Genomic DNA, 48,916 nt, shown 5'->3' with positions numbered 1-48,916 from the left:
AATCCCAATTTCGATGCACGGCTTGCCCTGTGGTTTTGTCAAGCCATCGACGGCGCTTGATATGTAAATAAACATTCTTGCCACGCAATGGAAAGTCCTGAACAACAAGCTCTTTATGAAAACCATGAGCTATCAAGATCCGGTGTTTTTCTTCTCTAGGAGTATCTTTCTTTTCTTCAAAATACAAATGAAGCGTTCCTTTTTCTATTTCGTGGGAAGCTATGGTAAAGTGACTGACTAATAATTCAGGGAGGATAAAACGTAATAGGTCTAATGATAATTCCAATGCAAGTCTTTTTTTTACAAAGATCGAATTTTACTTCTATTTACACACAACTTTTTGACTTGATCCATGAAACTTGGCATCTTACAGACGCCGATATACGTTCCAATGCAACAGTTTCTATTTATGACCGTTATGGTAAACTTTTAAAAGTACTAAATGCTAATGACCCTGGTTGGGATGGAAAATTTAATGGTAGAGACATGCCAGAAACCGATTATTGGTTTAGGGCAGCTATTGCAAACAATGAAGATTTAATCATAGCAAAGGGGCATTTTAGCTTGGTTAGAAATTAAATTGTTGGCAAACTATTTTTCATCTCGTTCCAAAACTCATCATTGAACGTATGAGAGGCTCCAATTATATTTGCTTCTTCTGTATTGTCAATTATTTTTATAGACAACGGGAGTATTTTATTAAACTCTTCCTCTAAAGAAGGTAAAAACAACGCTGAAGATTTTGCTATACTTCCACCAATAATTAATACATCTGGTTTAAATTTTAATAGATAGGGAGTCATAAAAGCTACCATATTCTTATTAAACTCCTTAAATATTTCTATAGCAGCTGCCCTGTCGGTATCCAAAATACATTTAACCCCATGTACATCAACATCGTTAAAGTTCTTTTTGTATTTATTAAGAAACCAGCGCGTAGAAAAATAATCATCCGAGATTCCTTCTTTAAATTTCTTATCCCATAAACATCCATTTTCTGGAATAGATTCTCCACTAATTAATGGGGTTTGTTTGTCAAAAAAAGCAGCTCCAAAACCTGTTCCTAAAGTAATGGCTACTACTTTATCATTTTCCATTTCTCCTTTATGTAAAATACTTCCAAGTCCAAACGCAGAAGCATCATTTAAAAAACGGAGTTTTATTTTTTTATCGATAAGATATTTAGGTAGTTCTTCAACAATAGAAACATTATACAATGCTTCGTACTTATCGTTCACTTCAAACATTGCAATTCCCTCTTTATATAAAAAAGGGCCTGGCATTGCAAAGCCTATTCCCTCAATTAATTCGGGAGCTATACTTTCAATCGACTTATTTATGGTAGTTGCCCATCTCTTTAAGATCTCCGTTTTACTTCCTTTTGAATCTACTTCATCATGAAAATAGGTGTTCGAAATTATTCTATGACCATCTTTTGCAATGGCGGCACAACTAATATGGCTACCTCCTACATCTACTCCAATAGTTATTGGCATCTCTTCAATTTTTGCGCAAGATACTAAACCGATTTAGCAATTAAAAGTATATTCGATATTTGATACGCTATTTTTGATAGAAATAGACTCCCTCGGGCCAAGCCCATGAGCTATTCAAAGGAAAAATATTTTAATCCATTTCGACGTAGAGCACTTCGATATACTCAGAACAGGCTCTGGGAAATAAAACCCTCAATGAGGGATTAGTTTCTTTTTTTAGAAGATTCTCTAACTATTAATGAAGATTCCAAGGTAATTGTTTGCTTACTTTTAGAACTATCTTTCTTTTTTATAAGATCCAAAATTAAAGACATTGCCATAGTGGCCATTTCTTGGGTTGGTTGAGAAACTGCGGTAATAGTGGGGCTATAGGTTTTAAATAGTTCATTATCGTCAAAAGTGATGATTCCAATGCTATTTATTAAATCTGGATACTCTTGCTTAATAACTTTTAACCCTGATTGCGTTAGGTAGTTGGTTGCAAAAAGAATTGAATCTATTGATGGATTTTCTTCCATGAAATCCTTAATATACCTCTCACTATTTCCTTGAGTGGTTTCTTCAAAAGGAATTTGAAGCGTATAATTAGGAATATTATATTTTTCTACAACCGCTTCGTAACCTTCTAATCTATCTGCCATCTGAGATTGTATTGCATCAATAGTAATATAAGCAATGTTCCTAAATCCATTTTCAAATAAATGAATTACAGCATTCTCTGTTGCAGCTTTATTATTTGTAATTACATAATTGGCTTCTAAGGACGCAAAATATCTATCAAAAAGTACCACAGGGATATTCTCATCTAATAAATGAGCAATCGTTTTATCTAAATTAGGAGAGGGTACAATTATAAACCCATCTACTTGCCTATCTTTAAAGAGATTTATTAATTCTATAGATTTTTTATCATCATTATCATTACTACAAAAAAGAACTTTATATCCTTTTTTATAGGCTAAATCTTCAATCAATCTAGCAAGTTGAGCAAAGAATAGGTTAGAAATATCTTCTACCATAAACACCAAAATTTTAGACTGTCCAGTTCTTAAACTTTGAGCTATTTGATTGGGAGTATAATTTACTTCTTGTACATATTTTAAAACCTTTTCAGTTAATGCCTTTGATATATGCTTTTCTTCTGCTTTTCCATTTAAAACAAAGGAAACTGTGGTAACAGAAATATTTAAATGAGCAGCAATATCTTTAATTGAAATACGTTTTTTCTTCATTATCTATAAGTAAATTATTACTAGGTAATATTTTTCATTAAGACTTCTAATATAAATAAATTTAATTTAACACTTTGCACATTATAAGCAATCCTAATTCTAATAGTATTTCTATTAACTCAACTAGGTTGGTTGTACCCTAAAATCTTACCCTCTATAAAACACAACCTCTATTTAGGTAAAAAGATGACCTGTTTGAGTGTTATAATGATGTTCTTTATTAGAAAGATGCTATTTTTAGACGATAGAATGAAAATTATAATTAGTTAGATTAAAATTTTGGGGATTTTAATTAAAGTTTAAGGGAAATAGATTTAAATTTTATTGGTTGGGATTAAAAACATCTATTTTTAACCCTAACACAGTTTCTTTTAATCTAAACACACTTACTTTTTACATAAAACTATTTCTAAAACACTTAAACAATAGTGCAGCTTAGTTAAAGGCTTCAGGCAATAGATAAACATTTGACTGTTCAATCCAAAATTTTAAGGTAACTCCCTAAAAATATATGCATTCACACTAATTACTTAAGTATGAATGCATATTGTATAAACTCGTGCAAAAAAATTGAAAGCTTAGTACGATTCTACCAAAACAAGTTCTATTTTTATATTCTAACCTCTATGCTCCGTTAAAAAACATCATAACCCCTATAACAATAACTATAATTAGTATAGATACTAAAATATCTATCCATGAATAACTTACTTTATTGTTACGTTTTTCTTCTTCAGTAATAGTTTGATAGGTAAGATTTTCTACCTTTTCTTTTGATGGTGCAGGCGAAAGGAAACTTACTACCACAATCAATATTACACAGAAAAGAAAGAACCAAGATGCAAAATATAGGAAGTTCATGTGTCCTATATAATACAACACACCATCTGGATTAAGAGACTCCTTAATAAGTTCTAATACTATTCTAAGTGCAGCTACAATTAATCCTGTTACCAAAGTTATAAATGCTCCTGTTGCATTGATTCTTTTTGAGAATATTCCCAATAAGAACACTGCTGTAATAGGAGGTGCTATATAAGATTGAACACTTTGCAAATACTCATATAATACTCCAGAAATATTTGCCATAATAGGAATCCAAATAATACCAATAATTACTATAATCCCTGTAGCAAACTGTCCTGTTCTAACTAATTTCTTTTCAGGAGTATTTGGTCTCAACTTCTTATAAATATCAACTGTAAAAAGTGTAGAACACGAATTAAATACCGACGCCAAAGAACTCATAAGAGCTGCTAATAACCCAGCAGCTACCAAACCACGCAATCCAGAAGGAAGTAAATTACTCATTAAAACAGGAAAGGCCTCATCTGGGCTATCCCAATTTAATTCTCCTCTCATTTTTAGGGTAAGTGCTATAATTCCAGGTACTAAAAACAAGAATACAGGTAAAAGTTTTAGTAACGCACCAAAAATAGTTCCTCTTCGTCCTTCTTTTATATTTTTAGCAGTTAGGGTACGCTGAACAATGTATTGATCGGTACACCAATACCATATCCCAGTAATGGTACTAGCAATAAGCAATGGCAACCACGGGAAGTTTGGGTCGTTCATTGGTCGCCACATATTTAAATATTCTGGTCCTACTGTATCTGCCATACTCTCCCATCCGCCAACTTTATCTAGACCAATAAAAGTAAGTGCTGCTGCTCCAATAACTAAGATAATAGCTTGTAGTGTTTCTGTATAAACAACTGCTCTCATTCCTCCTAAAACAGTATAAATACCTGTAAGTATTACGGTTCCTAAAGCACCTGTCCAAAAATCGATTCCTAATAAAGCCGCTACTACAACCCCTCCAGCATATATGGTTACAGAAATTTTAGTAAGGACATATGCAATAATTGAGAAAACGGAAAGCACCCAACGTGATCGAGCATCAAATCTTTTTTCTAAAAATTCTGGCATTGTAAATACCCCACTACGTGCGTAAAAGGGTAAAAACACCCATCCTAGAATAAGGACTACCCAAGCTTGAATTTCATAAATAAGCATAGGCAATTTATTTCCAGCACCAGCACCAGCAAGTCCTACCACATGTTCTGAACCAATATTGGAAGCAAAAATGGAAGCTCCCACTACAAACCAGCCCACATTACGACCAGCAAGAAAATAATCTTCTGTATTTGAGTTTTTCTTTTTGATTACCCAAACCGCTATTCCTATAAGAACAGCAAAATAAATTGAAATCGTGATCCAATCAAAAGTATCTAGTAATTGCATGATTATTTAGTTGAAAATTTAAAAGATGTTTCTGTTTTATAAGTCTCTCCAGGTTTTAATTCCACCGAAGGAAATTCTTTTTGATTAGGAGAATCTGGATAATGCTGAGTCTCTAAACAAAAACCTGTTCGCTTAGCATAAGTTCCTCCCCCTTTAGCAGGCAATGTACCATCTAAAAAGTTACCAGTGTAAAATTGAATTCCAGGTTCATCGGTAAAAACTTCCATAATTCTCCCACTCTCAGGATCATAAGCCGTAGCTGCTAATTGCTGACCGTTGTTTTGGTTATTTAAAACCCAACAATGATCGTAACCCAAGCCACGCTCTAACTGTTCATTTTCGGTATTGATTTCTTTTCCTATAACTTTAGAAGACCTAAAATCGAATGGAGTTCCAGCAACATCTTTAAATTCTCCTGTTGGAATTAAAGACGAATCTACAGGCAGAAAAGCATCAGCATTAATCATAATCTGATGATCTAAAATAGTTTTAGAAAAATCTCCCGATAAATTAAAATACGAATGTTGAGTAAGATTTACCACCGTTTTCTTGTCGGTTGTAGCTTCATACGCAACCTTTAATGTATTTGTATTGTCTAATGTATAAGTAACAATAGTTTTTAAATTTCCTGGATACCCTTCTTCCATATCCTTGCTTGTATAAGAAAGTTGTAGTGCTAAATAATCCTTTTCTTGTATTGGTTTTACTTCCCAAACAACTTTATCAAAACCTTTATTTCCTCCATGTAAATGGTTTTTTCCATCATTTTGAGCTAAGGTATATTCTTCTCCATCGATTGCGAATTTACCCCCAGCAATTCTATTGCCATAACGTCCAATAATGGCTCCAAAATATGGTGGCGGAATTAAATAATCTTCTAAAGAATCAAATCCTAAAACTACATCTTCAATAGCTCCATTTTTATCTGGAACTTTTAAGTTGGTAATAACCCCTCCGTAATTAATAATAGCTACCTCCATACCATGCTTGTTTGTAAGCTGGTATTTTGTAATTTTTTCTCCGGAAGGAAGTTTTCCAAATTCTGAGGTTGAAATATGGAGGGCTTCGGTGTTTTCTTGTATCTCACTTTGCTCTGAATTAGCAGTTGCTTTTTCCGACTTTGTTTTACATTGAGTAAAAACAACAGCAAGACACACCAGTGAAATATACTTTAAGTTTTGTTTAAATGAATTCATCTGTTAATATTTATTATTTTAAAAAGGTCAGATGTAATACCCACAATCATCATATCTATGTGTTTGATAAAATTGTTAATGGGCATTTCATAATCTATTTAGGTTTAGAAGGTTACATTCTATGTTGAAATAAATGATAATACGATTCATTTGCATTGAGAGTATTCTTAAATTCACGAATACTTGTTTTATCATCAATTACTAATAATTCAATTCCTGCAATATCTGCAAAATCTTCCATATATGCAGTAGTAAGTGCTTGGGAGTATACCGTATGATGAGCTCCACCAGCTAGAATCCAAGCGGTAGTAGCTTCTTCTAGACTTGGTTTACAATCCCAAAGTACTCTTGCAACTGGCAATTTAGGTAAATCTGCCATTGGTTCCACAGCTTCTACTTCATTAACAATTAATCTAAAACGATTCCCCATATCTATTAAAGAAGCATTAATTGCAGTACCAGCAGGCGAATTAAAAACCAATCGAACAGGGTCTTCTTTCCCTCCAATTCCTAAAGGATGTACTTCACAAGAAGGTTTTCCATCGGCAATAGAAGAACATATTTCTAGCATATGCGAGCCTAATACATACGATTTTTCAGGAGTAAAATGATAGGTATAATCTTCCATAAACGAAGTTCCTCCTTCCAAACCTTGCGCCATTACCTTCATGGTTCTCAACATAGCTGCCGTTTTCCAATCGCCTTCTCCACCGAAACCATAACCATCTGCCATTAAACGCTGTACTGCAATTCCTGGCAACTGTTTTAAAGCTCCTAAGTTTTCAAAAGTATCTGTAAAAGCTTTAAATCCACCTTCATCTAAAAAAGCACGAAGTCCTAATTCAATTTTAGCGGCATCTATTAACGATTGTCTTTTTGCGCCTCCTTCTTTAAGAGATGCTGTTAAATTATAAGACGTTTCATAAACCGCAAGTAAATTTTGTAATTGCTTATCTGTAACAGCATCAATATGCTTTACTACATCCGAAGAATCATAGCCATTTACTTCCAGTCCAAAACGCATTTGAGCCTGTACTTTATCTCCCTCAGTAACTGCAACTTGGCGCATATTGTCGCCAATTCTGGCAACTTTCATATGTTGTAATTCGTCCCAACCTAAAGCTACACGCGTCCAAACACCTAATTGTTTTTGTACATTTTCCGATTTCCAATGTCCTACAATTACTTTTCTTTTCTGACGCATTCTAGACATCATAAATCCAAACTCACGGTCGCCATGCGCCGATTGATTTAAATTCATAAAATCCATATCTATATCATTCCATGGAATCTCTGCATTAAACTGCGTATGAAAATGACATAATGGTTTTTTAAGAATATTAAGTCCTGCAATCCACATTTTAGCTGGAGAAAATGTATGCATCCAAGTAATAATTCCGATACAATTTTTTGTGGTATTTGCTTCAATACAAATAGCTGTTATCTCATCGGGAGTTGTAACGATATTCTTACTTACTATTTTTACATCAATTTTTGAAGAAGCATCCAATCCATTTGCAATGGTATTTGCATTTTGTGCTACCTGTTTTAGAGTTTCGGGACCGTATAAGTGTTGGCTCCCCGTTACAAACCAAATTTCTTTTTCCGTTGAAATCATTAATTATAGTTTTTTATTATTTCTGTCCGTAGTAAGCATCTTTTCCATGCTTACGTTCGTAATGTTTTTTTATAAGTGAATCTTTTAATCTTGGTGCATTTGGATTAATTTGAAGTGTTAAATAAGCCATTCTTGCTACTTCTTCCAATACTTTACTATTATATACTGCTTTTGAAGCTGAATTACCCCAAGTAAACGGGCCATGATTACCCAATAATACCATCTGTACTTCTTGATGGGATATCTTTTTATCTTTAAAACAATCTAAAATCTGAATTCCAGTATTGTGTTCGTAGTTTCCTTCAATTAATTCATCTTTCATTGGAGGAGCACAAGGAATATCGGCTACCAAATGGTCGGCATGTGTAGTTCCAAAAATAGGAATATCTTTTTGCGCTTGCGCCCAAGCCACAGAATAGGTAGCATGTGTATGAGCTACACCTCCAATATCTTCCCAATTTTTATACAAGAACGCATGTGTTTTGGTATCAGATGATGGTCGCATTTCCCCTTCAACAATATTGTTTTCAAAATCGACAATTACTATATCCTCTGGTTTTAATTTTTCATAAGGAACCCCGCTTGGTTTAATAGCAAAAACCTTATTCTGTCTATCAACAGCACTTACATTTCCAAAGGTATAAATTACCAAATCCAATGCGTTAAGCTCCATATTTGCCTCGTAGCATTCTCTTTTTAATTCTTTATATTTTGACTCCATAATTACTAATTGTATTATTTGGATGTGTTGTTTTCTATATAAACTGAAAGTCCTGAATAAGACTCCAATAGTGTTTTATAAACCGCTACTTGATCTTCCTGCGGATGATATTCGGCTTCAAAATTGCTTCCTAAATGTTTACTAGCTTCTATTACGTCTTTATAAATTCCAGCGGCTACAGCAGCATAAATAGCCGCTCCCAATGCTGGAGCTTGATCTGAGGATGCTATTTTTATTGGCATATTTAATACATTGGCAAGAGTTTGCATAATAAAAGGAGATTTCCTTGCTACTCCCCCAATACCAATAACAGTATTAATTTTTACCCCTTCGCTCTCAAAACGATCTACTATTTTTTTAGCACCAAAACAAATTGCGTTTACTAATGCCTTAAAAATATGTGGTGCTTTGGTTCCTAAGTTTAAGTCCATCATGGCAGCTTTTAATTCCTGATTTGCATCTGGAGTTCTTCTACCATTAATCCAATCTAAGGCTGTAGGAATACTTTCTTCCAACGGGATATTTTTGGCTGCTTCAGCTAATTGTTTGATGAAATTCCCTTCAATCTCTTTCTTTAAATTATCTTTTTGAGCTTCGGTTAAACTTTCTGAGGTATAAACCAAATTATGAAGAGGCCAAGAAAGCACATCTTTAAACCAAGCTAATAAATCTCCAAATGCAGATTGACCAGCTTCCAAACCTACCATTCCTGGAATTACAGAACCATTTACTTGACCACAAATTCCTTTAACAGCCTTTTTTCCAATTACATTTTCATTGGCTACAATAATATCACAAGTAGATGTTCCCATTACCCTAACCAACGTATGCTCTTCTATTCTAGCTCCCACTGCTCCAGCATGCGCATCAAAAGTTCCAACTGCAATTACCGTTTCTGTAGTTAACCCCAATCTCTCTGCCCATTCAGAGTTTAAATTTCCAGCAACCTCATCAGAAGTATATGTTTCTTTATAAAGTTGATTTCTTAGTTTGGATAAATACGGATTTAATTTCCCTAAAAATTCTTCGGAAGGGAGTCCGTCCCAGCTTTCATGCCACATTGCTTTATGACCAGCAGCACAACGACTTCTTTTAAATGTATTTAAATCTTTTTCGTCTCCTAATAAATAAGTGATGTAATCGCAATGTTCCATCCATGTATAAGCAGCATTCTTAATAACTTCATCTTCTCTGGCTATATGAAGTATTTTAGCCCAAAACCATTCAGAAGAATAAATTCCTCCCTCAAACTGCGTAAAATCTTGTCCTCCCCAACTTCTAGAGAGCTTATTAATTTCATTGGCCTCCTCAATAGCGGTATGGTCTTTCCATAAAACCATCATTGCATTTGGGTTTTCACTAAATTCTGGTAATAAAGCAAGTGGAGTACCCTCTTTAGAAAGCGGCATTGGAGACGAGCCTGTGGTGTCTATACAAATTCCTTTAATAGCAGCTGGTTTTACCCCCGCTGTAGCAACAACTTTTTTAATAGTCTGTTCTAATCCCTCAATATGATCTAATGGATGCTGACGAAATTGATTTTTAGAAGCATTACAATATAATTTCTGTTTCCATCTTTTATAATATGCAACATCTGTAGCTATTTCTTCCCCATTTGCTGCATTTAACAATACAGCTCTTACAGAATCTGTACCGTAATCCAGCCCGATTACGTATGATTTATTATCGCTCATTAAATTAATTAATTTTCAATTTGAATACATTTACAGAATAAGGAGCTAATTGAACTCCATCTTTAGCATCCATTTTAATTTCTTTAGATTTTGGTATTATATTTTTAGGCTTACTGATGGAATTTACATCACTCAACCCTTCACTTACAAGAACAACTTGAGTAGCATTATTAGCAACAGAAACCCCATTCCATTTAAAATTAATAGTATTTTTTTCAGATAGTGTATTTACCACTTTAACAATCATTTCGTTGGTTTCTGTATCTTTTACTACAGAAGCATATAAACTCTTCTGTCCTATTATTTTTTTACCATCAATAGTAACTTTCATAAGATCGGTTCCTCGATTGGTTGCAAATAATTTTTGCACATAATAATTTGGTGTCCCATAAGAAGTAAGATTGTTAAACCAAATTAAATCGGGAGTCCATTGCCAACCTTCTGTATGCGCCATCAAGGGTGCATAAGACGTTAATTGAACTACCTCAGCATTACGCTCTAATCCAGTCATAAATGCTGCTTCAGACATGGCACACTCCCAATTATTTTCGTTTTTTGGGCTTGCAATTGCAACACTTTGTGCAGCGTATTCTCCAGCAAAAATTTTAGGACCATTTCTATCGTAATCATCATACCTATCGGCATTATCTCTAAACCATTGCGGACTACGGTAATAATGCTCATCTATAATCTCTGCATTTAGTTTTTTCAACGCTTCCATTCCGTATTCAAAATAATCGCCATCTGGAAAAGGACCACTTCCAGAAACAATAATCATATCTGGATATTGTTTTTTAATAGCTTCAGAAAAAACCTTGTAACGCGCAATATAATCTGGCCCCCATTGTTCATTTCCAACCCCAATATATTTCATATTGAAAGGCTCTGGATGCCCCATATCACTACGTACTTTTCCCCAAGGAGTTGAAACATCTCCATTAGCAAACTCTATTAAATCTAAAGCATCTTGCACATAAGGATCAAGTTCTTCCATTGGCACTAATTCTCCAGTATTAAACTGGCATGCCATTCCGCAACTCAAAATTGGTAATGGTTCTGCCCCCATATCTTCTGCTAATTGGAAATATTCAAAAAAACCAATTCCAAAACTCTGATAATAATCGGGGGTTGGACGATGTCCAAACTCTGTATTCCATCTATTGACCAATATTTCACGATCTTCAATAGGGCCTACTGTTTTTTTCCATTGATAACGTTTTGCTAACGTTCTTCCTTCTACAATACAACCTCCTGGAAAACGTAAAAATCCTGGATCCATATCTGCTAACAATTGAACCAAATCTTTACGCATTCCATTTTTTCTTTGTTTCCATGTATCTTCAGGAAATAAAGAAATCATATCCATATCAATTTCTCCCGTTCCAGAAAACGTTATTTCAAGGGTAGCTTTTTCTGCGGTTGCAGTTGCCGTTAATTGTGCTTCATATTTTTTCCAATCGTTGGCATCTACTACTACCGAGGTAGAAGCAATTTCCTTCTTATCTTTCCCGACCAGCTTAAAGTGAAGCTCCTTTATATTACCCGATGTTTTAGCAGCTAAAAAGGACAGATTATAAACAGCCTTGGCATGTATCCCCATCCCTCTAAAACCTTTATTGATGATTTTGTAACCTTGATCGTCTTTTACAATAATTCTACAATAATTGTGATTGGTTTGATCTCCAGAATATTTTATAATTGTAGCAATTCCTGAATTGTTATTATAAGAATGACGATCGCTATTAGGTTGTTCCCAACCCATTAAAGGCTCATCAAATTCAAAAGATCTATTTTTAATCATTTCAGCATACAACCCTCCATCTGCGGCAAAATTGATATCCTCAAAAAATATCCCGTACATTGTGGGTTGTATTTTAGCAATAGATTGTGATGCATCTACCTCTAAAGTTGTTATTTGTGCATAATTTATTCCTACACAAAAAAATGCTAGAATGTATATCTGTTTTAAAGTTTTCATTTTTAGTTTTTGTTGATTTATCTATTTTTTAGGCAACCATACTTTCATTTTTCCTATTCCTCTGTTTGACCATGCATAATAAGGAATGGCTTTTAATTTATTGTTCTCTATTACATTAACCCCTTCTAAAAGATCGTTCTCCTTTTTTACTTGAAAAGTATCGTCATTAGAAATCGTAATAGCATCAAAATTGTTTTTATTATCTATTTCTTCCACTGCATATACAATTGGACCATATTCCAAAGCAATTTTCCCACGGTCTTCTTCCACTTTTTCATTTGCTAATACTTCTCTAACTTCCATTGGAATCTCTAAAGAAATGGTTTCTCCTTTTTTCCAGTTTCGAGTAAGTGTTATATATCCATTATCAATTGTTGCTTCCACTAGCTCTCCATTAACCTTAACTTCTGGTACTGCTTTTATTTTTTCTTTATATGAATAAAGTGTTCCTGGGAGCACCTCATTTCTTGCCCAACCTGGAATTCGTAATTTTATAGTAAAATCTGACGCTGTTTCTGGAGTAACTGTTAACTTAACACTTCCATTCCATGGATAAGAAGTTTCCTGAGTAATAGCTATAGCTGTTTTCTCCAAGCCTATTGTTGCCTGATTTGCAGCATATAGATTTACAAATACTGTATCGGAAGTTTTAGAATAAATTAACCCAGGTAAAGAAGGAATAAAACGAATTACATTAGTAGGACAACAAGAGCAATCAAACCAATCTTTTCGGGTACATGCCCCTTGATTAAATTTATACACTCCATCTGATTCTAATGCATTTGGATAGAAAAATTGAGTCCCGTTTAATGAAAGTCCAGAAATTAAACCATTATACAATGTACGTTCAATAACATCAAAATATTTTACATTCCCAGTCATATTATGCAATCTGTGATTCCAATAGACATCTCCAATTGCAGCACAAGTTTCGTTATAAGCAGTTAAATTAGGAAGTTCATAATTTTCTCCAAATGCCTCACCTTCATGCCTAGCTCCTATTCCACCAGTGAGATACATTTTTTTATTTACCATATTCTCCCAAAGGTTATCTACAGCTTTATGGTAAGCGGTATCATTCTCAATAGCCGCAATATCCGTCATAGCGGCATACATATAAACAGCTCTAACAGCATGTCCCACTACTTCATCTTGTTTTATAACAGGAACATGATCTTGAGCATAGGGACCAAAATCCATTCTTCCTTCATGAAACCCTCTTCCATCTAAAAAGTATTTTGCCAATTCTAAATACTTCTTTTCGTTGGTAATTCTATACAACCTTATCAATCCTGTTTCTATAATTTGGTGTCCTGGAACCGTATGGATTTTCCCATCTTCTGGCCCAAAGGTTTCTACCATTAAATCTGCATTTTTTAAAGCTATATTTAAGAAATTCTTTTTCCCAGTAGCCTCGTAATGAGCAGCAGCAGCTTCGTATAAATGTCCAGCATTGTATAATTCATGACTCATCTCTAAAGATTCCCAACGCTTCCCTTCATTAACCTTTACCCACGTTGCTGGGGGATGAGCAGGATTTATAGTTCGCCAAGTAGTTAGATAACCATCTTTTTCCTGACCAATACTTATTACATTAATAATGGAATCTAATAAAGTTTCTAGTTGAGGATTCGGTGCACTAATTAAAGAGTAAGATGCTCCTTCAACAATTTTATAAACATCGGTATCATCAAAAGGCATAACACCTTTTACTTCGCCTTCCATTTTTCCTCCAGCAATTAAGAAGTTATCAAAGCGACCTTCTTCTGTAGATTTTTCTATAGCGTATTCTATAGTTCTTTCTTGTACTCTTTCTATAATAGGAAGCCAAAAATCGTCATTCAATTTTACATGTTGAATATTTACCGATTCTATTTGGTAACCTGATCCATTCTCAATTTTTGTAGTAACACCTTCCTTCTGACTTTCTTGCTGACAAGAAAATAATAACAATAAAGAAAATGTTACTAAAATAGTACTGTCAATTCTTCTTAGACTTCTCATTTTAGGTAGTTTTGGCGGTTAACTTTTATAAGTGTGCAATTTACATTTTTAATTTTAAAAAACAAGTTAATCTAAATAATCCTTATCTATTTTAGGCCATAACTCCTCATCCCATTGCAATTCTAATACCTTTAGCTTAGGTTTTCCATTATCTTGAGCATCATAAGCATGGAAAAACAAATAATCCTTTCCATCAAAAGTATAGGTACTATTATGTCCTAAACCATACCAGTTTTTATTCCCTTCTAATACTAAGGTACCTCCTCCATTTACTAATGATTTCCCATTTTGATCTAGATAAGGCCCCATTACTTTTTTAGACCTTCCAACTACAATTTTATAGGTACTTTCTTTACCTCTACAACATAAATCCCACGATAAAAACAGGTAATAATATCCGTTTTTCTTAAAAATAAAGGGTGCTTCTAAAGCTCCATTTCCAGGATCATTATCGGGAATCTTAAAGTCTCTTTCTCGTCTTGCAAGGGTGTGCCATTCTTCGGGTTTAGCAACCGATTTTAAATCCTTGCTTAATTTTACCAATTTTAAACCTTCCCAAAAAGAACCAAAAGACAACCATGGCGTATTGTTTTCATCAAATATTAAATTTGGATCAATAGCATTCCACATATCCCGATTGGGAACCGATTGTACAACAATTCCTGCGTCTTCCCATTTATAGTTGGCATCAGTAGCATCTAAGGTTGTATTTGTTGCTACACCTATTGCAGAAGTATTTTTTCCAAAGCTTGAAACCGAATAATATAAATAGTATTTTCCATTGTGAAAAGAAATATCTGGTGCCCAAATATGATTTTTAAAATTAGGAACAACACTATCTGTCCATGTTGGTTTTTGCTGAAATACGGCTGGTTCTTTCTTCCAATCTTTTAAATCTTTAGAACTGTAACTTGAAATTCCATTTCCTGTACAGAAAAGATAGTATGTATCTCCTTGTTTGGCAACTACAGGATCATGAACCATAATATCTTGAGCCAAAATTCCTGCTGAAAACAGTACAATACATAATTGAAAAAATAATTTCATGCAAATAACTTTAGTTTAAGCATCTCATTTTAAATATTTTATATAATTTCACAAAGAATGACTCCCTAATAAAAATCTCTGCTTTATTCATTTTATTTTATGGAAACAATTACTTTGGCTATACTTAATCCCTTTATGAAGGATTCATTACTCAATCATTATTTTGAATTCCTTCAGAAGTCATTTGGATTCTCTTAATAGTTCCATCCTCATTATAGTATAAGCGGTCTATACAAACAGAACGCCTAAAACTCCCCCCATTAGGTTCAATACTTCCATTATGATATATAAAATATGGGATTCCTTTATACTCAATTATGGCTTGATGGTTTGTGTTTGTATTTCCTGCAACTTCATTTAAAATTCCTTTAAATTCCCATGGACCAGTAATAGATTTACTCATAGCATAGGCTGTTTTTTCAGGAAAACCATATGCATAAGACAAATAATACCAGTCTCCTTTTTTATGTATCCAAGGAGCTTCTGTAAATTTAGGAAGGTCTACCGTATGGATGGGACCATCAAATTCTATCATATTTTCTTTTAATTTGGCATAATAACAAGCTGTATTACCCCAATATAAATAGGCTTGCCCATCATCATCTATAAAAACAGAAGGATCAATATCATCCCAACTTATATCTGTATGCTCGGTAGTCATATCATTAGTTACTAAAGCCTTTCCTAAAGCATCTTTAAAAGGTCCAGTTGGAGAATCGGAAACAGCTACACCAATTGCTTTTCCGTGTATGTTTTTATGAGTTACCGTAACATACCAATAAAACTTACCAGCTCTTTCAATTACCTGTGCAGCCCAAGCATCTCCTTTAGCCCATTTAAAATCGGAAGGTTTTAAAGGTACTGGATGCTCTTTCCAGTTTACCATATCTGTAGATGAGTATACCAACCATTCATCCATTTTATAAAAATGAAAATCTTTTGGAGCCTCATCATGCCCAGCATATAAATACACTGTGTTGTTATGTACCAATGCCGCAGGATCTGCCGTAAACTTGTCTTTAATAATTGGATTATTAAAATTTTCTTGATCTTGAGCTTCTGTTAATAATGTTCCTATAAAAAATAGAAACACACTATATAATTTTACTCTCATAATTATTTTATTTCAAAAACGATTACTGAAAAAGCAGGAACTTCAAGTTCGAGGATTCCTTTCTTAAATTTAAAATCCTCATACTCTTTTACTACAATTTTGTTTGGATTTTCAAATGAATTATGATCCTGAACTTTAGCAGAAGTTAAGATGTTGGCTGTTGCCTTATTTAGCTTCATTTTTTGAAAATCTAGCGTAATCTTATGTGCTTTGTTCATATCAACATTTACCAAAGAAACATGTGCTACTCCTTCTTTATTAATAGATGCAGACGCAGATATTGCTGGAACTGAATTTCCTTCAAACTCATATTTATCAGATTTTAAATCTATTGGTAACAAGGTTGCATCTTGGTGCACCGCATACATTTTCATTACATGATAAGTTGGTGTAAGAATCATTTTTTCATCATCAGTAAGAATAACTGCTTGTAAAACATTTACGGTTTGCGCTAAATTAGCCATCTTAACACGTTCACTATGATTGTTAAAAATATTAAGTGTTGCCCCAGCAATCATGGCATCTCTCATAGTATTTTGTTGGTATAAAAAACCAGGATTAGTTCCTTCTTCCACATTATACCAGCCACCCCATTCATCTACTATCAAGTCTATTTTTTTATCAGGATCATATTTGTCCATTACAGCAACATGCTTGGTTATTAAAGTCTCCATATTCAATGCACGCTCCATAGTTTTAAAATATTGCTTTTCATTGAAATTAGCTGCAGGACCTTTATCATTCCATTCTACAAAAGAATAAGAATGTAATGCCACACCTTCTATAAGATGCTTTGGAATGTCTCTCATTAAAACTTCTGTCCAATGATAATCGTCTACATTTGCTCCAGAAGCAATTCTGTAAATCCCTTTATCATTATTCCAGCTACTCATAAAAGTAGCGTATTGACGATACAGATTTGCGTAATATTCTGGAGTCATATTACCACCACAACCCCACATTTCATTACCTACTCCCCAATAAGTTACTCCCCAAGGTTTATCTCTCCCATTTTCTTTACGAAGGTTTGCCATCGGACTCTCCCCGTCGTGATTTACATATTGGATCCAATCGGTAAACTCTTTTACGGTTCCACTCCCAATATTAGCTGCCAAGTAAGGTTCTGCCCCCAAAGCCTCACATAAATTTAAAAAATCGTGGGTTCCAAAACTATTATCTTCGGTTACCCCACCCCACCATTGATTCACAATAGTAGGTCGGTCTTCTTTAGCTCCAATACCATCTTTCCAATGATACGTATCTGCAAAACAACCTCCTGGCCAACGTAAATTTGGTACTTTTAGCTCTTTAAGTGCTTCAATAATATCTGTACGCACCCCGTTTGTATTAGGAATATTACTGTCTTCGCCTACATAAAAACCCCCGTAAATACAACGGCCTAAATGCTCTGCAAAATGCCCATAAATATGCTTACTTATTGTGGGAGCATTTTCCTTTTCTTGTATAGTAACTGTAGTTTGTGCACAAGTGACTCCTGCTAAAAGAAGGCAAAGTATCAATACAATACCTCTTGATTTTATATTTTTTTTTGAAATCATATAGGTTAATTTATAAGTGTTATTTTTACATTTCCAAATTAATTAATAATTTTTCATAAAAACAAATGATTTATTAAACAATTCGTTTTTTTAATGTTATAAAAATAAACAAACCCTAATAAAAATAAATTTTAGCAGTTACAAAACTAACTACCTCAGAGCAAGCCCAAGAAGTGTTTAAGCAAAATAACCTCAACCCAAAATTCTTCAACAAACTCTGGAAAATTAAATTAGCTATGTGGTATTAAAATTTGAATTCATTGATTATTTTTAAAAAAAATGTAATTTTACCCGTATTCTGTGAAAATCTACCCCACATGTTAAATAATTATAGTAAAGAAGATAAGGTATTACTTGCCGTAGATTGTATCATTTTTGGGTTTGACAAAGAAGAACTTAAAATTTTATTGATTAAAAGAGATTTTGAGCCTGAAAAAGGAAAGTGGTCTCTTATGGGTGGATTTTTAAAACGCAATGAAACGTTAGATGATTCGGCAAATAGGATTTTGCATCATTTAACGGGATTCCATAATATCTACATGGAGCAATTGTATGGTTTTAGTAAAGTGGACAGAGATCCAGCTGAACGAACCGTTTCTGTAGCCTACTATGCCCTTATCAACATTGAAGAGCATAACCAAGAATTAATTGAGCAATATTCTGCTAGGTGGTTTAGTATTTCTGAGGCTCCAAAATTAATTTTTGATCATGACCAAATGGTAAACCATGCTATTAGGCGTTTGCGCTATCGAACTTCAAACAAACCTATTGGATTTGAATTATTACCTGAGAAATTTACAATGAGACAGCTTCAAAAACTTTATGAAGCTATTTTAGATGAAGAGCTTGATAAAAGAAATTTTATCAATAAAATAAATGGTTTGGACATCCTTATAAAGTTGACAGAAAAAGATATGTCTTCCTCTAGAAAAGGTTCTTTTCTATATCAATTTGATAAAGAAAAATATGACAAAAAAGTGGAAGATGGATTTACTTTTAAAATATAAAAATCCCCCGAAAATAAATTCCGAGGGATTTATAAAGAAACAAATTCAACCCACTTAAAACAAGTTTTTACACAAGCTAATCCACTACAGAATCAGGAAGTAATCCTAAGGCTTTAAACAAAGACACTCGCTCTTTAAGTTCTTGCCCAAAAAGCTGAACACTTAATTGTTCGGCCTCCAAAGCTTGTCGTTCTGCATCTACAACATCTATATAATTAATAAGCCCTTTTCTATACCTTTCATTTGTTAACTCTGCCGCGTTATTTGCTGCTTTTACAAATTCTTGTTGTGCCAGCAATTGTTCATGCACCCATTTAATATTAGAAATGGAATTTTCTACTTGTCTATAAGACACTAGAACATTTTGATTGTAAGCAGCTTCTGCTTGTTTTAACTCACTTTTTCTAAGTTTAATTTCTGCACGTTTTTTTCCACCTTCAAAAATTGGTAAGGAAGCCGAAACTCCTGCTACCCATGTTCTACTATCATTCTCAATCCAATTATTACTGTCACCCGACAAGTAACCGAAGGCGCCATTTAGATAAAATGATGGTAATAATTGTTTCCATTGATTCTTTACCAAACTTTTAGATGATTCAAACATGAGTTTAGCAGATTTTAAATCGGGGCGTGTAGCAGTTAAAGAGTCCTTTTCCAAAAAGATCAAATCTGGTGGCATATAGCTAATTTGTGTTTTATGTATACTGAAATTACTTGCATCTACTCCAACCAATGGTGCTAAAATAAGTTCGATTTCGGTTCTAAGTTTATGAATCCTTTTTATTTGAACTTGCACCGATGACAATTCAGTTTTAGCTCTTAAAACATCAATCTGACTTACCAAACCTGCTTCATAACGAGTTGTGGTTATTTCTAAATTATTCAACCTTGTTTTTTCTGTTTCTTTTAAAAGATCCTTTTCAGCATCAACCTGTAATAACAAGAAATAATTTTGAGCCACTTCTGTAATTACCTGTAGTAAAATATCTTTTCTACTTTCAACACTTGCATCGGCTGCCAAACGGTTTGCTTTTACATTATCAATGTTCTTACCAAACACATCGAGCTCATAATTTACCGTAAGTGGAATATCAAAAGTATTAATAGTTACCCTATCTAATTGACCTCCAAAAGGGTTTGGTCTATTAGCCGAGAACTCTTGTCTAGCAACCGAAGGCTCCAAACGCAACGTTGGTAATAATGATGAAAATGCTATTCTTTTCTGCGCTATTGCCTGTTCTACTCTAGCCTGCGCTATCTTCAAGTCTTCATTATTTTGCAATGCCAAGGCTATTAAACTATCCAATTCCTTATAACCAAAAGCTTCCCACCATTTGTCTGTTTCAATAACAGGAGCTGCTTTTTTAGATATGGTGTCCGTTCCTATATACAGCACCTCATTTGTCTGCTCTGGCACATCCCATTTCCATGTGGAGGTACTGTCTTGACTATATCCAATTGACTGATAGAATCCTATCAAAATCAATATAGTTTTTATAAATATCTGATTCATTTTTATTTTTTTACTTAACATCTACGGTTGCTTTTTTTAAGACCATTTTTCTACAAAGCACATAAAACACAGGAGTAAATAGTAATCCGAACAATGTTACTCCCAACATTCCACTAAAAACTGCCGTTCCTAAAGAGCGTCTCATTTCTGCTCCTGCTCCCGTTGCTGTAACCAAAGGAATTACCCCAAGAATAAAAGCAAAGGCGGTCATTAAAATAGGTCGTAATCTTAACCTTGCAGCCTCTTTTGCCGCTTCTTGCAAACTATACCCTCTATCTTCAAGTTGCTTTGCAAATTCTACAATTAGAATAGCATTTTTACTAGCTAACCCTACTAGCACAACCAATCCAATTTGTGTTAAAATATTATTATCCATTCCCATTATTCCTACTCCAAACATTGCCGATAGTAAACACATAGGCACAATAAGAATTACAGCCAATGGCAATACCCAACTTTCATACTGAGCAGCTAATAGTAGAAAAACAAATAAAACGGCCAATGCAAAGGCTATTCCTGCTGTATTACCTGTACTTTTTTGCTGATATGCAATTTCAGTCCATTCATAATCAATACCATCTGGTAATATCTGCGCTGCTAGTTGTTCCATAGCATCCAAAGATTCTCCAGAACTATGCCCAGGAGTAGTGTTTCCTGTAAGTGCCAAAGAAGGATATAAATTGTACCGAGGTACACGTGCTGGGCCAGAAATATCTTTTAGATCTCCAACAGCACTCAAAGGAATCATATTTCCATATTTATTTCGAACTCTAATGTGCTCCAAATCCTCTGGAGTATATCTAAACTCTCCATCGGCTTGGGCGGTTACTCTAAATGTTTTCCCTTGTAGGTTAAAATCATTTACAAATGCAGAGCCCAAATAAACCTCTAAAGCGCTTGAAACTTCTTCAATTGGGACACCCAGCTTTTGAGCTTTTTCTTTATCGAGATCAAAAAATAATTGAGGCGAACTGGTATTAAAAAATGTAAAGACATTTGTCATTGTCGGATCTTGATTAGCAGCTCCCATAAGCTCATAAGCCGATTTTAACAATTGCTCATTGCCTAATCCACCTCTGTCCTGCAACATCAATTTAAATCCACCAGCATTACCAATTCCTCTTACAGGTGGAGGTGGAATAACAATAACGTAAGCATCTGTCATCTTACTTAACGAACTAGTTAAAGACTGTTGAATCCCTTCATAGGTAACCCCTTTATCATTACGTTCTTCAAAACTTTCCAATGCAGTAAAAATTACCCCTGCATTTGATGAATTTGTAAATGTTGCCGCATCAAATCCTGTAAATGCAACCGCGTCTTTTACCCCATCAACTTTAAGTACACTGTCTATTGCTTTATTTACAACTTTGTCTGTTCTCTCTAGCGAAGAACCTGGAGGTAACTGTATTACAGTAATAAAATATCCTTGATCCTGTTCTGGAATAAACCCAGTAGGCACCTTGTAAAAAGCAAAAACAGTTAAAGCTATAAGTCCTAAATACACTAGCATTACTCCTTTTCTTATATTGATAAGTCTTGACGTTAATTGTGCGTATTTATTAGATGTCCAATCCATTAACTGATTAAACTTATCAAAGAATTTAGTTATAAAACCTTGTGCTGCAACATTAGAATGCTTAGGAGAGTCATCGTGCTTTTTCATCACTTTGGCTGCAATTGCAGGACTTAATGTAAGCGAAACAAAAACAGAAATCATGGTTGCAACAGCTATGGTTACTCCAAATTGACTGTAAAACTGACCACTAATTCCTTTTAAAAATATGGTAGGTAAAAATACAGCAACAAGCACTAGTCCCATTGCTACCAATGCTCCCCCTACTTCATTCATTGTTTTTTGAGCAGCTTGCTTTACCCCCATTCCTTCTCTAAGGTTTCGCTCCATATTCTCAACCACCACAATGGCATCGTCTACCACAATTCCTATGGCTAGCACTAATCCAAACAGTGTTAAACTATTAAGAGAATACCCTAAAGCTTGCATTACGGCAAAAGTTCCAATAAGCGAAACAGGGATTGCAAGGATTGGTATAATAGCCGCTCTCCATGTTTGTAGGAATAATATAATTACCAATACTACTAAAATTACGGCTTCGTAAATAGTTCCCCCTACTTCGTCGATTGATTGTTGAATAAACTCCGTTGGGTTGTATGCAATACGATACTCTATCCCCTCTGGAAAATCTTTTGATGCTTCTTTCATGGTATTGATCAAAGCATCTGCTGTTTCTAACGCATTGGTTCCTGGGCGCTGAAAAACTGGTAAGGCTACAGCAGGATATTTACTTAAATACCCTTTGGTAGCATAGCTTGCCGATCCTAACTCTACACGTCCAATATCTTTAACACGAACTAATGCCCCATCTTCTCCATTTCTAATAATGATATTTTCAAATTCTTCAATTGAATTTAATCTTCCTTGTGTTTGAATATTAATTTCAAAAGCGTTTTGGGTAGTTAAAGGTTGCTGATTTAAAGTTCCTCCCGCAATTTGAACATTTTGAGCTCTTAAAGCAGTTAACACCTCATTTGGTGTCATATCCAAATTTGCTATTAAATCTGGATTCAACCAGATTCTCATGGAGTATTGATCGCCTCCAAACATTCTTACAGCTCCAACCCCATCAATTCTTGAAAGTTTATCTATAATTTGAAAATTAGCATAATTTGCAAGATATGTTTGGTCATAAGTCTCTTCTGGAGATATTAAATGGATAACCAACATAAGGTCGGGAGCACTTTTTTGTGTTGTAATTCCCAATCGTCTTACGGGTTCTGGCAATCTAGGTTCTGCAATAGCCACACGATTTTGCACCAATACTTGGGCATTATCTACATCTACCCCTTGTTTGAAAGTGATTGTTAATTCCATAACACCATCATTTGTAGCTTGAGATGCCATGTATATCATTCCTTCAACTCCATTAATTTCTTGTTCCAAAGGCGTTGCCACCGTTTTGGAAATCGTTTCTGCGCTAGCTCCAGGATAGGTTGCCCTCACTACTACTGTTGGAGGAGCTACTTCTGGATACTGTGAAACAGGTAGCGAAAAATACGCCAATCCACCAACTATCATTAATATAATAGATATCACGATTGACAATATTGGACGCTCTATAAAAGTATGCGTGAATTTCATTTTATTTTCTTTATATTTTTATTGGATTTTGACAAAAAAAGAGCCTCCCTCAAATCAAAAAATATGATAAGAGACTCTTTTACAGATGATTAAAAATTAGCTTTTTAACTAAGTCCTTTTAACCATCAAAAAAACAACTACATGAGAGTTATTGAAATTTACTTATAGGCCACACTTTTAGTGTTTTGTTGAATTTTAAAATTATCTTCTGAAGGAGCTACCTTCATACCTGGTCTAATTTTTAAAAGATTTCCAGTAACAATTTTATCATCCAAAGTAAGTCCTTCTTTCACTATTCGGTACTTCATTTTAAAAAGTTTCCCTAGTTTAATAGGCTTAGCATGCACCGTGCTATCTTCAGCAATTACATACACTACTTTATTGGATTGATTGGTACTTATAGCTTCTTCTGGGATTAAAATTGCTGAGGAATTCCCCTTCATAAGTCGTAATCTCCCAAACATTCCAGATTCTATTTTTAGATCTTCATTATCAAAAACTGCGCGCCCTCTAATGGTTCCTGTATTTCTATTAACCTCATTATCAACAAAATCCAGCACCCCTGCTCTGCTATATTCTCCCTCTGTTGAAAGCTTTACTGCTACTGGGGTATTAGAATTGCTATTATAATTAACAAAATCGTTTTCACTTCCTTCAAAATAAAAGTGAATAGGATTAATTTTCACAATGGTAGTTAACGGAGTGGCATTGGCAACACCTCCAGTTACATAATTTCCAGCATCTATAAAGTCGTCACTAATTTTCCCACTAATAGGCGCCTTAATTTCTGTATAGCTCAGATTAAGTTTAGCCTGCTCTAGTCGTGCATTGGCAGCCATTAATTGTGCCTCTGAAGATTTAGCAATTTGTTTACGTTGTTCTACTTCTTCTAAAGATACCGCACGAGAATCTTTAACCGATTCTATTCTGTTGTAATCACTTGTGGTTCGGTTAAGATCGGCTTCGGCTCTTAATTTTTCGGCTTCGGCTTGTTTTAATTCAATATAAAATGGCCTTTGATCGATTACAAAAAGTACTTGTCCTTTTTTTACAATATCCCCATCTTTAAAATTTACCGATTCGATATACCCGTTTACACGTGAACGAACCTCAACTCTTTCAGATGCAGCAAAACGCCCAATATATTCGTCCCAATCATCTACAGAGTTTTGAACAGGATGAACAAATGGAGTTGCCATTAATGCATTCCCTCCATGTTCTGCAGCTTTAGAATCGCTACAAGAATGGATGGCAAATACAAGTACTGCAAGCAAGGGGACTCCAAACACTATTTGTATTAATTTACTTCTCTTTTTCATTTTTCGGATTTTTTTAGTTGTTTTTAATTATAATTGACCGGTCGTCTATTACTAGTTAAAAAAAATTATTTTAAAATAAGAGTTTTCAAAAAGTATAAAAAATTGTTTAGTGGATCTGCACATTTGTTTTCTTTCATAGAAGTAAGCATTCCTTTGTAAGCATCTTCTATAAAATCTACAATTTTAGCGGCGTCTATATTCTTATCAATACTACCGTCTATTTGCGCTTCCTTTACTACATCAACAATTATTTCTCTAGTTTTTTGTTCTTCATGAACAATAGTAGTTCTAATACTTTCACTATGTTCGGCCATTTCTAAACCTATATTACAACCCATGCAACCCAAAGAACAATTTAATTGATCTCTCACTATGGTAACTCTATGATTATAATAATTGAATAGCCTTTCTACAGCAGGAATGTTTTCATGACTAAGAACTTCAATAGTAGCTGCTCTTTTTAATGAAAAATACCGTTGCAATGCATGAACTGTGAAATCCTCTTTTGATTTAAAATAAAAATAAAAAGACCCTTTCGGAACATCCGCAGCCGATACAATATCGTTTACGCTTGTTCCGTTATACCCTTTAGACCATAAAATATTAAGACCTTTGTCTAAAAGGTAATCTGCCTTATCTCTATTTTTAACTGTTGCTGACAACTATTCTAATTTGAAGGAGCAAATATATGACCAGTCGTCTACAAAATCAAACATTGTGATGTTAAATTTATGCAAATAAAAACAATTTGCTGATTACAAGTGTTTTACATCGTGGAACTAAGGACTCTTCCCCCTAACTATTTTAATAGAATTAATAAATATTTATAAGATGCCTCAAATTATAGTTTTATTACTATCTCACTTTCTTTTTCTGAAAGAGGGATTTTATAAGCTCCATTATCCATTTCAAAAGGAAGATTTACATTTTTATTACTTTGTAAAAAAGCTGTAGGAGTATAATCATTTTTGGGATTTAGATATAGTCTTACTTCCTTTTCTTTTTCATTATAGTCTACCTTATTAATACTTCCAGCATCTAGAGTAATTAGTAACCCTTCTGGAGCTATAAAAACTTTATTTTTAGCGGCTGTAGTTAACATCATTTCTACCTTATCTTTATTGCTTTCAATATTTCCACCGAAAGAAACCCAACCAAAATCGGCTGTTTTAGTTAAATAAGAAGTAGAATTAATAGCATACCCAAAAAACCCAGAACCATAGTCGCCCGACAGGTAATCAATTTCCAAAGTTTGCGGAAACGAATGAAAAGCTGCTGGACCAAAACCATCTTTAGTAATATTAGAAATTCCTCCTAACAAACCTCCATATCCCACTTTTAGAAGATGAAAATCGTCTGGAGAATTTTGATACGCTTTTAACATTGGAATGGCATTTAAAGCCGATCCATAATGATGTATTTGTCGTTCTACTCTCGACAATTTTCCTCCATAAAGAAAATCCCAATACCGCCTTGCATTTCCATTATATGCCCAGTGTGGCATGGTAGGCATGTATGCTAGCACTGCATTTAAGGTAATTGCAGCTTTTTCTGTATACCCAAAATAATCGGACCACATAAACACTTCTTCTTGCCCCGTTGAATCCCAAGGCATTTCACTTCCGAAGGGATAATTTAATGACTTCCAATGATCGGCACGTTCTTTCATCTTCAATTCTAAATTCTCGGCTAAATCATTAATTCCTTCCCGTTTTAAATCTTTTAAAACATTCAAAAAAACAGTCCCCTCCATTTGTCCGAATTGTGCATAATACGGAGCTAACTCTGTCATTGCTATAGCTGTATGATATGCTTGCTTTAAATACCAATCCCACGGCTTATTTCCCACTAAACCTGTATGATATCGAGCCAAACGATACATTACCCAATAAGCAGCTGTTACATGCGGATAATTATACGATCTCCCAGGATCGTTAGCGTGTTTATGATTCCAAGCAGCCCATGTTTTATAATTAATGGTATCATTATAAGTTCCTTTAGGCATGCTATCTGGTTCATAATAGAAAACACTTTTTTTAACTCCATATTTATTTTCACCCTCTGCATATTGTATAGTACCCCATAAAGTTTTATGTACAAATTCTGATAGTTTGTCTATTTCCTCCTTATCTGGTTGTACATACTGCTTCATCATTGCTGCCAACCAGCTTCCTGCTCCCCCCTCGTCGCTCAAGCCTGCAATCCATGCTCGGCTATCTTGACTTACTTGCTTTTTTGCTTCATAATCATAAGATATTACCGAAGGATTACGATTAAAAGGATCTTCTTCATTGTCAAACCACTGCTCAGTTGTTAAAAAATGACCAAAATCTGCTATTACTTCCGCTTCCGACTTAATTATTTTATAATTTATAGTTTGCTGTTTTCCATCCTCATAATCAATAGTTATACGAGCTCTACCCCATTGTTGTCCATTGACTTGATATGCTACATAACCACTTTTTAATTGCTGCTTTTTTTCAATAGAAATTGCTCCCTGAGGCTCAACTGCTATATTTTTTATTTTTGAAGAATTTTTAATGAATAATTGTCCGTTTACATTCTTTGGCAACACATATCCTGGGACACCAACAGCTGTTGGCATTTTATGATCGATAAGAGATTGTTGAACATTTTTAATGCTTTTTGCCAATACAAATTTTACCGCAAAGTCTTTTTCTTCATCTGGTTTTAACAGTATCGATGTGGGCTTATTCCATTGCTGTACACCTTTCCATTGATTCTCTGCATAGGCTTTACTCAAAGACATCCATTCATGAAATCCTTCAAAAACTATGCTTCTTCGAGTGGGGTCGTCCAACAAAGGTCTGTATGTCTCAAAAGGCATATTCTCTTCGGGGAGTACCAATAAAGCGGAACCTTTTCCGCTTAAATGCTTAACTTCCAAATACCCTGCATCCATTCCAATATAAGGGTCGAAAAACACATTATCTGCATGAGCTTCATCTAATGATTTTCCTTCTAAAATATTATTGAAAATCATTGGAACTCCCAAAGCTCCAATTTCCAATGGCGCATTACTTGTATTTTTTAAGACAAAACGCAGTATTAAATTCCCGTTATCCTCCTCATAATAACGTTTAATATTTACAGGAAGTTCTTCCGGAAAAGTATTGGTCATATCCGAAGCCATTAAAACATTTCCTTTAACAGAAAGTTTTTCCACAGGCTTTCTTTTGTAAGCTGATGAATAATTTACCCAATCTCCTTGTGTATTTTTCAGCGTTAAATTAAGATCTCCAAGATGATACAAACTGTCCTTATCTCGAATTTCTAATCTTTCCCCGGGAGTAAAATCAAAATTGGCATCTGCTACAGGATATAAACCAGCTACTGTTTGTGAAGTTTTTACCAATTTTAAATTAAATTCTGATGTTTTTACTTCTATAAAACCATTTTCTAATCCTAGGCTAGAAGGCTTCTTGACAATATTATTCCAATATTCCTGAGAATGTCCTTCAAAAGAAAAAAATACTAATAATAAGAGAATAAAATTATATTGTGAACGAGGGTTTATCATTTGTTTATGCGTTTGGTTAATGTATTAAAAAACATACATAGCTATGAGTTCTTTGGGTATTTAAGTTCTTGCTCTACCCTAATTATAAATTTCAGGTTACTTTAATGTAACATCTAAATAAACAGAATACCTATTGTAAGTATCATAAAAAGGTTTGTAAGTAATTCCATCAATTATAAATTCTAATTTTTCAGGATCTCCAGAAATATCCTTTCCTATCTCGTTTTTATCAAACGTAACCTTACGCCATTCTGTACGGGGTTTAGACTCTTGAGCAACAAGTAAAATAGGACCATAAAATAAACTAGCTATATTTTGTTGATCCATTATTGATTCTAAATGAAACTGAAATGGCATTTTTAATTCCACAGTATCCCCGTCTTTCCAAGTACGATTTAAGGTTAGGTAACTTCCAGGAATAGCTTCTACTTTTTCCTCTTTTCCATTAATCTTCACTATAAAACCTTTGGTAGCCCAATTTGGTACACGAACTTTCAAATCAAATTTTCCATTACCATTAATAGTTAGTTGTGTAAAATCTTCTTTCGGGAAAGCAGTTTTTTGTGTAATTGTTAGCTCTTTTTCCGCCCAATGTAAAGTTGATGGCACATATAGATTTACATAAAGCGCGTCATTTTCTACACTTTTAAAATAAATAGAATTTTGAAGTTTTGTACTACTTTCTATAGCTGTACCGTTACAACAAGTAAACCCTTTCATATCTGGATTTCCAAAATGCTTTACAGAACCTGGTCTTAATGGAACATGGTATGTATTTGCAGGAGTTTTCTCTGCTACAGACGCTAGAATATGATTATATAAACCGCGTTCATAATAATCCATATATTCGGCTCTTTGATCAAAAAGAAACAAGTTTCTCGTTAATTTAAGCATGTTATAGGTAGCACACGTTTCATTTTGCCCTCCTGCTGATAATCCATTTTCATATATAGTTGCTGGTTGTGAGATAAAACATTCTGCATTTGCTGGGTTTCGTGCTCCTGCAACTCCACCAATACTATACATATAATCGTTCTTGCTTTTAAACCAAAAGTTATCGGCTATACGGTAATATTCGGCTGTATTGGAATCTCTATACATTTCTATGGCTCCCACAATTTGAGGAATGTGTTGATTGGCGTGGAGTCCTCTAAAAGTATCTACGTTCTTTGCTAGTCCGTTTGAATGGTTAGCATCGCCATAAAACACTTTAATATTATCAAATAATTGTGCCACTTGTAAGTATTTCTCTTCATCTGTTAACCTATATAAACGAGCCATTACTTCATTCATTCCTCCAAACTCTCCCGCAATATATCTATTCCACATACTAATCAAGGTTTCTGTTGGCAACTCATTCAAACGAGCATAAACCCAACTCCCCATTCCTTCTGCAACTTCTAGTGCCTTTTTGTTTCCACTTACTTCATAAATATCTAATAAACCTGCAAGTATTTTATGTAGGGTATAATAAGGAGCCCAAACTTGGGTTTGTTGTCCTCCATAGGTAGCTCCATTTTCTAGCATAATAAATTGATCTGGCGGATATGCACTTATAAAGCCTTCTCCCCAGTTCCAATAATCGGTTCGAATTCCATCTTCACTTAAATCAGAATCATAGTTTGATTTTCCTGGTCCAGGAGGAACTTCTGTTGGATTAGCCACATAGGAACCATCTTTTGTTTTTGGATTTCCAGACATTTGAGCTAATTTGTACAAAGTATTTACCATATACTCCATCTTATCGGCAAAGTTATTTTGGAGCGATTTATCGTACCCCGTACTTGCATATGCCTGTGCAATTGCTGTTAGGTAATGCCCAGTTGCATGTCCGCGTAATTTAGTTTCCTGAGAATCCCATACTCCCAATGGCTCGGCAGCATCTGGTTGCGGCTGACCAAAAGTGTTTCGGAACATATATAAAAAAGCATCTGGATTTGTTTGAGCAAGAGTGCTTATAAACTTATCACGATTTTCAATAAATTTAGATTCATGACCATGAGTATCTACATCTAGAGAAACCTCATCTAACTCAAAAGCCTCTAAAGTTTTATCTGGTGTTGCAGATATTTTTGCATCTTTTACTGTAACAATAGCCTTAGGTTTTAAATTTGTTCCTGCAACACGTCCTATTACCGTATAACTACCTAGTTTCTTAACCTCACTATTGTCTTTTGGCGCAGGCCAGATTACTCTAGCTTTTTCATTTTTTATTCCATTGCTATACACTCCTTTTACATAACGAGGTAAACGAGGTAGGTAACCTACTACAGTTTCTACTTCAATATCTGGTACACTAGTTAAGTATTCGTTATAAAGTTGTGGGGTTGTTTCTGAAAAAATTGGTAGATTATCTTCAGGTTCTTCACGTTCGTTTACAACAGATTCCCCATCAGATAACGCATTTTTATATATTCTAGCTACTTGTTTTTTACTTAATGGGATTCTATAAATTCTAAAATCGTATAATTTAGCATCGAGATAGGATTTAGATGACACCGATTTTCCTATATAAAATTTATTATTTTCTCCTGAATTATTATCGAACAACTCGGCTAGTATAACCTCAACATTTTCAGTTTCTTTTACCAACTTTCCATTTACATAAGTAGCAATAGTTTTTGAAGGAATATTAATAGTAACAGCCACATGATTCCATTCGTTTACTTTTACTCCAGATGAAAGTGTTTGGTACATAGCTCCTTTGGCTGTTGTTATTTCTGCAACCAAGCCATCATTCTCTTTAGTCCCTGTAGGTGCTACAAAAAAATGTGCTTTGTTGCTTTCCCCAAAGTCAAAAAAATACTGATTTGCATTAGAAGAAGTTAGGTATAACCAACCTGTTATACTTATAGATTCCTCATTAGCAACAGTCCCTTTTGGAAGTTCTATATAATTTTTACCTTTTTCTGATAATGAAAGTACTTTCCCAAACTTAGTATCATCTACAAATTGAAATCCATCACCATGAATTTCTCCATGTAAATTATTTCTAGACCAATCTTTTGCATCTCCATTAAAAACATAACGGGCAATTAATCCTGTTTCTCCAATTCCATCAAGAATCTGATCCCCACTTTGCGCTAATACTTTTGATGTACTTAAGGTTAAAAAAACTAACATTGTACATAGTAATAATTTGTATGTTTTCATCTATTTTAATTTTCTCAATTAATTGTTTCTAGTGTTTTAATTATTTCGATAGAACAGTCTAGGCAATAAACTTTCTAAAAAGGTTTAAAAGATTCTAATTGTATATTTCATCCCAAGAAGGAGGATCTACTTCTAATAATTTTTTCACAAAGAAATCCTTACGTTTTTTATCTCCAAATGTTCCTCCAGATGAATGTCCCATTCCTGGAACTACCACTAATTCAAAATTTTTTCCTGCTTTAATTAAAGCATTTGCAAACTGATATGTTGAAGCAGGGTCCACATTATCATCTACCTCCCCAACAATCAACATTAGATCTCCTTCCATTTGGGTTGCATTTTCAATATTTGAACATGCTGCATATTGAGGTCCAATTGGGAATCCCATCCACTGCTCGTTCCACCAAATTTTATCCATACGGTTATCATGGCAACCACAAGAAGCTACTGCCACATCATAAAAATCAGAATTAAAAACTAAGGCTGCACCTGCATTTTGTCCGCCTGCAGAAGTTCCTCTAATTCCAACTTTTTCAATATTCATATATGGATATTTCTTTGCTGCTGCTTGCATCCATAATTTTCTATCAGGAAAACCTGCATCTTTAAGATTTTTCCAACAAACATTATGAAAAGCTTTGGAACGATTGGAGGTTCCCATACCGTCTATTTGAACCACAATAAAGCCCAGCTCTGCCAAAGAAGACATCGACCAATAATGACTTTGAAAACTTTTTGGCACAAAAGAATCATGAGGTCCCGCATAAATGTATTCAATAATTGGGTATGTTTTTGAAGGATCAAAATTTGTTGGACGAACTATAATTCCCCAAACATCGGTTTTCCCGTCTCTTCCTTTTGCATTAAAAACTTCGGGAGACTTCCATCCAGTTGCTAAAAGTTCTGAAATATCAGCTTTTTGCAATTCTTTTATTATTTCACCTTTTTGATTTTTCAATAAAGTAACAGGTGGCATATCTACCCTTGAATATTGATCTACATAATATTGATAATCATCTGAAAAACTTACCTTATGATTTCCATTTTCCTCAGTATATCTTTTAAAGTTTTTTCCATTAAAATCAATGCTACAATAGTGTTTAAAATATGGATCTTGATCTTGATCTAAACCACTTGCAATAAAATAAATACGCTTGTTTTCTTCATCTACTTTTACCACTTCCCGTACTGGCCACTTCCCTTTTGTTATTTGGCGAATTACTTTTCCAGTTTTTGCATCATATAGATATAAATGATTCCAGCCATCTCTTTCGGATGCCCAAATAATCTGTGCTCCATCGCTAGTATCATATCGATATTTTTTTCCGCTATAATCAATAAAAGTTGGGCTGGTTTCATTAATAATTACCTGTACTTTTCCAGTAGTTGCATCAACAAAAATCACCTTATATTTTTGGTGTCCGCGCTCATTATATTCAAACCTAAAAGCACTACTGTCTTCTAGCCATTGTATAGTTCCTAAATGAAATTGTTGCTGAAACTCATCTGTAGGAATTCTTATATGCTTTTTTGATGCAATCAAAAATAACTGCGGACTCCTAAATGCAACTTGATCTCCTGGTTTTAAATAATCTCTCGATTGTAGCTTTGGCTGCAACTGATCTGTAGGACTAGACTCCACAAAATAAATCTTATGATCTTCTGCTGGACGTAATTTGTAAGCCATAATTTTCTTACCATCTGGAGCCCATTTTATTTGCCATGAATAGTAATAACCATTAGACCCATCATAACTCAGCTGAGTTTCTTCCTCCGTCTTAATGTTTTTTATATATAAATTGTAATTCTTAACATATGCAGTATACTTCTTATCTGGAGAAACTACTGGTTCCCCTTCCCGTTCATCATCTTTACTTCCCCAGTAATGCTGGCGATTGCTCTTTTCTAAAGTATCTAAAACCGTTAAGGTATAATCGGATAGGTTACATTTAACTTTGAGACTATCGGTATTAAATAAGACAGAATTTTGTTCTGTATTAAACTCTAAATCTGTTATAGCAATCTTCCCACTGGTAATTGTACCTTCTGTTAAAATTGATAAACTCTTAGCCATTCTCTCATGATCAAAAGCCAATTCTTGGGAACTGCTTAAAGCGTTTACTTTTATATACTCTTTTCCTTGTGGCGTATTATTTACATACCAAAATAATTGATTGTTTTGCCAATAAAAAGCAGTTGGAGTATTGTATGTTTTGTTTTTAAACAATGTGTCTACAGCAATAGATCTTTTGTAATCTTTCAATGTTCCTTGTGCAAAGGAGAATAAAGAATTAAAAAGTGTTATAAACACACATATTTTACAGAGGTAGGTTTTCTTACTATACATAAGTATAAAACTATACATAAAATATGCCTTTTAGTTGAAGAATATTACCAGAATATCATACTATCTTATCCGTTAAAAGATAAAACTACGATTTACAATGGTATTTTGGTATTAAGAAATAAAGGAAACCACAAGAACACCATAACTATTATAAGTAAAAATTAGCTAATTGTAGTATTATATTACCCTAAATAGTATATTTATACGTTATTATGACTAATATTGTTTAATTAGTTATATTATTATGAAAGTACTCCCCTTTAAAATACCTAAACCAGAACAAGAAGCACTGGTATATCAAGAAGATCATGAAGTTTATTTTTACGATCAACTCCATCAACATGAAGAAATTCAGATAAGTTTTATTAAAAAAGGAAGCGGTTCTTTAATTGTTGGAGACTCCATAAACACCTATAATAAAAATGATATTTTGGTTATAGGTGGAAACATCCCCCACGTTTTTAAGAGTGATGTTGAGGCAGCTCCAGAATCTATTATGTATACTTTATTTTTTACAAAGCATGCTTTTGGAAATAACTTTTTTCAAATAAGCGACATGGAAGCTACCAAAGATTTTTTTAGACCTGCAGAATATGGTATGAAAATTTCTAAAAATCATAATAAAATCATTAGAGTTTTTAATAAACTCCAAAATCAAAATAAAATACAACGTATTGCTTCATTACTGAAAATTATAAATCAGATTATTGAAACTGAATACACGCCTCTTTCTTCTTTTGTATATGAGAAAAATTATACAGATGATGAAGGAAAACGTATGAGAGCTGTATTTGAACATGCTATGGAAAATTACCACAATCAGATAACTTTAGAGGAGGTAGCAAATATTGCTAATATGACTAAAAATGCATTTTGTAGGTATTTTAAAAAGCGTACCAATAAAACTTTTTTTCAATTCTTAATAGAAATACGTATTGAAAATGCCTGTAAATTACTTTATAGAAACAAAGAAATGTCTATTACAACCATTTCTGAATTATGTGGTTTTCAAAATATTACAAATTTCAACAGAAAATTTAAAGAGCTTAAAGGCACTACGCCATCTCAATATAGAGCTCAATAAATAAACTTGATAAGTTTACGAGGAAATCAACTACCTCGAGGCAAGCCTACGAGGTATTCAGAGGAAACAAATTAAATCCATTTCGATGCAGAGCCCTTCGATAAACTCAGGACAAGCTCTGGGGAATTAAACCCTCAATGAGGGATTAAAAAAGGCGAATGATAAAATCATCCGCCTTTTCCTTTGGTGTAAAAATAAACTAACTAAATCTAATATGAAGACTAATAGCCAGGATTTTGTTTTAAGTTTGTATTGGTATTTAGTTCTTCTAATCCAATAGGAAATATAATGGTATGATCTCCTTGTGGAGTATGATTATACCAGTTTTTGGTTTGAAAAACTCCAAAGCGAATTAAATCGGTTCTTCTATGAGCTTCCGCAGCAAATTCCCAGCCCAATTCATCTAAAAAGCGACCATATTTAACAGGAGATTGATCTCCAGGAGCATCAATACTTCCATCTTCTGCTAGTGTTCCATATTCTACAGTGGTATCTGCTTCCAATTCTGCACCAGTTACAGTAGCATCTGCTGGATTGTCAAAAGAACGCATACGCACCTCGGTTACAATTTGAGCTGCAACTCCACTTTGACCAGTTCTTAATAAACTTTCAGCTTTCATCATTAAAACTTCTGTATATCTTAAGAAAGGAAAATCGTTATTCAACGCTCCAGTAGCTCCTGGTTCAATTTCATATTTTGCACAACGAAATCCTTCAGTAAAAGTACAGTCGTAAATACTTGGCATCTCTTTTACTAAAGTCATTACAACACTCCCATCTTTAGCATTTAATTGGTCTCCCATTAACCAAGTATCGGATAAACGTTTATCTGTTGCTTCGTAGCTATCTATAAATTGCGGATTACAACTTGAACCTCCCCAAGGCTGTGATTCCATATCAAACACCAATCTATGATCTGGCAATAACATTTTCATATGCGCATTCCATTCTGCAGCATAAATTTGATCATAAGGAACTGCAAAAACCATTTCAGGATTTCCTTCATTTTGAGCACTAAAAATATCTCGGTAATTAGCAGAAAGGCTATATTTTTTACTATTTATAATTTCATTACAAGCAGCAATACATTTATCCCATTGCGGCGTTCCTGTATATACTTCGGCATTTAGATATACCTCTGCCAACACATGGTATGCAGCCCATTTTGTCATCCGTCCATAAGTTGACTGATCTACGGTTTCAGATAGTGAAGGAATCACCTCAGTTAATTCGGAAACTATAAAATTGTAAACTTCTTCTCGGCTACTCTGCACTGGTAATTCATCACTATAGCTTGCTATAATAGGCACATTTCCGTGGGTATCTATTAACATTGAATAATACAAGGCTCTTAAAGCTCTCATTTCGGCAACAATATTAGCAGCTTGTTCTTCAGAAACTGGTAATCCTCCAGATTCAATTTGTAGAATCACTCTGTTTGCACTATTGATACCGTTAAAACACGTTATCCAAGAATTTCTAGGCTGGTACTGCGTATTATCCCATTTATGAAAATGCATTCTCTTATAAGTTCCTCCATCATCCCAACCGTTTGGTCTTGTAGGAGTTACAAACATATCTGCAGGCTCTTCCTGCACATCAAAATAACCCTGCCACCCCATAATATATCTTAAAGGAGTGTATGCTGAAGCCATTACAGCCACAATATCTGTTTCTGCAGGAACAAAAGAATCTTCTGTTACCTCTGAAAAAACCTCTTCATCAAGATTTGTACATCCTACAAAAGTAAAACCTGCTACTAATGCGAACATCCAAAATTTTATCATAAATGAAGTCATATAATTTATTTTTCTATTATTCATCGTTTAAAATTTTATAATGTGAAATTAATTCCTAGTGTAAATGTTCTGGTAGATGGATATTTATCCCTTTCATCATTTCCAGGTGCAAGTCCGTCTCTATTAACCTCAGGATCAATCCCCTTATAACTAGTAAAAGTTGCTAAGTTTAATCCCGAAAAATAGATTCGGAAACTGTCTGTAAATTTTAAAGCATCTTTAGGTAAAGTATATCCTAAAGTAACATTATCAATTTTTAAGAAATCTCCATCTTCAACATAATAACTTACATAACGCTGTACATCGTTTAAAACTGCTTTTCCATACACCTCATCAAATGCAGAATCTAGCACATTGTAATTTACTGTAGGGTTCTCATAAAACATTCTTGAAAAATTAAGTATTTGATAATCAAGCGCTCCACGTAAATTCATGTTAAAATCCCAGTTTTTATACCTTACTGTGTTATTCCAACTATAATAAGCGGTTGGCAAACCATTTCCAAGAATTTGTCTATCCTCGGTAGTAGCTTCTGTAGCAGGAATAATTCTTCCGTCTGGAGTTTCTATAAGAAAAACCCCATCATCTGTAATATCTACACTTTTAAGCCCAAAGAAATTCCCAATAGGTTCCCCTTCTTTTACTCGATGTGTTTCTATTTGGATTGGTTCTCCAGTATATCCTTGATCAAAAAAATCATTAGTCAACTGGAATTCATCATTAGATAAAGAAACTACTTTATTGGTATTTGTAGAATACGTTAAATTAGCAGTCCATGTAAAGTTTTCTGTTTCAAATGGAGTTACATTCAGTAAAAATTCCAACCCTGAATTTTCAAGTTCCGCCACATTTGCTGCTATAGTTCCATAAAAATAAGGAGGTGTTGGTACGCTATAATCAAACAATGCTCCTTCTGTTCTTCTTTGATAATAATCTACAGAACCACTAATACGATTGTCTAAAACTCCAAAATCCAATCCAAAGTTTAACTCTTTCTTCTTTTCCCAGCGTAAATTTGGATTTGCATTTCTAGAAGGCACTAATTCTCTAATCCACTCTCCATTGTTTAAAAAGTAGTCGCCATAAGTTAATCCACTAAGCGATTGGTAATTTGAACCTGCATTAATTCCAGTAATACCATAACCTGCACGAAGCTTTAAGTTATCAATCCAGTCAACATTTTCCATAAACTCTTCTTGATCTATACGCCATCCAGCGGAGATCCCTGGGAAATTACCCCATTTATTGTCTTCTCCAAATCGAGAAGAACCTTCATGACGGATACTTGCTAACAACAAATAACGGTCGTCATAATTATAAGTTACCCTTCCAAAAAAGGCTATTAATTTATCTGAGTTTTTATAACTACTCATGCCTGCTTCTCCAAGCTGTAGACCTTGCCCAGAACCAATATTATTATAAGAAAAACCATCTGTTGGGAAACGTCTGTTGGTTGCCCAAAAGCCTTCGTTTACATTATCTTCATAATTATAACCCGCTAAACCTGTAACGGTATGTTTTCCAAAAGTTTGTTTATAATCGAGGGTTAATTGTCCATAATTTCCTCTATAATCGTCTGTCCCTCTGGAAGCAAAACCATCTTGACCATATTTTACAGTCGACACATGATTTTTAGTTTGGTAGAATCCACGAATGTTTGAATTTCCTTTTCGTGTATACAATCCTTTCAACGTAAAATTATCATTAAAATCATAACTCATACTAAAATCAAAACGAACATTTCTATAACGATTCTCCCCTATTGTTTCTTGAATATAACCAACAGGATTATCATAGAAATAAACATCTCTTTCAAACCAATTACCATTATCATCATAAACGGGCTCGGTAGGGTTACGTATAATGGCCTGTCTATATATGTACGGATCAAAACTGGTACCATCTCCAAGAGCGTTGTAGACCTGCTCACTCGCAATCATGGCAACATTTGTTTTCAATTTATTATCAAACATTGCATGGTTTACACTAATACGACCCGTATATTTTTCGGTCTCCGACTTATCGAAAATTCCTTCTAAATCTCTATAGTTAATAGATGCTGTAATATTAATAGCATCATTTCCACCTCTAAAAATTAAGTTATGAACTTGACTTACGGCGTCTCTAGTAATCTCGTCCAGCCAATCGGTATCGTGACCAAAATCTTGTAAGTTTGCGCCAACAAAAGTATATCCTTCAGCATATTTTTGTCGTAATTCTCCTGCATCCAAAAAGTCCATTTGTCTTGCAATGGTAGACAAAGAAGAATATCCATTGTATTCTATAGAAGGCTTTGCATTATAATTTCCTTTTTTGGTAGTAATAATAATAACTCCATTAGTTCCACGAGTTCCATATATTGCTGTAGCAGAACCATCTTTTAAAACGTCTATCGACTCAATATCCTCTGGCGCTACAGTACCTAAGCTCCCCGGCACTCCATCTACCAATACCAATGGATTTGTACCCCCGCTTAAGGAGGAAGTTCCTCTTAATTTTATTTGGGAGCTCTGTGTAGGATCTCCAGAAGGGGCAGATACTGTTAAACCTGCAACTTTTCCTTGTATAAGTTGTGCAGCATCTTTTACATTACCCTGTACAAAGTCTTCCGACTTTACGGTGGCCACAGCACTGGTTACATCTGCTTTCTTTTGAGTTCCATAACCTATTACTACTACTTCATCTAGTTCTTGAAGGTTCTCTTTAAGTGTAATATCAAAAGTAGTTTCTGTTCCTACTTTTACTTCTGAATTTGTAAAACCTATGTAAGAAATTACAATCGCTGCATTTGAAGATGCAACCGACATTTCGAATTCACCATCAAAATTAGTCACAACACCATTTGAGGTATTTTTTTCTGCCACAGAAGCTCCGGCAATTGGTATTCCTTGTTCATCTCTTACAATTCCATTAATTTGTTGTTGCGCCAACGAAACAAATGAGGTTAAAAGAAAAAATAGTGTAAAAAGCAGTTTTGGAATACCAAAATTTATTCCAGCTTTTACCCTATGAGGGAAGTTAGTTTGTTCCATAATACATGTTTTTCTAGTTAGAATTTAGTTTTGGATTAGCTATATATTTGAAGTAAAGCACTTCATATATATTTAGTGTCTTTATTACACTTGTAAAATTATAACTAAAAAAAATGTTAAATATCTATATATTAGCTAATCCTCATACTATATTATCTTGTTTTACTTAATAAACTAGCTAAAACATGAAATTTGAAAAATGTAGTAACCTTTAAAGTATTCCAATAGGTATAGCTAAATATTTACTTCTTATGTATTAACTCTACGCTAGCATTTACCTACTCACCTACTCAAGTTTTCAAAACTTCTTATTTGCTTCTTTAGATAATTAAAAGTTGGTATCTAGCATTTTTTAAAATATTTTTACATTTATGTAAAATATTACGTAAATTTGCACGTAAATAATTTTAGCTATGAAAACAATATTATATTTAACCGATTTGTATTTTAAGGCAAATGGAAGAAATTACTATCAGGAAGATTTATTTATTACCTCAAAATTAAAGGAGCACTTCAATATCTTAATAGGAAACCCTCAACAAGCAATAGCTTTATTGAGTAAGGCTGACCTTGTTGTTTTTAGAAATACTGGAGCTGTAATCGGTTATCAGGAATACTTTAATAGATTTGTTGCTATTGTAAAGAATGAAAATATCAATATTTTTAATTCCTTTGATGGCAAGGCCGACATTAAAGGAAAACAATATTTATTAGATTTGATGGATACCGAATACCCCGTTATTCCAACCGTGGAACATATTTCGGATATTGATGCCTTAGGAAACCCAGAAAAATACATTGTAAAGATAAAGAACGGTGCTGACTCTATAGGAATGGAAATCTTGACCAAAGAAGAACTGCTACAGACAAACCCCGAAGAAAAACTAATACAGCCTTTCCTAGATTTTGAATATGAAGTATCCTTTTATTATTTAGATGACAAATTCCAATATGCATTATACGCACCACAAAAGGAAAAGCGTTGGGACCTACAAGAATACAATGCAACCACTGAAGATTTGGATTTTGCCAAACAATTTATAGAGTGGAATAATATTAAAACAGGAATTACTAGAGTTGATGCCTGTAGAATGAAAGATGGTTCTCTCCTATTGGTTGAATTAGAGGATTTGAATCCGTTTCTTTCCATTGAGCTTTTATCCAACAATAAAAGGGATAAGTTTATGAATTGCTGGATAGAGGTATTAAAAAAACTTTGCTAAATTTTTAAGTTTCAAAATATTTAAAAGATTAAAACAAAAACACCTCTAACCTTAAATTGATAGCTCTTTGTTAATTTTAGAAATATTATAAAAGTAAAAAAGTTATGAAAGCGATTATATTATCAAAAAAAGGAAATGTAAACCAGCTTAAATATACTGAACTTCCACTTCCATCCATAAGAGAAGGGGAAGTGCTTGTTGAGACCAAAGCTATAGGTATAAACCCCATAGATTTAAAAACAAGAAATGGAAAAGGAGTTTACACTATGCTTCAAAATGAAGATCCTATTATTCTCGGCTGGGAACTTTCGGGAATTGTAAAAAAAACCTGTTCAGAAAAGTTTAATGAAGGTGACGAGGTTTTTGGGTTAGTAAACTTTCCTGGGCATGGTAAAACTTATGCAGAATTTGTAGCATGTTCCGCTAATAATTTGGCAAAAAAGCCTGAGGAAATTTCCCACTTTGAAGCTGCTGCAACAAGTTTAGCTGCTTTAACAGCTTATCAGGCTTTGGTATATCTAGCTAAATTGAAAAGTCATCATAAAATTTTAATCCACGCTGCCTCGGGAGGCGTAGGACATTTTGCCATTCAGATTGCAAAACACATAGGTGCCTATGTAGCGGGAACTTCTTCCATAGAAAACAGAAAATTTGTATTAAGTCTAGGCGCTAATAAACATTTAGATTACAAGACTGATGCGTTAGAAAAAGAACAGAAAGACTATGATATTGTTTTGGATACTATAGGTGGACAAAACATAGATCGTTCTATTCCGCTAATAAAAAAAGGAGGCATCCTTATTTCCATTCCTTCTGGAATGAATAATTCTGTAACGGAAAAGGCATCCAGAAATGGAATTGAAGGAATGAAATTTACAGTGCAGTCTAATGAGAATGACATCAATGTAATTGCGGGTTATTTACAACAAGGAAATCTCAAACCACACATTTCAAAAGTATTTAATTTTGAAGCTATAGAGAAGGCTCATACTCAAATAGCAAGCGGTCATACGGTAGGAAAAATCATTGTAAATCTATAAAAGAATACTATGAATACAATAGAGAAAGCAGGAATATTAGCCATAGCAGCAAAGCTTCAAAATGTATTAGATACGCTAAGAGATGCTGGTAATTTATTTTATCAGGCACACGACATAAAGTTTGAAACCAAATGGTTTCCGCCAATATATGTACTCTCCATAGTCAACCAATTAAGTGTAACCGAATTAGCTAAGGAAATTGGGTTAAGTCATCCTGCAGCCATCGGATTATTAAAGGATATTGAAAAAAATGGTCTTATTTCCTCTGTAAAAGATAGTAAAGATGAACGAAAGCGTAACCTTATGCTCAGCCCTAAAGGAAGAGAAATGGTTAGCAACTTAAAACCTTATTGGGATAGTATTGCTAGTACCCTTTCTGAAGTAACAGCGAATCCACATAACCTGTTTATAGCTTTAAATGAAGTTGAGAAGCGACTTGAAGAAAAACCCCTTTTGGAAAGACTCAATGAAAAGGCATTTCATATTTTTGAACAATCCAAAAAGAGTTCTATTACCATTGAAGTTTGCAATAATATATATGCTTTAAATTTAGCTAAGGCTATAAAACAAGATGTACTTTGGGAACAGTATAACGAAGAGAGTAATCAAGATATTACCGAAAGTAAACTAATGTATTTCCTTGCTAGCGTTAATGGTTTACCAGCTGGGTTTATAGCCATTTACAGTACAAATTACGACATTGAAATAGATACAATTGCAGTATTAGAGCAATATAGAAATCAAGGTGTAGCAAGAAAACTAATTCAACATATTACTCAGTATCTCCCTGAAAAAAAACTGATTCTAACCACCTGTAAAATTCATCAAAAAAACTTTTTTGAACATCTTGATTTTACACTTAAAAAAGTTGACAAAAAAAATTATTTAGCAACAATGCAATTGAAGATTAACTAATATAATAGACTATTACCAAGCTGTATCAACATACTATTTTAAAATGAAACAAAAGCAAACGAACGTACAAATAATTCCTTATAACGATTCTCACAAGGAAGCCTTCAGAGCTATAAATTACCAATGGCTTACTCAATTTTTTGAAGTTACTAGTTATGACAAACCCTTTTTTGATAACCCTAGAAAAGAAATCCTCAATAAAAATGGATTTATTTTCTTGGCTGCTATAGAAAATGAAATTGTAGGCTCGGTTGCATTGGAGAGAATTTCAGACAAAGAGTATACCCTCACTAAAATGGGAGTTAAGCAAGGTTTTCAAGGATTAAGGATTGGGCAATTACTAATGGAAAAAGCATTGAGAAAAGCTGAAGAACTAAATTTGGATAGTTTAGTTCTCTATACCAATCATAAATTAGTACAGGCCTTAAATTTGTACTGTAAATACGGGTTTCGTTTTAAAAAACTTGAAAATCCATTGGTAGAAAGAGCCACCATAAAAATGGTAAAAGAATTTGTAATCTGAATATAATGAGCTCCAATAATTTTACTGCTTTGAAAATTGAATCCAAACTTCATCTAATTTAAAAACTCTTTGATTATAGATATATATATATTTTAAAAACACAGTTTAACTTTACAAATATAGTTGAGTTAAAAAATGTCCTAAACTTACTTTCAAAGAATATCCCTACTCCATTTATTAAATTATTAATACCGTTAAAAATCACACTAATGGCAGCTCCTATAAGTACTGCTGCAACTATGGATTCTTCACTAGTATCTACATAAAGTAACGGATTATTTAGTACATAACCATAACGGTTAAAGCTTTAATAATCCGTAAAGATTATATGGAAAAGTACTTAAAAACAAAAAGCTCAGTATTTTCATACAGAGCTTTTATTTTGTGACCTCGCCAGGATTCAAACCTTTCTACGAAAATTCTAATACCTTCAAGGTTCTTTATACTTCTTACAAAATCAATTAACCGAACTGTTAACCTTTTGATTTGATTTACTTTGTGGCAATCTAACTTTCAATCTATAACAAAGGTAAAACTTTATTAAAGAACAATTTGTTCCAATTATATTTTCAACAGAGATAAATACTGCTGCTATCTTCTATATTAATAACATTGTTCGTGCCTTACAGAGCATTACATACCACACGAAAAGATTCGTGTGGTAGTAAATGTTTTATAAAAAATGCTACTTATCTACAAATAATAAAGCCCATCCAAAACTCCTGGCTAATTCATTATAAATGATTCCACATCCACATAAAATGATAACAACTCCCCCAACAAACCCTTTAGCACTTGTAATGTCATGAGAAGGGTTATTTTTGCTCAAAGGGCGTCTAAACATAAAAAACAAAACGCCTCCAAGAAGGAGTAAAACTCCTTTTCCTATTTCTAATAAATCCATTATCATCTATTATTTAATCCCTGTTGTGATTGATAAAGCATATTCCGCCATGTTTGTCTTAATAATTCTTCTTGAAATTCAGTTACGTGAGGCAACATTTCGATTCCTATTTCTCCAACCTCTTGCGCAAACATAAATCCACCCCCTTGACCAAATTCTGAGAAATTAGTAGACAACATTACTTCACCAACTCCTCCAATAGTAGATACTCCATTCCCTACTATTGATAATGGTATTCCAATTTCAGCCCCTACAACAGTCAATGTTAGCGCATATCCAGCAGTGCTAATATATCCTCCTGTTCTTGAAAGAGTCTTTGCTCCTTCTAGCAAACTTCTATTCCAATCCGTACTTTTTATCATTATACTGAACGTTGCGGTCTTATTTATTCCAGTAGACGGATTGTACCAAACTTTTGTCTGCGGATCCCACTGCAGTAGTTCATCACTAACACCTTCAACGGTTGTCGTCGGACTTACACCTTTGTTTAACGTGTTTGCATTAGGTCCATTCACATTGGACGAAGTCAATCCCTTATTTGCGCCTCTCCAAAATGAATCTCCTCTGCTGATAGCTTTAAATCCATTAGTTATTCCTTTAACCAATCCCCTATTATTGCTTGCTCCGATAAGAAATATTCTAATACAACTCATTTTTTTTTAAATGATGCTAACTCAGAACTCCCTGAAACGTCCTTTTAAGTTTTTTCTTGAAAATTTCCTTTTAATCTATTACTATTATAATACTTATTAGCATTCCTAATGATATATGAAGATTATCTACAAATAATAATTTACTTATTTTGCTGTGCCAAAAAACTTTATGGAGCAGACTTTAAAACTGATCTTAAAATTTCTTTTATTTAAATATCTAATTTAAATTTAATTGTATCCCCATTTTTTATGACGTAAAAAAAAGGATTTTTTATTTTTTTCATAATAATAAAAGGTACTTTAACATCATGTAATAGTATTGTTGGGTTATATTCTTTTCCTTTTATTATAGGTGTAACTCTTTTATACAACCAATTAGGTTGACTATCCTTTAATCTAGCATAAGGGTAAACTAACAATGTATCATTAATTATAAGATCCCCTCTATTGTTATACATTCTCTCAACTGGAAGACTATCTATCACATATGAAGAAGTAAACTCTTCCATAGAATTGAAATAATTCCTTTGGAATAAAAATGTTAATAATCCAAAAATGATAGCAGCAATAATACATACAACAGCAAACTTTTTCATACTTATTTTTTATCTAACTACACTAGTACCCCATTCTAGATTAAAATCAAGCCCAAAAACTGTACTCACACCGTATCCAATACTTGCGCCTTGACCTAATACAAATTCTCCAGTTTTTAATGGAGAATAAGACCAACTTCCCCCAATGCTTACACCAACATCTGCGCCATAACTTAAAGAAAAATATTCTCCTGAAAAAGTATTTCTCGTTATGTTTTTAACGCTTCCTGAATAATATAATTTTGAAAGAAATAGTGTTCCTATGTCTTACATTTTTTCAAGACTTTGATAAAAGTATATAGGCTTTAAACCAATAAAAGAATGATTCCGGATTTGACCTCTTTAGTTTATTTAATCGGGTTTCGAAAGGTTGTTCTATAATCCAATCGGTTAATTCTCTTGGATCTGTAAATCGTTCTATTTCTTTTGTTCCTGTTTGAAGAATGGCTGATATATAAGCAGCCTTTGATGCCGGTATCATGGCACGCTCTATATGAAAGTTTTCAGAAAAGATATAATTTTTGATGTTCTGAATGCCTTTATGAAGCTCGGCAAAACTTCCATTACCGCTTTTGCCCCTAGTAGCAATAACCATTGTTGTTTCGAATATGTCTTTTAAAACATCTTCCGGGCTTAGATTCTTCATGCCCCGATACGATAACTCGGTCTTGGCAAATTGATTAAACACAGTAGAAACAATTTCCATGTCTTCAACCATATCAAATAGATGACCAACATCAAACAGTTGTTTAATAATCTCCACTTCCTTCTCTCTGTTATAAGGAACACCTGTTGTGTTGGGAGCAAACGCCGTTAGTTTGTCCCCTAGAATGGCTTCAGGTATAGGAACTGTTACCGTTAAATTTTCCCCTTCTGATTTTGTAAATATGGAAGCAATTTCAATTTCAGCAGTATAGTCCTCATAATGGCTTTCCTCGTACAGAATATCCAACAAAATATATTCTTTCTCTGCTTTAGTGTTAGTAACCGGTTTGTAATAGAATTTATAATGAGCCTTTTCTATATCCGATTCTATTTCACGTTCGTTTTCCGAAAATTCAAGGAAATCTGAATTTTGAATAACATCACTAAAAATTTGCTCGATTTTCTGTGGTCTATTGGAAACAATAACGTCCACATCTATTGATAGTCTTTTGGGAGAAGGAAGTAACAGCATGAGTGCGGTACCTCCCTTAAATATATAATCAAGCCTACTATTTTGAAGATGTTCCAACAAGTATAGTGCCCGTACTACTTTTTCGACTAGTATAGGATCGGATTTATGTTTTCTTGCAACATCATCTATCCATTTTATTGTTAATGAATCCGGGTGTATCATTGTACTAAGATTCGGCAGTTAACACAGTTTACTGCCGTTGTTTTGATTTGTTTATTAGCTCTTGTATTTCTGACCTTTTAGTTCTTCTCGTTGCGTAACGCAACATTCTCGGCTCATTGATATGGTATTTATCAAAAGCAGTTTGATATATCCTTTGTAGTTCTGCACCCTGAAAAGTTGCATACAAATCAGGGGCGCAATAGATATCAACCAACATTTTTTCAAGGGTTGTTGTACTTACTTGATTAACCTCTTGTATGGGAGCCTCTGTGGTCAAGTGTGTTATTATAACAGGCTCTTTTGCATTGGCCACATATTGGTTCAGTATCTCTGTTGAAGGGTTAAGAAATACATTTTTGTCCTGGTCGTTCAATGCGTAAAACACGGATTCCATAACATCCCTATCCACCTCCAGTATGGTGTAAAATCGACCAGGCTGGTGAAGCATAAATTCATTGAGCCATTTAGTAGACCATACACAAGTATTAACAAACGGAAACTGGTCATTAATTTTCCTGAATAGTTTTTTTAGGGATTTGTCGGTTTCGGGGACATACTCTTGAATTTCACCCTCTGAAAGCGCATAGACCCCCCTTGATAACCTATGTAGGATTCTTTTTTGGGTCAGCTTATAGATTCTCCAATCTATAGTGGATCGTTTTATCCGTTCATTAAATTGCTCATAGAAATCAACAATATCCTGAATGGTTATTTTTTGACCAGGAATAAATCCTTCCTTTAACTTATCTATATGTAAAGATGTATATGACAAAACAATTCGTTTTAACAAAGATAATAAAAATCTAAGATTCGGCAGAAAATTATTTTTACTGCCGAAGTTTAATATTTTTAATCCATCTATAATTTTCAAAGTCTAGTTTCCAATTTGACCTTTCTCCCCCCATTCAATTCCTGCAATTCCACCAATAATTTTTCCTTGTCTCCTAGCACATATTTTGGTAGTACATATACAAATCGAAGTAACTGACCATTCCATATCCTATAAGGATGGTTACAAATGTATATCGGTTTCATTTCAAGTCTTTGATAGGAAGCTTTTCGTTTCTTATTCCCGCTGACACTGTAAACTTTTAAAAAGTTAGTTTCAAAAGTAATACCCGAAGTATTGGATACTTCCATGACTAAAAAGGTTACAGATTTGTGATAAACCATTTTCTGAAGCTGTAGTTTAATTCCATTCCTTTTTTTAGACGCTAATCTTTTGGGGTTAGTTTTAAGTAAGTATTTACTAAAGGATTTATAGTATGCCAAACTTTTCTCCATACTATCCAATGCTATCTGTTTGGGTTTTGGCTTCACTAAAAGCGGTACTTCAGTACCTATACTTTCTGTTTTTGACATAAAATAATTTAGTTTAGGTAGCTGTTCTGCATATTTTAAAATATATGAGTACACCTGCCCATCATCAGTAACAATTAACAAATTACTTGCTTCCCCAGGCTGCGCTTGTAATAACCCGAAATACTGTTTTGTCTCCCGATTATAGGTAAACACAAAATGAGAAGCCCCTGTAATTCCTTGACGGATAGGTTTTGGAAAAAATAGCGCCACATTTTTCTTATTGTTAGCATACAATGTATCTAATATAACTTGGGCATGTATAGAACTTGATACAATTAAGGATATAAGTATAACTATTGTTTTCATGTGTTCATGTTTATTGTTTTTCAAATGTCAAATGAAACATCCATACAATCATCTCTTTATATGTTCAAGAAATAACAAAGAATGTCTCATTGCTTGAGTTTTAATATTAATTGATAATTGTCCATTACCGTCACCTTCACTTGTCGGTTACTCCTTCTAAAAAGCTGCTTGATACCACTTACTTGTGGTACTCCAGC

General features: G+C 33.9%; 36 protein-coding genes. 7 read left to right on the top strand and 29 right to left on the bottom strand.

Annotation, left to right across the window (positions count from 1 at the left end):
* The coding region (locus AC13CQ_RS03085; protein ID WP_482882634.1) for an ISAon1 family transposase N-terminal region protein at nucleotides 1-286 on the bottom strand (286 nt) is incomplete at its 3' end.
* Here AC13CQ_RS03085 and AC13CQ_RS03080 point away from each other — a divergent pair.
* Nucleotides 286-579, top strand: a complete 294-nt coding sequence (locus AC13CQ_RS03080; protein ID WP_482882701.1) for a T9SS type B sorting domain-containing protein — start codon at nucleotides 286-288, stop codon at nucleotides 577-579. The genes AC13CQ_RS03085 and AC13CQ_RS03080 overlap by 1 nt on opposite strands.
* On the opposite strand, the gene AC13CQ_RS03075 is transcribed toward AC13CQ_RS03080, so the two are convergent.
* From AC13CQ_RS03075 to AC13CQ_RS03020, 12 genes are all read right to left on the bottom strand, one after another.
* The gene (locus AC13CQ_RS03075; RefSeq protein ID WP_482882700.1) at nucleotides 576-1,496 is read right to left on the bottom strand and encodes an ROK family protein; all 921 of its coding nucleotides are present in this window, start codon (nucleotides 1,494-1,496) and stop codon (nucleotides 576-578) included. The genes AC13CQ_RS03080 and AC13CQ_RS03075 overlap by 4 nt on opposite strands.
* Nucleotides 1,497-1,699: 203 nt before the next feature.
* Nucleotides 1,700-2,728, bottom strand: a complete 1,029-nt coding sequence (locus AC13CQ_RS03070; RefSeq protein WP_008613237.1) for a LacI family DNA-binding transcriptional regulator — start codon at nucleotides 2,726-2,728, stop codon at nucleotides 1,700-1,702.
* A 624-nt stretch (nucleotides 2,729-3,352) separates the two neighbouring features.
* Nucleotides 3,353-4,972, bottom strand: a complete 1,620-nt coding sequence (locus AC13CQ_RS03065) for a sodium:solute symporter (protein WP_008613238.1) — start codon at nucleotides 4,970-4,972, stop codon at nucleotides 3,353-3,355.
* A gap of 2 nt (nucleotides 4,973-4,974) precedes the next feature.
* Nucleotides 4,975-6,168: an aldose epimerase family protein gene (locus AC13CQ_RS03060; RefSeq protein ID WP_456867528.1), complete on the bottom strand. Its 1,194-nt coding sequence runs from the start codon at nucleotides 6,166-6,168 to the stop codon at nucleotides 4,975-4,977.
* Nucleotides 6,169-6,280: 112 nt separating this feature from the next.
* Nucleotides 6,281-7,786, bottom strand: a complete 1,506-nt coding sequence (araA, locus tag AC13CQ_RS03055) for an L-arabinose isomerase (protein WP_456867529.1) — start codon at nucleotides 7,784-7,786, stop codon at nucleotides 6,281-6,283.
* A gap of 16 nt (nucleotides 7,787-7,802) precedes the next feature.
* On the bottom strand, nucleotides 7,803-8,507 hold the full coding sequence (locus AC13CQ_RS03050) for an L-ribulose-5-phosphate 4-epimerase (protein ID WP_474506915.1): 705 nt from the start codon (nucleotides 8,505-8,507) through the stop codon (nucleotides 7,803-7,805).
* 14 nt (nucleotides 8,508-8,521) lie between these two features.
* Complete coding sequence (locus tag AC13CQ_RS03045) at nucleotides 8,522-10,201, bottom strand: ribulokinase (protein WP_474506916.1); 1,680 nt, start codon at nucleotides 10,199-10,201, stop codon at nucleotides 8,522-8,524.
* 4 nt (nucleotides 10,202-10,205) lie between these two features.
* Nucleotides 10,206-12,179 carry an alpha-L-arabinofuranosidase C-terminal domain-containing protein gene (locus tag AC13CQ_RS03040; RefSeq protein ID WP_474506917.1) on the bottom strand — a complete coding sequence of 658 codons (1,974 nt, stop codon included), beginning with the start codon at nucleotides 12,177-12,179 and terminating at the stop codon, nucleotides 10,206-10,208.
* A 21-nt stretch (nucleotides 12,180-12,200) separates the two neighbouring features.
* The gene (locus tag AC13CQ_RS03035) at nucleotides 12,201-14,183 is read right to left on the bottom strand and encodes a glycoside hydrolase family 127 protein (protein WP_474506918.1); all 1,983 of its coding nucleotides are present in this window, start codon (nucleotides 14,181-14,183) and stop codon (nucleotides 12,201-12,203) included.
* Between the two features lie 66 nt (nucleotides 14,184-14,249).
* Nucleotides 14,250-15,230 carry a family 43 glycosylhydrolase gene (locus AC13CQ_RS03030; RefSeq protein WP_474506919.1) on the bottom strand — a complete coding sequence of 327 codons (981 nt, stop codon included), beginning with the start codon at nucleotides 15,228-15,230 and terminating at the stop codon, nucleotides 14,250-14,252.
* Nucleotides 15,231-15,381: 151 nt separating this feature from the next.
* On the bottom strand, nucleotides 15,382-16,344 hold the full coding sequence (locus AC13CQ_RS03025) for a glycoside hydrolase family 43 protein (protein WP_474506920.1): 963 nt from the start codon (nucleotides 16,342-16,344) through the stop codon (nucleotides 15,382-15,384).
* A 2-nt stretch (nucleotides 16,345-16,346) separates the two neighbouring features.
* The gene (locus AC13CQ_RS03020) at nucleotides 16,347-17,903 is read right to left on the bottom strand and encodes an alpha-N-arabinofuranosidase (RefSeq protein ID WP_474506921.1); all 1,557 of its coding nucleotides are present in this window, start codon (nucleotides 17,901-17,903) and stop codon (nucleotides 16,347-16,349) included.
* A gap of 317 nt (nucleotides 17,904-18,220) precedes the next feature.
* On the opposite strand from AC13CQ_RS03020, the gene AC13CQ_RS03015 reads away from it, so the two are divergent.
* On the top strand, nucleotides 18,221-18,910 hold the full coding sequence (locus AC13CQ_RS03015; RefSeq protein ID WP_040879682.1) for an NUDIX hydrolase: 690 nt from the start codon (nucleotides 18,221-18,223) through the stop codon (nucleotides 18,908-18,910).
* 76 nt (nucleotides 18,911-18,986) lie between these two features.
* On the opposite strand, the gene AC13CQ_RS03010 is transcribed toward AC13CQ_RS03015, so the two are convergent.
* From AC13CQ_RS03010 to AC13CQ_RS02980, 7 genes are all read right to left on the bottom strand, one after another.
* Nucleotides 18,987-20,423, bottom strand: a complete 1,437-nt coding sequence (locus tag AC13CQ_RS03010) for a TolC family protein (protein WP_474506922.1) — start codon at nucleotides 20,421-20,423, stop codon at nucleotides 18,987-18,989.
* Between the two features lie 10 nt (nucleotides 20,424-20,433).
* A complete protein-coding gene (locus AC13CQ_RS03005) occupies nucleotides 20,434-23,583 on the bottom strand; it encodes an efflux RND transporter permease subunit (protein ID WP_456867537.1) in 3,150 nt (1,049 codons plus the stop codon).
* 158 nt (nucleotides 23,584-23,741) lie between these two features.
* A complete protein-coding gene (locus AC13CQ_RS03000; RefSeq protein ID WP_474506923.1) occupies nucleotides 23,742-24,902 on the bottom strand; it encodes an efflux RND transporter periplasmic adaptor subunit in 1,161 nt (386 codons plus the stop codon).
* Nucleotides 24,903-24,967: 65 nt separating this feature from the next.
* Nucleotides 24,968-25,564, bottom strand: coding sequence for a TetR/AcrR family transcriptional regulator (locus AC13CQ_RS02995; protein ID WP_335587375.1), 597 nt, complete (start codon nucleotides 25,562-25,564; stop codon nucleotides 24,968-24,970).
* A gap of 179 nt (nucleotides 25,565-25,743) precedes the next feature.
* On the bottom strand, nucleotides 25,744-28,443 hold the full coding sequence (locus AC13CQ_RS02990) for a DUF5695 domain-containing protein (RefSeq protein ID WP_474506924.1): 2,700 nt from the start codon (nucleotides 28,441-28,443) through the stop codon (nucleotides 25,744-25,746).
* Between the two features lie 96 nt (nucleotides 28,444-28,539).
* The gene (locus tag AC13CQ_RS02985) at nucleotides 28,540-31,596 is read right to left on the bottom strand and encodes a beta-L-arabinofuranosidase domain-containing protein (RefSeq protein WP_474506925.1); all 3,057 of its coding nucleotides are present in this window, start codon (nucleotides 31,594-31,596) and stop codon (nucleotides 28,540-28,542) included.
* A gap of 94 nt (nucleotides 31,597-31,690) precedes the next feature.
* The gene (locus AC13CQ_RS02980) at nucleotides 31,691-33,961 is read right to left on the bottom strand and encodes a S9 family peptidase (RefSeq protein ID WP_474506926.1); all 2,271 of its coding nucleotides are present in this window, start codon (nucleotides 33,959-33,961) and stop codon (nucleotides 31,691-31,693) included.
* Between the two features lie 226 nt (nucleotides 33,962-34,187).
* On the opposite strand from AC13CQ_RS02980, the gene AC13CQ_RS02975 reads away from it, so the two are divergent.
* Nucleotides 34,188-35,027, top strand: a complete 840-nt coding sequence (locus AC13CQ_RS02975) for an AraC family transcriptional regulator (protein WP_337899877.1) — start codon at nucleotides 34,188-34,190, stop codon at nucleotides 35,025-35,027.
* Nucleotides 35,028-35,248: 221 nt separating this feature from the next.
* On the opposite strand, the gene AC13CQ_RS02970 is transcribed toward AC13CQ_RS02975, so the two are convergent.
* Both AC13CQ_RS02970 and AC13CQ_RS02965 read right to left on the bottom strand, forming a co-directional pair.
* Nucleotides 35,249-36,850, bottom strand: coding sequence for a RagB/SusD family nutrient uptake outer membrane protein (locus AC13CQ_RS02970; protein WP_337899878.1), 1,602 nt, complete (start codon nucleotides 36,848-36,850; stop codon nucleotides 35,249-35,251).
* A gap of 11 nt (nucleotides 36,851-36,861) precedes the next feature.
* On the bottom strand, nucleotides 36,862-39,858 hold the full coding sequence (locus AC13CQ_RS02965) for a SusC/RagA family TonB-linked outer membrane protein (RefSeq protein ID WP_337899879.1): 2,997 nt from the start codon (nucleotides 39,856-39,858) through the stop codon (nucleotides 36,862-36,864).
* Between the two features lie 413 nt (nucleotides 39,859-40,271).
* On the opposite strand from AC13CQ_RS02965, the gene AC13CQ_RS02960 reads away from it, so the two are divergent.
* From AC13CQ_RS02960 to AC13CQ_RS02945, 4 genes are all read left to right on the top strand, one after another.
* Complete coding sequence (locus tag AC13CQ_RS02960) at nucleotides 40,272-41,081, top strand: hypothetical protein (protein WP_337899880.1); 810 nt, start codon at nucleotides 40,272-40,274, stop codon at nucleotides 41,079-41,081.
* 104 nt (nucleotides 41,082-41,185) lie between these two features.
* Nucleotides 41,186-42,121, top strand: coding sequence for an NADP-dependent oxidoreductase (locus tag AC13CQ_RS02955; protein ID WP_337899882.1), 936 nt, complete (start codon nucleotides 41,186-41,188; stop codon nucleotides 42,119-42,121).
* A 9-nt stretch (nucleotides 42,122-42,130) separates the two neighbouring features.
* Nucleotides 42,131-43,036, top strand: coding sequence for a bifunctional helix-turn-helix transcriptional regulator/GNAT family N-acetyltransferase (locus AC13CQ_RS02950; protein WP_337899883.1), 906 nt, complete (start codon nucleotides 42,131-42,133; stop codon nucleotides 43,034-43,036).
* Nucleotides 43,037-43,079: 43 nt separating this feature from the next.
* The gene (locus tag AC13CQ_RS02945; protein ID WP_337899884.1) at nucleotides 43,080-43,559 is read left to right on the top strand and encodes a GNAT family N-acetyltransferase; all 480 of its coding nucleotides are present in this window, start codon (nucleotides 43,080-43,082) and stop codon (nucleotides 43,557-43,559) included.
* Nucleotides 43,560-44,244: 685 nt separating this feature from the next.
* On the opposite strand, the gene AC13CQ_RS02940 is transcribed toward AC13CQ_RS02945, so the two are convergent.
* The 7 genes from AC13CQ_RS02940 to traM all read right to left on the bottom strand — a co-directional run.
* The gene (locus AC13CQ_RS02940) at nucleotides 44,245-44,463 is read right to left on the bottom strand and encodes a hypothetical protein (RefSeq protein WP_474506928.1); all 219 of its coding nucleotides are present in this window, start codon (nucleotides 44,461-44,463) and stop codon (nucleotides 44,245-44,247) included.
* A gap of 2 nt (nucleotides 44,464-44,465) precedes the next feature.
* Entirely contained in the window at nucleotides 44,466-45,116 is a 651-nt protein-coding gene (locus AC13CQ_RS02935; RefSeq protein WP_474506929.1) for a hypothetical protein, read from the bottom strand.
* Between the two features lie 209 nt (nucleotides 45,117-45,325).
* Nucleotides 45,326-45,712, bottom strand: a complete 387-nt coding sequence (locus AC13CQ_RS02930; RefSeq protein ID WP_474506930.1) for a hypothetical protein — start codon at nucleotides 45,710-45,712, stop codon at nucleotides 45,326-45,328.
* A gap of 277 nt (nucleotides 45,713-45,989) precedes the next feature.
* Nucleotides 45,990-47,051 (bottom strand): nucleotidyl transferase AbiEii/AbiGii toxin family protein, encoded by a 1,062-nt coding sequence (locus AC13CQ_RS02925; protein ID WP_474506931.1) that lies wholly within the window; start codon nucleotides 47,049-47,051, stop codon nucleotides 45,990-45,992.
* A gap of 28 nt (nucleotides 47,052-47,079) precedes the next feature.
* Complete coding sequence (locus tag AC13CQ_RS02920; RefSeq protein WP_474506932.1) at nucleotides 47,080-47,922, bottom strand: DUF6577 family protein; 843 nt, start codon at nucleotides 47,920-47,922, stop codon at nucleotides 47,080-47,082.
* The gene (locus AC13CQ_RS02915; protein ID WP_482882699.1) at nucleotides 47,919-48,719 is read right to left on the bottom strand and encodes a DUF4138 domain-containing protein; all 801 of its coding nucleotides are present in this window, start codon (nucleotides 48,717-48,719) and stop codon (nucleotides 47,919-47,921) included. Before AC13CQ_RS02915 ends, AC13CQ_RS02920 begins: the two co-directional genes overlap by 4 nt.
* 86 nt (nucleotides 48,720-48,805) lie before the next feature.
* A partial coding sequence (gene traM / locus AC13CQ_RS02910; RefSeq protein ID WP_482882579.1) for a conjugative transposon protein TraM occupies nucleotides 48,806-48,916 on the bottom strand: 111 nt, incomplete at its 5' end.

The organism is Galbibacter sp. L-19, assembly GCF_056857615.1.
This window is presented reverse-complemented; position numbering and strand designations above follow the sequence as displayed.

Bases quoted from the DNA above. Each gene is read 5' to 3' on its own strand.
- AC13CQ_RS02955 (WP_337899882.1), top strand. From the start codon at position 41,186: ATGAAAGCGATTATATTATCAAAAAAAGGAAATGTAAACCAGCTTAAA.
- AC13CQ_RS02950 (WP_337899883.1), top strand. From the start codon at position 42,131: ATGAATACAATAGAGAAAGCAGGAATATTAGCCATAGCAGCAAAGCTT.
- AC13CQ_RS02970 (WP_337899878.1), bottom strand. From the start codon at position 36,850: ATGAATAATAGAAAAATAAATTATATGACTTCATTTATGATAAAATTT.
- AC13CQ_RS03015 (WP_040879682.1), top strand. From the start codon at position 18,221: ATGTTAAATAATTATAGTAAAGAAGATAAGGTATTACTTGCCGTAGAT.
- AC13CQ_RS03070 (WP_008613237.1), bottom strand. From the start codon at position 2,728: ATGAAGAAAAAACGTATTTCAATTAAAGATATTGCTGCTCATTTAAAT.
- AC13CQ_RS02945 (WP_337899884.1), top strand. From the start codon at position 43,080: ATGAAACAAAAGCAAACGAACGTACAAATAATTCCTTATAACGATTCT.
- AC13CQ_RS03005 (WP_456867537.1), bottom strand. From the start codon at position 23,583: ATGAAATTCACGCATACTTTTATAGAGCGTCCAATATTGTCAATCGTG.
- AC13CQ_RS03030 (WP_474506919.1), bottom strand. From the start codon at position 15,230: ATGAAATTATTTTTTCAATTATGTATTGTACTGTTTTCAGCAGGAATT.
- AC13CQ_RS03080 (WP_482882701.1), top strand. From the start codon at position 286: ATGCAAGTCTTTTTTTTACAAAGATCGAATTTTACTTCTATTTACACA.
- AC13CQ_RS03025 (WP_474506920.1), bottom strand. From the start codon at position 16,344: ATGAGAGTAAAATTATATAGTGTGTTTCTATTTTTTATAGGAACATTA.
- AC13CQ_RS02930 (WP_474506930.1), bottom strand. From the start codon at position 45,712: ATGAAAAAGTTTGCTGTTGTATGTATTATTGCTGCTATCATTTTTGGA.
- AC13CQ_RS03040 (WP_474506917.1), bottom strand. From the start codon at position 12,179: ATGAAAACTTTAAAACAGATATACATTCTAGCATTTTTTTGTGTAGGA.
- AC13CQ_RS03010 (WP_474506922.1), bottom strand. From the start codon at position 20,423: ATGAATCAGATATTTATAAAAACTATATTGATTTTGATAGGATTCTAT.
- AC13CQ_RS03060 (WP_456867528.1), bottom strand. From the start codon at position 6,168: ATGAATTCATTTAAACAAAACTTAAAGTATATTTCACTGGTGTGTCTT.
- AC13CQ_RS03020 (WP_474506921.1), bottom strand. From the start codon at position 17,903: ATGATTTCAAAAAAAAATATAAAATCAAGAGGTATTGTATTGATACTT.
- AC13CQ_RS02915 (WP_482882699.1), bottom strand. From the start codon at position 48,719: ATGAAAACAATAGTTATACTTATATCCTTAATTGTATCAAGTTCTATA.
- AC13CQ_RS02925 (WP_474506931.1), bottom strand. From the start codon at position 47,051: ATGATACACCCGGATTCATTAACAATAAAATGGATAGATGATGTTGCA.
- AC13CQ_RS03000 (WP_474506923.1), bottom strand. From the start codon at position 24,902: ATGAAAAAGAGAAGTAAATTAATACAAATAGTGTTTGGAGTCCCCTTG.
- AC13CQ_RS03050 (WP_474506915.1), bottom strand. From the start codon at position 8,507: ATGGAGTCAAAATATAAAGAATTAAAAAGAGAATGCTACGAGGCAAAT.
- AC13CQ_RS02960 (WP_337899880.1), top strand. From the start codon at position 40,272: ATGAAAACAATATTATATTTAACCGATTTGTATTTTAAGGCAAATGGA.
- AC13CQ_RS02965 (WP_337899879.1), bottom strand. From the start codon at position 39,858: ATGGAACAAACTAACTTCCCTCATAGGGTAAAAGCTGGAATAAATTTT.
- AC13CQ_RS02985 (WP_474506925.1), bottom strand. From the start codon at position 31,596: ATGAAAACATACAAATTATTACTATGTACAATGTTAGTTTTTTTAACC.
- AC13CQ_RS03065 (WP_008613238.1), bottom strand. From the start codon at position 4,972: ATGCAATTACTAGATACTTTTGATTGGATCACGATTTCAATTTATTTT.
- AC13CQ_RS03075 (WP_482882700.1), bottom strand. From the start codon at position 1,496: ATGCCAATAACTATTGGAGTAGATGTAGGAGGTAGCCATATTAGTTGT.
- AC13CQ_RS02975 (WP_337899877.1), top strand. From the start codon at position 34,188: ATGAAAGTACTCCCCTTTAAAATACCTAAACCAGAACAAGAAGCACTG.
- AC13CQ_RS02935 (WP_474506929.1), bottom strand. From the start codon at position 45,116: ATGAGTTGTATTAGAATATTTCTTATCGGAGCAAGCAATAATAGGGGA.
- AC13CQ_RS03045 (WP_474506916.1), bottom strand. From the start codon at position 10,201: ATGAGCGATAATAAATCATACGTAATCGGGCTGGATTACGGTACAGAT.
- araA (WP_456867529.1), bottom strand. From the start codon at position 7,786: ATGATTTCAACGGAAAAAGAAATTTGGTTTGTAACGGGGAGCCAACAC.
- AC13CQ_RS02990 (WP_474506924.1), bottom strand. From the start codon at position 28,443: ATGATAAACCCTCGTTCACAATATAATTTTATTCTCTTATTATTAGTA.
- AC13CQ_RS02940 (WP_474506928.1), bottom strand. From the start codon at position 44,463: ATGGATTTATTAGAAATAGGAAAAGGAGTTTTACTCCTTCTTGGAGGC.
- AC13CQ_RS03035 (WP_474506918.1), bottom strand. From the start codon at position 14,183: ATGAGAAGTCTAAGAAGAATTGACAGTACTATTTTAGTAACATTTTCT.
- AC13CQ_RS02980 (WP_474506926.1), bottom strand. From the start codon at position 33,961: ATGTATAGTTTTATACTTATGTATAGTAAGAAAACCTACCTCTGTAAA.